This is a genomic window from Streptomyces sp. NPDC030995, from assembly GCF_055571215.1.
In genome coordinates, this window is the sequence record NZ_JBVIFS010000039.1 from 13,611 (window position 1) to 57,083 (window position 43,473).

Here is a 43,473-nt window from a genome sequence, read left to right on the forward strand (position 1 = left end):
GTGTCCGCTTCGCTTCAGCCCCGCCACCTCCTTCTCTTCTCTTCTTCTCTCTCCCTCCCCCCCCCCCCCCCCCCCCCCCCCCCCCCCCAACCCCCCCCCCCCCCCCCCCCTTTCCCCCCCCCCCCCCCCCCCCAAACCCCCGGCGGGGCTGGATTTGGCTAGGCGAGCTGGGAGGTGTCGGCGAAGCCGGACGTGCCCGCCGGGCTGAAGCGCTGGGAACGGGCTGAGGCCCGGACCCCCGGGGTGGGGGGCCGGGCCTCAAGGTGACGGGCGGGTCAGAGAACGTCGGCGGCGATGTTGGCCGCGACCCGCTCCAGCAGAGGACCCGCGTTCGGGATGGACTTGGCCGGGTCGGGCTCCAGGTCGGTCAGCGGGTACGCCCGCTGGATCCCGGCCGACCGCAGGGCGTCCTCGCCCAGCAGCAGACGCCCGCAGACCGCCACCACCGGCTTGCCCGCCGCGCGGGCGGCCGCGGCCACACCGGCCGGGGCCTTGCCGTGCAGGGTCTGCTCGTCCAGCGAACCCTCACCCGTGATGACCAGCGTGGCCCGCTCCAGCGCCGGCGCGAAGCCCAGCACCTCCAGCATCAGCTCGATGCCGGGGCGGAACGTCGCGCCCAGCAGCAGCGCCCCGTAGCCGATGCCGCCCGCGCCACCCGCACCCGGGAGCACCGCGCACTCGGCGGCCTTCGCGCCGATCGACTTCTCCAGGACCACCGCGAAGTGCGCCAGCGCCGCGTCGAGCGTCGCCACGTCCTCCGGGGAGGCGCCCTTCTGCGGGCCGTACACCGCCGCGCAGCCCTTCGGGCCCGTCAGCGGGTTGTCCACGTCGCTCGCGAGGACGAAGTCCACGTCCGCGAAGCGCGCGTCGATGCCGGACAGGTCCGCCGAGGCCAGGCCGGCGAGCGCGCCGCCGCCCGGACCGACCGGTTCGCCGTTCGCATCCAGGAACACCGCGCCCAGCGCGGCCAGCATGCCGGCGCCGCCGTCGGTGGTGGCACTGCCGCCCACACCGAAGACGATCGAGCGCGCACCCGCGTCCAGCGCGGCCTTCAGCAGCTCGCCCGAGCCGTACGTGGTGGCCGTCAGCGCGGCGAAGGTGCCCGCGGGCAGCAGCTGGAGCCCGGAGGCCTCCGCCATCTCGACCACCGCCGTGCCCTCGCGCAGCGCGAAGGCGGCCGTGACCTGGTCACCGAGGGGCCCGGTGACCCGTACCTCCCGGCGTTCGAAGCCTGCCGCCACCGCGGCCGCGACCGTACCGTCGCCGCCGTCCGCCACGGGGAGGGTCTCGATCTCCACGCCCGGTACGGCCTTGCGAAGGCCGGCCGTCACCCGCTCCGCGACCTGAACGGCCGTGAGCGAGCCCTTGAATTTGTCCGCGGCGATGAGCACGCGCGCGGTCTCAGTTACTGCTCCGTCCGTCACCTTGCTATTCCCTTGCTATCGAACAGTGCAGTCGCGCCGCCATGAGCTTATCCGGAGGATCCTCCTATGCCCATGAGTGGCCTGGGCCACACCCGGCGCGTCATGCCCCTAAATAGGGATATACGCCCGCATAGTGTGGCCGCATGAGCCCGGATTCGCTGGAACAGTCACGTCCGGATGCCCCAGGCGGGGGCTCCGACGGCGCCGTGGACGGTGCACCCGACCACGTGGTCGTCATCGTGGGCGTGGTCGCCGTGCTCGCCGTCGTCGCCTGGGCGGCCTTGGCCAAGGGCTCTTTCGACACGGCGTCGAGCACCGCGCTCGCCTGGGTGCTGGAGAACTTCGCGTGGCTCTTCGTGATCGCCGCCGACATCTTCCTGGTGATGTGCGTCGTGCTCGCCGTCAGCCGTTTCGGCCGGATCCGGCTCGGCCGGGACGACTCCGAGCCCGAGTTCGGCAACCTCGCGTGGATCGCGATGATGTTCAGCGCCGGCATGGGCATCGGCCTGATGTTCTTCGGGGTGGGGGAGCCGCTCACCCACTACCTGAACCCGCCCCCGGCTTCCGGCGCGGCCCCGGGCACGGGCGCCGCCGCCCGCGCGGCCATGGAGTACTCCTTCTTCCACTGGACCCTCACCCCCTGGGCCATCTACGGCATCGCCGGCCTCGCCCTCGCCTACGCGACCTTCCGCAAGGGCCGCGGCAACCGCCTCAGCTCCGCCTTCGTCCCGCTGATGGGTGAGGAGCGGGCGAACGGCCGGGCGGGCAAGGCCATTGACCTGCTCGCCGTCTTCGCCACCGTCTTCGGCACCGCGACCAGCCTCGGGCTCGGCGCGCTCCAGGTCTCCAAGGGCCTCGACATCACCACCGGGATCGAGGACTCCACCACCGTCGAGCTGATCATCATCGGCTCCCTGTCGGCGGCCTTCGTCCTCTCCGCCTTCTCCGGCCTGCACAAGGGCGTGAAGTGGCTGAGCACCATCAACATCGTGCTCGCCGCCACCCTCATGCTCTTCGTCTTCGTGCTCGGCCCCACCGTCTACATCCTCGACGTGATCCCCTCCAGCGTCGGCGGCTACCTGCACGAGCTGCTGCCCATGGCCAGCCGCACCGGTGCCTTCACCGACGCCAAGTGGCTCGGCGCGTGGACGATCTTCTACTGGGCCTGGTGGCTCTCCTGGGCCCCCTTCGTCGGGACCTTCATCGCCCGCATCTCGCGCGGCCGCACCATCCGCGAGTTCCTCGTCGGCGTGCTGCTCGTGCCCAGCGGGGCCACCGTCATCTGGTTCTGCGTGATGGGCGGCACCGCCATCCGCCTCGACTCCACCGACGCCGTCGACTTCGCCGCCGAGCTCAAGGAGGGCACGGAGGCATCGCTCTTCGCGATGCTGGACGCGCTGCCGCTGTCCACGGTCACCTCGTGGGTCGCGATGCTACTGGTGATGACGTACTTCGTCACCAGCGCCGACTCCGCCTCCCTGGTCATGGGCTCCCTCACCAGCCGCGGCTCCCTCCACCCGCCCACCTGGCTCGTCGTCACCTGGGGCGTGCTGATGGCCGCCGTGGCCGCCGTCCTGCTCGTCGCGGGCGGCCTGAAGTCCCTGCAGACCGCCACCATCCTGGTCGCGCTGCCCTTCGTCATCGTCATGCTGCTGCTGTGCTGGGCCCTGGTGAAGGAGCTGCGCGAGGACCCCGGAGCCGGACCCGCCCGCCACCACGCCCTGCACGGCATGCGGGACGCCGTCCGGGCCATGGTCGGCGACGCCCTCACCGAACAGGGCACGGCCCGGCACCCGCGCCTGCGGCGCCTCGCGGAGTCCAAGGGCCAAGGCCGCGAGGACGACCCCGGCCGTCCTGGGTAGGGTGGCGCGGTGACCACCACGGATGACTACGCCACGTACATCGCGAGCCTGCCCCGGGTGCTGGCAGGCGCGGCCGCCCTCTACCGGGACGCCGGGGGCAGGGTCCTGCTCGTCGAGCCCAACTACCGCGAGGGCTGGGCCCTGCCGGGCGGCACCATCGAGTCGGACCAGGGCGAGTCGCCGCGTACGGCCGCCCGGCGCGAGAGCGCCGAGGAGATCGGCATCGACCTTCCGCTCGGCCGGCTGCTCGCCGTCGACTGGACCCTCGGCGCCGGCCGCCCGCCGCTGGTCGCGTACGTCTACGACGGCGGCGTGCTCGGCGAGGCCCAGCTCGCCTCGATCAAGCTCCAGGAGGAGGAGCTGATCTCGTGGCGGCTGGTCGAGCCCGGCGAACTCACCACGTACCTGCTCGGATCGCTCGGGCTGCGCACCCAAGAGGCCTGCCGCGTCCTGGAGTCGGGCGAGGGCACCGTGGAGCTGGAGAACGGCCGGCGCCCGGCTTCCTCGTGACGCGTCACTCGTGACCCGCCAGTCGTAACACCGGGCCTACTTCGACCAGGACAGAATCAGCAGATGATCACGATGTACGCCTGGCCCAGCACCGCCGACGGGCCCGACGCCCTGCCCATGGTCCACTTCACCACCGACCAGCAGGCCGGCGGTGAGGTCACCCCCGAGGGCACTCCGGTCTGGCTGTTCGACACCGCCATACGCGAGGGCGGCTGGGCCCGCTTCACCGATTTCGAGGGCTGGTCGGCGCCCGCCGCCGACTGGCAGGCCTTCTACCGCCGCGAGGACGACCTGCTCGCCGTCACCGGCCCCGGCTCCTGCGAAGGCTGGTACCAGGGCAACCTCGGTGCCGACGCCGACTGGGTGACCGCGGCGGCCACCCAGCAGAGCGTGGTCCTGCTCGCCGCTCCCGTCCAGCACCCCTCGCTCTACAGCTACGCCGTGGAGGCGGGCGCCGCCTTCGCCCTGCTCGTCCCGCTCCTCGTCGTCTGACCCGGCTCCTGATCCGGGCTCTGCCCCGGATCCCGGCTCCACTCCGGCGCCGGGGCCGGGCTCGCGAAGGTGCGGATCACCGCCGCGGATGCTGCAATGAACGGCCATGGAGCGATACCGCGTGCTGGCGGTCCACCTGTTCCGCTCGGCGGTCTCGGTGGTCCTGCTCGTCGCGCTGTACTACCTGGCCCCGCTGGACCGCGGGCCGGACGTCACCGCCGTCACGCTCCTGGTCCTCGGCCTGACGGGCTTCGGCTGTCTGCTCGCCTGGCAGATCTCCGCCGTCAGCCATGCGGAGCATCCCCGGCTGCGGGCCCTGGAGGCGCTGGCCACCGCGGTGCCGATGTTCCTGGTGGTGTTCGCGGTGACGTACTTCCTGCTCGCGACGGAGCAGCCGGGGGCGTTCTCGGAGCCGCTGAGCCGGATCGATGCCCTGTACTTCACGGTCGCGGTGTTCGCGACCGTGGGCTTCGGGGACATCGCCCCCGCCACCGGGACGGCCCGTGTGCTGACCACCGTGCAGATGGTCGCCGACCTGATCGTGGTGGGAGTGGTCGTCAAGATCCTCTTCGGCGCGGTCAAGGTCGGACTGCGCAGACGGGGCGCGGGCCCGGACGACCCGCCGGACACCCCCTAGGGCGCCTGTCCTAGAGCTGGTCCCCGGACTCGAAGGCCAGCAGCCGGACCTTGCGCTCGACGCCGCCGCCGTAGCCGGTCATGCCGCCCGAGGCCCCGATCACCCGGTGGCAGGGCACGATGATGCCGACCGGGTTCTTCCCGTTGGCCAGCCCCACCGCGCGCGAGGCGTTCGGCTTGCCCAGCTTCGCCGCGAGCTCACCGTACGACCAGGTCTCGCCGTACGGGATCCGTACGAGCTGGCCCCAGACACTGCGCTGGAAGTCGGTGCCCTCCAGGCGGAGCGGGAGGTCGAAGTCGGTGCGCTCCCCGGCGAAGTACGCGGTCAGCTGGCGCGCCACTTCGGGGAAGGGCTCCTCGGTGGCGGCGACCCGCTCCCCGAAGGACTCCTCGGCGGGCCGGTGGCGCTGGCCGGTCATGTAGAGGCCGCAGAGGACGCCGTCCGCCGCGACCAGGGTGAGCGGGCCGTAGGGGCTGTCGACGACGGTGTGCTGCTTGCTGCTCATTGCGTGCTCCTCAGGCGGGCAGGTGGTTGATGGGGTGGGAGTCGGTGGCCCACAGGTACTGCACGGCGTACGCGCGCCAGGGTCGCCACCCGGCCGCGCGGGTGGTCAGCGCCGAGGGGGTGGACGGCAGCCCGAGCCCCCGCGCCGCCCGCCGGACCCCCAGATCGGACGGCAGGAACGCGTCCGGGTCGCCGAGCGCCCGCATCGCGATCACCTCGGTGGTCCACGGGCCGAAACCGGGCAGCGCGTTCAGCTGGGCGCGCGCCGCCTCCCAGTCGCTGTCGATGCCGAGCGGCAGCGAACCGTCGGCGAGCGCCGAGACCAGCGTCGTGAGCGTGGTGCGCCGGCTGCGCGGCAGGGCCAGGGACTCCGGGTCCAGCCCGGCCAGCGCCTGCGGGGAGGGGAAGAGGTGCGTCAGCCCGCCCAGCGGGTCCTGGACGCTCTCGCCGTACGCGGTGACCAGCCGGGCCGCGTGCGTGCGCGCCGCCGCGGTGGAGACCTGCTGGCCGAGTACCGCCCGTACGGCGAACTCCGCCGCGTCGACCGTACGGGGAACCCGGCGCCCGGGGGCCTTGTCCACGAGCGGGGCCAGCAGCGGGTCGGAGCGGAGCTGCTCGTCGACCGCCTCCGGGTCGGCGTCCAGGTCGAGCATCCAGCGGCAGCGGCTGATGGCGATGGTGAGGTCGCGCAGGTCGGTCAGGGCGAGGCGGCAGCCGATGTGGTCGGGCTGCGGGGTCAGGGCGACGACCCCGGTGCCGTAGGGGAGCCGGAGCGTGCGGCGGTAGGCGCCGTCCCGCCACTCCTCGACGCCGGGGACGGCGGTCGCGGCGAGGTGCCCGAAGAGGTTGTCGGGGTTGAGGGGGGCCCGGAACGGCAGCCGCAGGCTGATCGTCCCGGGGATCTTGGGCGGGGCGTTCTTGTGGCGGCTGGCCTTCACGGCCCGCTCGCGCAGCTCGCTGGGCGCCAGGGCGAAGACCTCCCGCACCGTCTCGTTGAAGGTGCGGATGGAGGAGAACCCGGCGGCGAAGGCCACGTCGCCCATCGGGAGCTCGGAGGTCTCGATGAGCAGCCGGGCGGTCTGGGCGCGCTGGGCCCGCGCCAGGGCGAGCGGGCCGGCCCCGAGCTCGGCGTTGAGCTGGCGCTCCACCTGGCGGGTGGAGTAGCCCAGGCGGGTGGCGAGGCCCGGGACCCCTTCCCGGTCCACCACCCCGTCCTGGATCAGCCGCATCGCCCGCGCGACGGCGTCGGCGCGTGCGTTCCACTCGGGCGAACCGGGACTCGTATCGGGCCGGCACCGCTTGCACGCCCGGAACCCGGCCTGCTGGCAGGCGGCGGCGCTGGGCAGGAAGGTCATGTTCTGGACCTTCGGCGGCACGGCGGGGCAGCTGGGCCGGCAGTAGATCCGGGTGGTCAGGACGGCGGTGAAGAACCAGCCGTCGAAGCGGGCGTCCTTCGACTGCACGGCCCTTACGCAGCGCTCGGTGTCGGTGTGCATGGCTCCAGGATCCGGGGCGAAGCCGCCTGCGGCTGGCAGTTTTCCGACATCAAGCGTAGCGACCGCCGTCGGCGGCGATGTCAGCCCCGCCGGCGTTTGAGGCGCGGGGGGTCGGGGGCGGAGCCCCCGCAGCGGCGCCGCAGGGGGAACGCAAGAGGGCCCCGGATGCCAATGGCATCCGGGGCCCTCTCGGGTACGGCTAGCGCAGCGTCGCCGCGCGGGCTTCCCGCCGGTTGTGGCGGAACGTGTTCGCGCGACGGGTCGTCGCGAACAGCGGGATGGTCGCCGCCATCGCGATCTGCAGGGCGCAGCCCGTCTGGAGCAGCAGCTGACCGCCCGGGGCGTCGAACGCCCAGGCCGCCAGCAGCCCCATCGCACTGATGATCCAGCACAGCATCGCCACCGCGAGAACGCCCCGCGGCTTGGGGTACTCGACCCGGCTCACCATCAGCCAGGCCACCCCGATGATCGCCAGCAGCGTCGGGACGAACGGCAGCTCCAGCAGCACGATCGAGACGACCGTCAGCGCGCCGAAGGGGCTCGGCATGCCCTGGAACATGCCGTCCTTCATCGTCACGCAGCTGAATCTCGCGAGTCGCAGCACCACGGCGAGCAGCACCACGATCGCGGCCAGCGCCGACATCTTCTGGTGCGCGTCCACGGCGACCATGCCGTAGACGAGCACGAAGTAGGCCGGCGCCAGGCCGAAGCTGATCAGGTCGGACAGGTTGTCCAGCTCGGCACCCATCGGCGAGCTGCGCAGCTTGCGGGCCACGATGCCGTCGAAGAGGTCGAAGACCGCGGCGAGCAGCATCAGTATCACTGCCGTCGCGGCGCTGTTACGGGCCATGCCCGACTCGCCACTGCCGGTGAGGTGCGGGATGAGGATCCCGGTGGTGGTGAAGTACACCGCCATGAATCCGCACGTCGCGTTGCCGAGAGTGAGGGTGTCCGCTATCGACAGCCGCAGCGAGAGCGGCATGTCGTCCTCGGCGGACTCCTCCTCGGCAGGCTCGGGCACCCAGCCGGCGGCCGGAGTCTCAGGGTCAGTCACGGTCAATTCGTGTCACCCCCGCGGTGGTGGCCTGACCGACCTCGACCGCGACCTCGACGCCCTCGGGGAGGTAGATGTCGACGCGGGAGCCGAAGCGGATCAGACCGATGCGTTCGCCCTGCTCCACCTTGGTGCCGGCCGGCAGGTAGGGGACGATACGACGGGCGACGGCGCCGGCGATCTGCACCATCTCGATGTCACCGAGCTCGGTGTCGAAGTGCCAGACAACGCGCTCGTTGTTCTCGCTCTCCTTGTTGAACGCCGGGACGAATCCGCCGGGGATGTGCTCCACGGACGTCACCGTGCCCGCGAGGGGCGCGCGGTTGACGTGGACGTTCAGCGGGCTCATGAAGATCGCGACCCGGGTCCGTCCGTCCTTCCACGGCATGATGCTCTGCACCACACCGTCGGCGGGCGAGATGACACGGCCCTGAGCGATCTCACGCTCGGGGTCGCGGAAGAACCACAGCATGCCCGCGGCGAGCGCGGTTGCGGGCACGGCCGCCGCGGCCCAGCGTCCGGACTTGCGGGCCCGGGTGAGGCTGAGCGCCGCGGTGGCGACGGTCGGCAGAAGCCACGGCGATGCTCCGCGCGCGAGGCGTACGCCAAGGAGGCTGTCGCGAGGTGCAGAGGTTTGGCTGTGGGGCATGGATGACCTTCGTAGCGGGTGATTGCCGCGCCGCAAACAGGGGGACGGGACGGCGGCTTTACTGGAATGCTATCGGTTGCGCGCAACAACTGGGCAAGCCAGAAGCCGAGTCGATGACCGTCAGCCAGTGACTGGCAGTGACCCTCTTGCGACGAATCCATGGATGATTCGCCGCAAAAGGGACTTTCAGCCCTGGAGTCGGTACTCCTCGAGCAGGCGTCGCCCAATGATCATTTTCTGGATCTCGGCGGTACCTTCACCGATCAGCAACATCGGAGCCTCTCGGTAGAGACGCTCGATCTCGTACTCCTTCGAGAACCCGTATCCACCGTGGATACGGAAGGCGTCCTCGACGACTTCCTTGCAGTACTCGGAGGCGAGGTACTTCGCCATCCCTGCTTCGAGGTCGTTTCGTTCCCCGGAGTCCTTTTTGCGTGCTGCGTTAACCATCATGGCATGGGCGGCTTCGACCTTGGTAGCCATCTCGGCCAGCTTGAACTGGATCGCCTGGTGCTCGGCGATCGGCTTGCCGAAAGTGTGACGTTGCTGGGCATACGAGACACCCAGCTCGAAAGCACGCTGAGCGACGCCACAGCCACGCGCCGCCACGTTGACCCGGCCGACCTCGACCCCGTCCATCATTTGGTAAAACCCTCGGCCGGTCTGGCCTCCGAGGACCCGATTGGCCGGAATGCGCAGTCCGTCCATGATGAGTTCGGTCGTGTCGACGCCCTTGTAACCCATCTTGTCGATCTTGCCGGGGATGGTCAGGCCCGGACGGACCTCACCGAAGCCCGGCTCCTTCTCGACGAGGAAGGTCGTCATCGACTTGTGGGGCGCGGTGCCCTCGGGGTGTCCTTCGTCACTTCGCACGAGAACGGCCACCAGGGTGGAGCTGCCGCCGTTCGTCAGCCACATCTTCTGGCCGTTCAGGACGTACTCGTCGCCGTCCTTCACCGCCTTGGAGCTGATGGCCGACACGTCGGAGCCCAGGGCCGGCTCGGACATCGAGAACGCGCCGCGCACCTCGCCCAGCGCCATGCGCGGGAGGAAGTAGTCCTTCTGCTCCTGCGTGCCGTGCTGCTTGAGCATGTACGCGACGATGAAGTGCGTGTTGATGATGCCCGAGACGGACATCCAGCCACGCGCGATCTCCTCGACGCACAGGGCGTAGGTGAGGAGCGACTCACCCAGGCCGCCGTACTCCTCCGGGATCATCAGCCCGAAGAGGCCGAGCTCCTTGAGGCCGTCGACGATCGCTTGCGGGTACTCGTCGCGGTGCTCCAGCTCGGTCGCGACCGGGATGATCTCCTTGTCGACGAACTCCCGGACGGTCTTGAGGATCTCCCGCTGGACGTCCGTGAGCCCGGCGGTCTGGGCGAGTCGGGCCATGGCTACTTCCCCTGTTCCTTCAGCTGCGGGCGGCCGGGCTGCTCGCCGCCGCGCTCCTTGATGTACGTCTCGGTCGGGACCATCACCTTGCGCCGGAAGACGCAGACGAGGGTGCCGTCCTGCTTGTAGCCCTTGGTCTCGACGTAGACGATGCCGCGGTCGTTCTTCGACTTCGACGGGGTCTTGTCGAGGACCGTGGTCTCGCCGTAGATCGTGTCGCCGTGGAAGGTCGGCGCCACGTGCCGCAGCGACTCGATCTCCAGGTTGGCGATGGCCTTCCCGGAGACGTCCGGCACGGACATGCCGAGCAGCAGCGAGTAGATGTAGTTGCCCACGACGACGTTCTTGCCGAAGTCGGTCGTGTTCTCGGCGTAGTTGCTGTCCATGTGGAGCGGGTGGTGATTCATGGTCAGCAGGCAGAAGAGATGGTCGTCGTACTCCGTGACCGTCTTTCCGGGCCAGTGCTTGTAGACCGCGCCGATCTCGAACTCTTCGTAAGTGCGTCCGAACTGCATGGCTCAGGCCTCCGGGATCTCGAACTTGCTGGTGCGCTGCATGCCGGCGGCGCGCCCCTTGCCCGCGATGACCAGGGCCATCTTGCGGCTGGCCTCGTCGATCATCTCGTCGCCGAGCATCGCCGAGCCCTTCTTGCCGCCGGCCTCCGAGGTGCACCAGTCGTACGCGTCGAGGATCAGCTCGGAGTGGTCGTAGTCCTCCTGCGAGGGGGAGAAGACCTCGTTGGCCGCGTCGACCTGGCCCGGGTGCAGCACCCACTTGCCGTCGAAGCCCAGCGCCGCCGCCCGGCCGGCCACCTCGCGGTAGGCGTCCACGTCGCGGATCTGGAGGAAGGGGCCGTCGATCGCCTGGAGGTTGTGCATGCGGGCCGCCATCAGGATCCGCATGAGGATGTAGTGGTAGGCGTCCGCGCCGTAGCCGGGCGGCTGCATGCCCACGACCAGGGACTTCATGTTGATCGAGGCCATGAAGTCGGCCGGCCCGAAGATGATGGTCTCCAGGCGGGGCGAGGCGGCGGCGATCTCGTCGACGTTCACCAGACCCTTGGCGTTCTCGATCTGCGCCTCGATGCCGATCTTGCCGACCTCGAAGCCCATGGTCTTCTCGATCTGCGTCAGCAGCAGGTCCAGGGCCACGACCTGCTGGGCGTCCTGGACCTTCGGCAGCATGATGCAGTCGAGGTTCTGGCCGGCGCCCTCGACGACCGTGATGACGTCGCGGTACGTCCAGTGCGTGGTCCAGTCGTTGACCCGCACGACCCGGGTCTTGCCCGTCCAGTCACCGTTGTTCAGCGCGTCCACGATGGTGTGGCGGGCGCCTTCCTTGGCGAGCGGCGCGCAGGCGTCCTCCAGGTCCAGGAAGACCTGGTCGGCCGGCAGGCCCTGGGCCTTCTCCAGGAACCGCGGGTTCGAGCCGGGCACCGCGAGGCAGGAGCGACGCGGGCGGAGACGGTTCACCGGGTGGACAGGCGTGGTCATGCGGGGACCTCCGTGCTTGCAAGGTTGTAGAGGGGGCTGAGCTTGTTGGCTTTGCGGATCTCGTCGACGATACGGCCGATGATCTCGGTGATTCCGAAGTCCTTCGGCGTGAAGACGGCGGCGACTCCGGCCGCCTTGAGTGTCACGGCATCCGCGTTCGGAATGATGCCTCCGACGATGACGGGAATGTCACCCGCCCCCGCCGCGCGCAAGCGTTCGAGGACATCCGGGACGAGTGCGCTGTGGGATCCGGACAGGATGGACAGTCCCACGCAGTGCACGTCCTCGGCCAGCGCCGCGGAGGAGATCTCCTCCGGTGTCAGCCTGATGCCCTGGTAGACCACCTCGAAGCCCGCGTCGCGGGCCCGGACGGCGATCTGCTCGGCGCCGTTGGAGTGGCCGTCCAGGCCGGGCTTGCCGACCAGGAGGCGCAGCCGGCCCGAGCCGAGCTCGTCGGCCGTACGGGCCACTTTCTCGCGGACCTCGTGCATCGGCGTGCCGGGCTCGGCGGTGACCGCCACCGGGGCCGAGGAGACCCCGGTCGGGGCGCGGAACTCGCCGAAGACCTCGCGCAGCGCGCTCGACCACTCGCCGGTGGTGACACCCGCACGGGCGCACTCCAGGGTGGCCTCCATCAGGTTCTCGGTGCCGGCGGCGGCCTCCTTGAGGCGCTCCAGAGCCTGCCGGGTGGTGGGGAAGACGAAGGGATCGCCGTTCCCCTGCCGGTCCGAGGACTCCTGCCGCTCGGCCCGCCAGCGGCCGATGCGCTCGACGGTGAGCGCCTCCACCGCCGGGTCGACCGTCATGATGGCGCCGTCCAGGTCCGAGGTGAGCGGGTTCTCCTCGGTCTGCTGGAAGCAGTTGACGCCGACGATCTTGTCCTCGCCGGTCTCGATCCGGGCCCGCCGCTCGGCGTGCGAGGAGACCAGCTGGGACTTCAGGTACCCGGACTCGACGGCCGCCATCGCGCCGCCCATCTCCTGGATCCGGTCGATCTCGGCCAGGCAGTCGGCGACCAGGGAGTCGACTTTGGCTTCGATGACGTGGGATCCGGCGAAGATGTCCTCGTACTCCAGCAGGTCGCTCTCATGGGCGAGGACCTGCTGGATGCGCAGCGACCACTGCTGGTCCCAGGGCCGGGGCAGGCCCAGCGCCTCGTTCCAGGCGGGCAGCTGCACGGCGCGCGCGCGGGCGTCCTTGGAGAGGGTGACCGCGAGCATCTCCAGCACGATGCGCTGGACGTTGTTCTCCGGCTGCGCCTCGGTCAGACCCAGAGAGTTGACCTGGACGCCGTACCGGAAGCGGCGCTGCTTGTCGTTCTCGATGCCGTAGCGCTCGCGGGTGACCTTGTCCCAGATGCGGCCGAAGGCGCGCATCTTGCACATCTCCTCGATGAAGCGGACGCCCGCGTTCACGAAGAAGGAGATCCGGGCGACGACCTCGCCGAAGCGCTCCTCGGGCACCTGGCCCGAGTCGCGCACCGAGTCGAGGACGGCGATCGCGGTGGACATCGCGTACGAGATCTCCTGGACCGGGGTGGCCCCGGCCTCCTGGAGGTGGTACGAGCAGATGTTGATCGGGTTCCACTTGGGGATGTGGTTGACCGTGTACGCGATCATGTCCGTCGTCAGCCGCAGGGACGGCCCCGGCGGGAAGACGTGCGTCCCGCGCGAGAGGTACTCCTTGACGATGTCGTTCTGGGTGGTGCCCTGGAGCTGGGAGATGTCAGCCCCCTGCTCCTCGGCGGCCACCTGGTAGAGCGCCAGCAGCCACATGGCGGTGGCGTTGATCGTCATCGAGGTGTTCATCTGTTCCAGGGGGATGTCCTGGAACAGCCGCCGCATGTCGCCCAGATGGGAGACCGGGACCCCGACCCGGCCGACCTCGCCGCGGGCGAGGACGTGGTCGGGGTCGTAGCCGGTCTGCGTCGGCAGGTCGAACGCGACCGACAGGCCGGTCTGGCCCTTGGCGAGGTTGCGGCGGTACAGCTCGTTGGACGCCTCGGCCGTGGAGTGGCCGGCGTACGTCCGCATGAGCCACGGACGGTCCTTCTGGCGCTCTGTCATCTCAGGCTGTCCCTTTGGCCTTTGAGGCGTCTCAGACGTTGCGGAAGCGGTTGATGGCGTCGAGGTGCGTCGCGCGCAGCTCGTGGTCGCGCACGCCCAGGCCCTCCTCGGGGGCCAGCGCGAGGACGCCGACCTTGCCCTGGTGGAGGTTGCGGTGGACGTCGTAGGCGGCCTGGCCGGTCTCCTCCAGGGAGTAGACCTTCGACAGGGTGGGGTGGATCTTGCCCTTGGCGACCAGGCGGTTGGCCTCCCACGCCTCGCGGTAGTTCGCGAAGTGCGAGCCGACGATCCTCTTGAGGGACATCCACAGGTAGCGGTTGTCGTACTCGTGGTTGTAGCCCGAGGTCGAGGCACAGGTGACGATCGTGCCGCCCTTGCGGGTGACGTAGACGCTCGCGCCGAAGGTCTCGCGGCCCGGGTGCTCGAAGACGATGTCCACGTCCTCGCCGCCGGTCAGCTCGCGGATGCGCTTGCCGAAGCGCTTCCACTCCTTCGGGTCCTGGGTGTGCTCGTCCTTCCAGAACTTGTAGCCCTCGGCGTTGCGGTCGATGACCGCCTCCGCGCCCATGGCGCGGCAGATGTCGGCCTTCTCCGGGCTGGAGACCACGCAGATCGGGTTGGCGCCGCCGGCGAGGGCGAACTGGGTGGCGTACGAGCCGAGGCCGCCGCTCGCGCCCCAGATCAGGACGTTGTCGCCCTGCTTCATGCCGGCGCCGTTGCGGGAGACCAGCTGGCGGTAGGCGGTGGAGTTGACCAGGCCCGGGGAGGCGGCCTCCTCCCAGCTGAGGTGGTCGGGCTTCGGCATCAGCTGGTTCGACTTGACGAGCGCGATCTCCGCGAGCCCGCCGAAGTTGGTCTCGAAGCCCCAGATCCGCTGCTCGGGGTCGAGCATCGTGTCGTTGTGGCCGTCGGAGGACTCCAGCTCGACCGAGAGGCAGTGCGCCACGACCTCGTCGCCCGGCTTCCAGGCGTTCACGCCGGGGCCGGTGCGCAGCACGACGCCCGCGAGGTCGGAGCCGATGATGTGGTACGGCAGGTCGTGGCGCTTGGTGAGCTCCGACAAGCGCCCGTAGCGCTCGAGGAAGCTGAAGGTGGAGACCGGCTCGAAGATCGAGGTCCACACGGAGTTGTAGTTGACCGAGGAGGCCATGACGGCCACCAGGGCCTCGCCCGGGCCGAGCTCCGGCACCGGGACCTGGTCCAGGTGAAGGGACTTGCGCGGGTCCTTCTCGCGTGTCGTCAGCCCCGCGAACATTTCCGTCTCGTCCTTGTGCACGGTGATCGCGCGGTACGAGTCGGGCAGCGGCAGGGCCGCGAAGTCTGCGGCGGTGGCGGACTGCGACTGAATCGCGTCCAGGATGTCCTTCACGGTAGAGCCTCCGGCTAGCGCTGATGAGGGTGCGCTGAGGTAAACGGGGTGCGTGGAGCAGCTGGGATGTGTGCCGTCGGTCCGGCTGGTGCGGTGGTGCGGGGCGACGCCTGTGGTGGAGCGTGCTGTGCCTGGTGACGCAGGCAATCCGGGGCGCGTTCCGTGCCGTGTGGGCGTGGGTCGCGGGGACATCCGGACGAGATTCAACGTATGGCACCCCGTGTCACCCGGCAAGGCACCGCGTGCCAAAACTTTCTCTCATTTGCCGATTGACCTGCGCGGATGAGCGATGATCGATCAGAGTTACCCGTGAGTAGGGGCAAGCCGGACAAAGCAAAAGGCCGCCCCCGTTACCGGGGGCGGCCAATGTGACGAGGGTCGCGCGTGCTGCTTTTCGACTACCTGGTGCGCAGTGCCTCTTCGATGGTCCGCATGACCTCGTCCAGCGGGGCGTCCGTGCGGGCCACCGCCACGAGCACCTCGCCCTGCGTACGGACCGCGGCCGGCGCGGCGGGCGCCGTGCTCAGGGTGCGGCCCGCGCCGATCCCCGTGCCGAAGGTCTTGCGCACGATCGAGAAGGCGTGGTCGAGCTGCGCCTCCACGTCGCCCTGGCCGCCCGCCCGCAGCCAGCGCCGCAGCACGTGGTTGTGGGCGGTGACCACCGCCGAGGCGGCCACCTCGGCCAGCAGCGGGTCGTCGTTGCCGTCGTGGTGGTCGGTCTCGTCGAAGTGGGCCAGCAGATAGCGGGTGAACAGCCGCTCGTAGCGGGCCACCGAGGCGATCTCCCGCTCCCGCAGCGCCGGCACCTCGCGGGTCAGCCGGTAGCGCTCCACCGACACCGCGGGCGAGGCCGCGTACATCTTCATGACTTCCTTGATCCCGCGGCACACCGTGTCGAGCGGGTGCTCGTGCGCCGGGGCCACGTCGAGGACGGCCTCGGCGCGGGTCAGGGTGTCGTCGTGGTCCGGGAAGATCGCCTCTTCCTTGGACCGGAAGTGCCTGAAGAAGGTCCGGCGCGCCACCCCGGCGGTCGCGGCGATCTCGTCGACCGTCGTGGCCTCGTACCCCTTGGTCGCGAAGAGCTCCATGGCCGCGGCGGCGAGCTCGCGGCGCATCTTGAGCCGCTGTGCGGCCGCCTTGGTGCCGGCCGGGCTGTCCGGGGTGTCGGAGGCCGTGGCGGCGCGGGGCGAGGTCTTGGCGGGCTGGGACATAGAGCGAAAGTACTTCATTCGTGCAGGGGAGCGCGCCTGCGGGGGGTGGGACGGGGATGGATGCGGGGGAGAGCCCGCACTGGGCTCGGGAGGGTTAGTCCGCCGTGAGGGTCCGGCGGACCCGAGCAGCCCTCCCCACGCATCCGGCTCGTGGCCCGACCGACTAGCGGCGGGCGGCGTACTCACGGAATCCGCGGCCGGTCTTCCGGCCCAGGCAGCCCGCCGCCACCAGGTGCTCCAGCAGCGGGGACGGGGCCAGGCCCGGGTCGCGGAACTCCTTGTGGAGGACCTTCTCGATGGCCAGCGAGACATCGAGGCCGACCACGTCGAGGAGCTCGAACGGCCCCATCGGGTAGCCGCCGCCCAGCTTCATCGCCGCGTCGATCTGGTCGATGTCGGCGTAGTGCTGCTCGACCATCTTGATCGCGTTGTTGAGGTACGGGAACAGCAGCGCGTTCACGATGAAGCCGGCCCGGTCCCCGCAGTCCACCGGGTGCTTGCGCACCTTGACGCAGATCTCGCGGACCGTGGCGTGCACGTCGTCGGCGGTCAGGACGGTCCGGACCACCTCGACCAGCTTCATCGCCGGGGCCGGGTTGAAGAAGTGCATGCCGATCACGTCCTGCGGGCGCGAGGTCACGCGGGCCACCGCGATCACCGGCAGCGAGGAGGTGGTGGTGGCCAGCACCGCACCCGGCTTGCAGACCTTGTCCAGGGCCGCGAACAGCTCCTGCTTGACCGCGAGGTCCTCGGCGACGGCCTCCACGGCCATGTCCACGTCGGCGAAGGCGTCCAGCGAACCGGCCGGGGTGATCCGGGCCAGGGTCTGCGCGGCGCCGTCCTCCGTCAGCCGGCCCTTGGACACCGCACGGCCCAAGGACTTGCCGATGGCGGCCTTCGCGGCCTCCGCCTTCTCCTGGCTGCGGGCGGCCAGCACCACGTCGAACCCGGCCTGCGCGAAGACCTGGGCGATCCCGCTCGCCATGGTGCCCGAGCCGGCCACGCCGACCGAGCTGACGGGGCGGCCCTCGCCGAGGCGGGCGCCGTCCGCGGGGGTCTGCGCGTCCCGGACGACGGTGGAGCTGCCCGGAGCCTCGTACGTGTAGAAGCCGCGGCCGGACTTCTGCCCGGTCAGGCCCGCCTCGGCGAGCTGCCCCAGGATCGGGGCCGGGGCGTGCAGCCGGTCGCCGGAGGAGGTGTACATGGCCTCCAGGACGGTCCGGGCGGTGTCCACGCCGATCAGGTCGAGCAGGGCGAGCGGGCCCATGGGCAGGCCGCAGCCGAGCCGCATCGCCGCGTCGATGTCCTCGCGGGAGGCGTACCGCGCCTCGTACATGGCGGCGGCCTGGTTGAGGTAGCCGAAGAGCAGGCCGTCGGCGACGAAACCGGGACGGTCGCCGACCGAGACGGGCTCCTTGCCGAGCTCGCGGGCCAGCTCGGTGACCGTCTCCACGGCCGGCGGGGCGGTCAGGACGCTGGAGACGACCTCGACCAGCTTCATCGCCGGGGCCGGGTTGAAGAAGTGCAGGCCCAGCACGCGCTCGGGGCGCTGGGACTCGGCGGCGAGGCGCGTCACCGAGAGGGCGTTGGTGCCGGTGGCCAGGATGGTGTCGGGCCGCACGACCGCGTCGAGCTCGCGGAACACCTGCTGCTTGAGCTCGTACGACTCCGGCACGACCTCGATGACGAGATCGGCCTCGGCGGCCGCGCCCAGGTCGGTGTAGGTACGGAAGCGGGCGAGCACGTCCACCCGCTCCTGCTCGGTGAGCCGCTCCTTGGTGACGGAGCGCGCGGTGGCCGCGGCGAGGGAGTCCACGGCCCGGCGGGCGGCGGTCTCGCTGATGTCGATGCCGATGACCTCGCGGCCGGCCCGGGCGAGGACCTCGGCGATGCCGGTGCCCATCGTGCCGAGTCCGACGACGGCGATGGTCTGGAGGGTGGGCTGACTGGACTGACGGTCCATCGAGGGACTCCAGTGGAAGAGGGTGACGACTGAGGGGCGCGCGGCGCACAGCGCGCGCGGATGCCGTACGGAGAGCCGTGCGGTGACGAGCCCGGAGAGGGGGCCCGGAGGGAGAGCACCCAGGGGGAGTGAGCCCAGAGGGTGGAAGCGGCGGAACCCTGTCCCGGGGCCACACCGTGCATACGAACCGACCGGCACGAGGCGGCTGCGTCACCAGGCCGCCCTCGTACGTTGTTGTAAGGACAGTAACCCGCTGGTAACTGGCGCGCCAGAGCGCGGAGATGTGACCTGTACCGCCCAAATGTACCGATCATCGATCATCGATCAACCGGCTGCCACGCATCTCCCGGAACCCGGCGTGGCGACCCCCGCGTCCCCCTAGGGTGGCCGGGTGAACGACGTGCTGGAACGCCTGCGGGCGGAGGCCGGGCAGTCGCCCGAGTACGAGGTGCTGCGCGCGGCCGGCCCCGACGACCTGGCGGCCTCCCTGACCTCGGCCGGGCTGCCCCTGTGGGCCCGCGAGCTGGCCGCGTACCGGCTGGGCCTGGCCGGAGACCGCCGCGCCTTCGAGTCCCTGGTGCTGCTCCTCAACCACCGGGACCCGCCCCGCTGCGCGGCCGCCGCCGAGGCACTGGCCGTACTGGACGACCCGCGCACCGCCCGCGCGGCGGCGGCCCTCGCCACCAACGCCCTGCGCACGGCTTACGCGCTCCAGCCCGTCCGGCTGCTCACCGCCCTGCGCGCGCCCGAGTCCGTACCGGCCCTGCTGGCCACCTTGTCGCGGCTGCTGTCCCCGAACGATCCCTACTGGCGGGTGGCCCTGGCCTGCGTGGAGGGCCTCGGCGCCCTCGCCGACCCCCGCGCCCGCGAGCTCCTCCTGCACGCCCAGTCCCACCCCCGCCTCGCGGTGGCGGCGACGGCCGCGCTGCGCCGCCTCCCGCCCGGCTAGGGGCTAGGGGCTAGGGGGTGTCTTGACCCCCTAGGCGGGGACGACGGCGAAGGCCTCCACCTCCAGCAGGAGTTCGGGGCGGAACAGGGCCGAGACCTGGACCGCCGAGGAGGCCGGCAGCCGGTCCGCGGGGATGACGGCGTCGCGGGCCGCCCGTACCGCCGGGAGGTGGGCCACATCGGTGACGAAGTAGGTCAGCTTCACGACGTCGTCGAAGGTGGCCCCGGCCGCCGCCAGGCACCGGCGCAGGTTCTCGAACACCTGCCGGGCCTGGGCGGCGGCGTCGCCCTCGCCGACCACCTCGCCCTTCTCGTCGAACGCGCACTGGCCGGAGACGGCGACGAACCGTCCGGTGCCCCAGACGACGTGGCTGTATCCGGTGCCGGGACTGACGCCCTCCGGCGCGTGGACGCGGGTGAGGTGGCTGTGCTCAGGCGTGGTGGTCATGGGCACGATGGTGCCCGGTGAAGATCAGCCGCGGAAGCCCAGCAGGCCGTGCAGGGCCGCGCCGCCCGCCGAGGACGGGACGGCGCGGGTCGCCGTGGCCGGCTTCGGGGCAGCCTGGGCGGGGCAGGTGGCGTCCGCGGCCCGCCCCGTCCTCAGGTACGCCGACACCTTCTCGTCCAGGCACTTGTTCCCGCTCAGCGCGATGCCGTGGTTGCCGCCGCCCTCCTCGACCACCAGGGCCGAGCCCTTCAGCTTGTCCCGCATGCTGAGCGCCCCCTGGAAGGGGGTCGCCGCGTCCTCCGTCGCCTGGAGGAGGAGGGTGGGCGGCAGGTCCGCGTTGGTCACGTCCGGGGCCTGGAGCGGCTCCGTCGGCCAGAACGCGCACGGGGCGTTGTACCAGGCGTTGTTCCAGGTCATGAACGGTGCGGCGGCGTGCGTCCGCCACATGTCCGCGCGCCACTGGTTCCAGTCCTTCGGCCAGGCCGAGTCCCGGCACTGCACCGCCGTGTAGACGCTGTAGCCGTTGCCCGCGGAGGGTTCCACCGCGCCGAACCGCTCGTACGCCGCCACCAGCGGCTTCGGGTCCTTGCCCACCGCGTACGCCGCGAAGGCCTCGGCGAGGTTCGGCCAGTAGCCGTTGTAGTAGCCGCCGGGCATGAAGGTGTCCTCCAGCTCGGCCGCGCCCACCTTGCCACCCGCCGGCGTCGTGCGCAGCGCGTCGCGCATCGCGTACCAGCGCTCCTCCACCGCCTCGGGGTCGGTGCCGAGCTTGTAGGTGGCGTCGTGCTTCGCCACCCAGGCGAGGAAGGCCTTGTGGCGGGCGTCGAAGGCCCGGTCCTGGGAGAGGTTGTCCTCGTACCAGACCCCGTTCGGGTCGACCACGGAGTCCAGGACGAGCCGGTGCACCCGGCCCGGGTGGAGCTTGGCGTACACCGCGCCCAGGTAGGTGCCGTACGAGTAGCCGAAGTAGCTGATCCGCTCCGCGCCGAGGGCGCCGCGCAGCACCTCGATGTCCCGGGCGGCCGAGACGGTGCCGATGTACGGGAGCACGTCCGCGTGCTTGCTCTGGCAGGACTCGGCGAAGGCGCGGACCCGGTCCAGGTTGGCCTGCTCGGTCGCGTCGTCGACGGGTACGGAGTCAGGCCGGACGGGGGCGAAGTGGCCGGCCCCGCAGTCGAGGGCGGGTTCGCTCTTGCCGACGCCCCGGGGGTCGAAGCCGATCACGTCGTACTGGGCGGCCACGTCCTTGGGGAGGGCGGAGGCGATGAACCCGGCCAGACTGCGGCCGCTGCCGCCCGGGCCGCCGGGGTTGACCAGCAGCGGGCCCTGAGAGGTGGCGGCGGTGTGGGGGACCCGGGTCAGGGCGAGGGTGATCTGCCGGCCGCCGGGCCGGTCGTGGTCGAGGGGCACCTTGAGGGACGCGCACTGCAGCGTGGGGTAGCGGGGGGTCGCGCAGCCGGTCCAACGCGGCGGGGCCTGCTTCGGGGCCGGGGCGGGAGCGGGGGCCGGAGCCGCCGGTGCGGCGGTGACCGGACTCGCGAGGGCGGCGGCGACGGTGGAGATCGCCAGCAGGACGGCGGCGCGCTTCTTCAAGGGGTGCAGCATGGGGCCTCCCAGCCGTGGGTTCTGGGCGGAATCGTCCCGGAAACCGCGCCTGGAAGACGGGATTGGGCTGTGCATTGGCCCGATGTGATGACCGTTCAGGGGCCGTCCGAGGTCACAGCAGGGTGAGCTGGGTGGGACCGGCGGCCACCGGCTCCGCCGTGCGCTCGGGCATGACGACGGCGCGGGCGGCGCCGCGCCGGGCGGGCCCGATGCCGAATTCCGCCGCGAGTTCGTGGACTTGGCGGGTGATCTGCCGCTGGTACCAGGTGGGCGCGTACGACCCGCCCGCGTACATCCGTTCGTACCGCGCGACGAGGTGCGGGTGGTGCTCGCCCAGCCAGGCCGTGAACCACTCGCGCGCCCCGGGCCGCAGATGGAGTACGAGGGGTGTCACGGAGGTGGCGCCGGACGCGGCGACGGCCCGGACCGTGTCCCGCAGCTGCTCGGGGGCGTCGCCGAGGAAGGGGACGACCGGAGCCATCAGCACCCCGCACTCGATGCCGGCGTCGGTCAGCGCCCGTACGGCGCTCAGCCGGGCGGCGGGGGAGGGCGTGCCGGGCTCCACGGTGCGCCAGAGCGCGGTGTCGGTGAAGCCGACGGAGACGGAGATCCCGACCTCGGTGACCTCGGCGGCCTGCTGGAGGAGGGGCAGGTCGCGCAGGATCAGCGTGCCCTTGGTGAGGATCGAGAAGGGGTTGGCGTGGTCGCGCAGCGCCTCGATGATCCCGGGCATCAGCCGGTAGCGGCCCTCGGCGCGCTGGTAGCAGTCCACGTTGGTGCCCATGGCGATGTGCGCGCCGGTCCAGCGGCGCGAGCCGAGCTCGTGGCGCAGCAGGTCGGGGGCGTTGGTCTTGACGACGATCTGGGAGTCGAAGCCGAGGCCGGTGTCGAGGTCGAGATAGCTGTGGGTCTTGCGGGCGAAGCAGTACACGCAGGCGTGGGAGCAGCCGCGGTACGGGTTGACGGTCCATTCGAACGGCATGCGGGAGGCGCCGGGCACCCGGTTGACGATCGAGCGGGCCCGCACCTCGTGGAAGGTGATCCCGCGGAACTCCGGGGTGTCGAAGGTCCGCGTCACGACGGCGTCGGCCCCGAAGAGCGCGGCGGGACCCGTCGGGCCCCCGGTCAGGTTGTCCCAGCGCATGAGCGCCTCCCTCGGTAGCTGTGGCCGAGAATAGAACATACGTTCCCATGATCGTGCGGGCCGGTATATCCGCTGGTCAGCGAGGTCGGTGGGTCGGGCGAGCCGTTGGTCGGGGCCGGTTGGGCGCTTGCCCACGGCAACGTCCTGACCCTCGACGGCCGGTGGTGCGAGGAGGGCTACGATCCCGTCCACGGTGCCTGCGACGACCAGGACGCCTGTCCGCACACCCCGCCGTACGCGCAACGGCCAGGGGCGGGACGGGCCTACCTCGCCGGACTTCCTGCCGACACGCTCCTCGTGTACGTCCGGTGCCACGTCCGACCCGGATTTGGGCCCCCGCCCCGGAGGTGGTTGGCTTCGCGGTGACGAGCGGACACAACTGCTGGAGGAACAGCTATGGCGCAGGTCGAGGCCACCACGGAGCGGATCATCGCAGCCGACGCGGAGACCGTGTTCGACGCGCTGGCGGATTACACCGGGACCCGGGGGAAGGTGCTGCCCGAGCACTTCAGCGAGTACGAGGTGCGCGAGGGCGGCGACGGCGAGGGCACCCTGGTGCACTGGAAGCTCCAGGCCACCAGCAAGCGCGTACGGGACTGCCTGCTCGAGGTCACCGAGCCCACCGACGGTCAGCTGGTGGAGAAGGACCGCAACTCCTCCATGGTCACCACCTGGCTGGTCACCCCGGCCGGTGAGGGCAAGTCCAAGGCCGTCGTCTCCACCGTGTGGAACGGCGCCGGCGGCATCGGCGGGTTCTTCGAGCGCACCTTCGCGCCCAAGGGCCTCGGCCGGATCTACGACACCCTGCTGGCCAACCTGGCCGCCGAAGTCGAGGCCTGAGCCAGGGCGTTGGCCGGCCCCGGGCGGCTCACCGGATCGGGTGGATTTCCCGGCCCGGGCGAGCCGCCGGTGAGTCGCCGGTGAGCCTGCGGAACCCGGGCGTGGCCCCGGGCCGCGCGCGGGCCCGGACGGCTAGGCTGGGCGTCGTGCGTGCCGCCCGCGTCGCGCGCGACCGCGCAACCGACCGCCCGGGGGCCCGATGAAGATCCTCATCTCCGCCGACATGGAAGGCGCCACCGGCGTCACCTGGCCCGCCGACGTGCTGCCCGGCACTCCGCAGTGGGAGCGCTGCCGGGGGCTGTTCACCTCCGACGTCAACGCCGCCGTGCTCGGCTTCTACGACGGCGGCGCCGACCAGGTCCTCATCAACGAGGCCCACTGGACGATGCGCAACCTGCTGCTGGAGCGGCTCGACGCCCGCGCCGAGATGCTCACCGGCCGCCACAAGTCCCTCTCCATGGTCGAGGGCGTCCAGCACGGCGACGTCGACGGGATCGCCTTCGTCGGCTACCACACCGGGGCCGGCTCCGAGGGGGTCCTCGCCCACACCTACCTCGCCAACTCCATCACCGGCGTCTGGGTCAACGGGGTGCGCGCCAGCGAGGGACTCCTCAACGCCCATGTCGTCGCCGAGTGCGGGGTCCCGGTCATCCTGGTCACCGGCGACGACCTGACCTGCGTGGACGCCGCCGGCTACGCCCCGGACGCGGTGACCGTCGCGGTCAAGGACCACGTCTCGCGGTACGCCGCCGTGTGCCGGACCCCCGCCCGCACCGCCGCCGACATCAGGGCCGCCGCCAAGGAGGCCACCGCGCTGGCCGTGCGGCACGAGCCGGTCAGCGGCGGACCCTTCACCGTGGAGCTGGAGTTCGACGCGGAACACCTGGCCATGGCCGCCACGGTGGTCCCCGGCGCGGAGCGGTGCGGGGAGCGTAGGGTCGCGTACACCAGCGAGACGATGTACGAAGGGATCCGCACCTTCAAGGCGGTCACGACAGTCGTCTCAGCCGCTGTGGAGGAGCAATATGGCTGACATGCCCGCAACCACCGCCGAGGCCTCCGCCCCGGCCCCGGCCCCGGTCCACTTCCCGGTCCCCGCCGCCGGTGCCGCGGAGCCGGCGCCGGTCCACGCCGTGGACGAGATCGCGCTCGCCGAAGCCGTCGAGTTCACCTCGGGCCTCATCAGGATCGACACCACCAACCGCGGCGGCGGCGACTGCCGCGAGCGCCCCGCCGCCGAGTACGTCGCCGAGCGGCTCGCCGCCGCAGGCCTGGAGCCGGTCCTGCTGGAGCGCACGCCGGGCCGCACCAACGTGGTCGCCCGGATCGAGGGCACCGACCCCTCCGCCGAGGCCCTCCTCGTCCACGGCCACCTCGACGTGGTCCCGGCCGAGGCCTCCGACTGGAGCACGGACCCCTTCTCCGGCGAGGTCCGCGACGGTGTGGTCTGGGGCCGCGGCGCCGTCGACATGAAGAACATGGACGCGATGGTCCTGGCCGTCGTACGGGCCTGGGCGCGCGCCGGAGTGAAGCCGCGCCGCGACATCGTGATCGCCTACACCGCCGACGAGGAGGACAGTGCCGTCGACGGCGCCGGCTTCCTCGCCGACCGGCACCCGCACCTCTTCGAGGGCTGCACGGAGGGCATCAGCGAGTCCGGGGCCTTCACCGTGCACACCGGACCGGGCCGGGCGCTCTACCCGATCGCGGCCGGGGAACGCGGCACCGCCTGGCTGAAGTTGACCGCACACGGCACCGCCGGTCACGGCTCCAAGCCCAACCGGGCCAACGCGGTCAGCCGGCTCGCCGCCGCCGTGGCGCGGATCGGCGCCTACGAGTGGCCGGTCCAGCTCACCGACACCGTCACCGCCTGCATCGTCGAACTCGCCGCCGTGCAGGGCCTGTCGGTCGACCCGCGCCGGCCCGGCTTCGACCTCGACGCGGTCCTCGCCGAGCTCGGCCCGGCCGCAGTCCTGGTCGAGGCGACGGCACGCAACAGCGCCAACCCGACCATGCTCAGCGCGGGTTACAAGCTCAACGTGATCCCCGGCGAGGCCACCGGCTACGTGGACGGCCGCATGGTGCCGGGCGGCGAGGCCGACTTCATCGCCACCCTCGACGAGCTCACCGGACCCGACGTGCGGTGGGAGTTCCAGCACCGGGAGGTCGCCCTCCAGGCCCCCGTGGACGGGCGGACCTACGGGATCCTGCGCGAGTCCGTCGAGCGGTTCGACCCGGACGGGCACGTGGTGCCCTTCTGCATGGCGGGCGGGACCGACGCCAAGCAGTTCTCCCGCCTCGGGATCACCGGCTACGGCTTCTCCCCCCTGAAGCTGCCGCCCGGCTTCGACTACTGGGCCCTCTTCCACGGCGTGGACGAGCGGGTCCCCGTCGAGGCCCTGCACTTCGGTGTCCGCGTCCTCGACCGCGCACTACGGGCCCTGTGAGGGGGATCCGGTGATGGCGGCGCCGACCCTGCCCTACGGAAGCTGGCCCTCACCCATCGACGCCGCACTCGCCGCCTCGCTCGACGGGCGGCCCGAGTACGTGGGCACGGTCGGTCCCGAGGTGTGGTGGACCGAGCCCCGGCCGGGGGAGGGAGGCCGCCGGGCCCTGGTCCGCCGCCCCGTCGACGGCGGACCCGAGGTCACGGTGCTGCCCGCGCCGTGGAACGTGCGCAGCCGTCTCACCGAGTACGGCGGCCGGCCCTGGGCCGGAGCCGAACGGCCCGACGGCGGGCCCCTGCTGGTCTTCGTCCACTTCGCCGACCAGCGGCTGTACGCGTACGAGCCCGACGCCCCCGCGGGCGCCGCACCGCGGCCCCTCACCCCCGTCTCCGGGACCGGCGGCGGGCTGCGCTGGGCCGACCCGGTGCTGCGGGGCGGTGAAGTCTGGTGCGTGCTGGAGGAGTTCACCGGGCCCGCGCCGAGCGATGTGCGCCGGGTCCTGGCCGCCGTACCGCTGGACGGCTCGGCGGCCGGGGACCGGGCCGCCGTACGGGAGCTGACCGATGACCGGCACCGGTTCACCACCGGGCCGCGGCTCTCACCGGACGGCCGGCGCGCAGCCTGGCTGGTGTGGGACCACCCCCGGATGCCCTGGGACGGCACCGAGCTGAAGCTGGCCGAAGTCACCGCCGACGGGAGGCTGGCCGAGGCCCGGACCGTGCTCGGCGGCCCCGCGGAGTCCGTCGCCCAGGTGGAGTGGACGGCCGGCGGAGCCCTCCTCGCGGTCAGCGACCGCAGCGGCTGGTGGAACCCGTACCGCGTGGACCCGGCGACGGGCGACGCCGTCAACCTGTGCCCGCGGGAAGAGGAGTTCGGCGGCGCGCTGTGGAAGACCGGGCTGCGCTGGCTCGCCCCGCTCCCCGAGGGGCTCGTCGCCGTCCTGCACGGCCAGGGCTCCTCGGTGCTCGGCATCCTGGACCCGGAGAGCGGCGACCTGGTGGACGCGGCCGGGCCGTGGACGGCGTGGCAGCCGACGCTCGCCGTGTACGGCACCCGGGTCTACGGGGTCGCCGCCAGCCCGCGCAGCGCGTACGAGGTGGTCGAGCTGGACACCGCCACCGGGCACGCCCGGGTGGTCGGCGCGCACGGGGTGGACCCGGTGGACCCGGCCTACTACCCCGAGCCGCAGAGCCGCACCTTCCTGGGCCCCGACGACCGGGAGATCCACGCGCACGTCTACCCGCCGCACCACCCCGCCTGCCGGGCCGCCGCCGACGAGCTGCCCCCGTACGTGGTGTGGGCGCACGGCGGGCCCACCGACCACGTGCCGCCCGTACTCGACCTGCACATCGCGTACTTCACCTCGCGCGGCATCGGCGTGGTCGAGGTCAACTACGGCGGCTCCACCGGCTACGGCCGCGCCTACCGGGAGCGGCTGCGCGGGCAGTGGGGCGTGGTGGACGTGGAGGACTGCGCGGCGGTGGCCCGGGCGCTGGCCGCCGAGGGCACCGCCGATCCCGCCCGGCTCGCCGTACGCGGCGCCAGCGCGGGCGGCTGGACGGCGGCGGCCTCGCTGGCCGCCACCGACCTGTACGCGTGCGCCGCGATCATCTACCCGGTGCTGGACCTGATCGGCTTCGCCGAGGAGACCCACGACCTGGAATCCCGCTACATCGACAGCCTGGCGGGGCCGCCGCAGACCCTCGCCGTGATCTGCCGCGAGCGCTCCCCGGTGGCCCAAGCCGACCGGATCACGGCGCCGTTCGTCCTGCTCCAGGGGCTGGACGACGCGGTCTGCCCGCCGGCCCAGGCGGAGCGCTTCCTGGCCGCCCTGCGGGGCCGTCCGGTGCCGCACGCGCCGGTGCCGCACGCATACGTGGCCTTCGCGGGCGAGGGCCACGGCTTCCGGCGGGCGGACACCATGATCCGGGCGCTGGAGGCCGAACTGTCGCTGTACGCACAGGTCTTCGACATCAGGCGGACCGACATTCCGCGGCTGGAGCTGGAGGCCTGAGCGGAGGTTCCCCGGGGAGCCGCGGGAAGTCACGGGGAGTCGCGGATCAGGCGTGGCCGGCGACGCGCTCCGGACCGGTGCGCACGCTCCACCAGACGGAGCCGAGCAGCAGGGCGCCCGGAGCGATGCCCGCGACCGCCGCGATGACGGCGGTCGAGGAGCCGCAGGCGGCCAGGACCAGGCCGGCGGCGCCACAGGCGGACATCGCGCCCGCCAGCAGCCGGAGTGACGGCATGCGCCAGACGGCCGCGAGGCCGAAGAAGTGCAGGCCGACGACGAGGGTGATCCAGGCGGCCGTGGCCTGCGGGGCGTGCAGCAGGTGATTGACGACGAGGATGCCGGCCAGCGCGGCGACCACCTCGGCCGCCACCACCAGGCGGTAGCCGCGGCCGAAGGTGCGCGGCGCGGTGCCGGCGCCGGCTCCCGAGGGCACACGGTCCCTGCGCAGCGCCCTGAACAGGGCGATGAACGAGGCGATCGCGAGGACGCGTAGGGGGACGGCGGCGGCCGTGGGCAGGGCGCCGGCGTTCACCAGGACGAAGACGAGTCCGAATACGGCCCCGATGAGCCGACCTGTCTGGTTCGATGTCACGCGCCCAGTCTCACCGAAGTCGATCATGCTGCAAAAACGCGTGCCCTAGTTGCGCAGCCAGACCCGCAGCGGGCCGATCGGGGTGAAGCCGTGCCGGACCGCCGTGGCGAGGTCGTCCCCGGACTCGTAGCCGACCACGTCCAGGTCCGGCCAGCGGGCGCCGACTTCGGCGAGGACGCCGGCCCAGGCGGCGTCCGCGTCCGCTTCGGCACGGGCGAACAGGTTGGAGACGCCGACGACCCCTGAGGCCAGGTTCGCGACCGCCCCGGCGACGATGCGGCCGTCGCGGCGGCCCGCCAGGAAGACGATGTCCTCGGTGAGGAGGGCCGGGCGGAACAGCCCGGTGCTCTCCTCGCCGTCCCAGGCGGCCTCCCAGGCCTCCAGTTCCCCGGCGGTGGCGACCCGCGCCCACTCCAGCCCGGACGCCGCGGCCTCCGGGACGGGGACCCCGGCCGGACGGTGGATCCACTGGGCGTCGAAGAGCACCTCGAAGCCGTCCCCGGTCAGGTCCAGGTCGGCGAAACTGTCCTTCACCGAGCAGCCGGGGCTGTCCGTGTCGATCCACTGGAGCACGCTCTGCGCCGACACGGACGCGTCCAGGGTCACGGCATCGGGATACAGCGGCGGGGTCCGCCGCGTGCTGAGCCAGAGGTGCTCGTCGTCGTACCGCGGCGACAGGCCGTGCGCGGCGCATACCGCGTCGCACCACTCGGCGTTGTTCCGCGCTGCCGTGCGCGGGCTCGGGCTCGTCGCGTGCTTGATCACGCCGGTGATGGTGCCACACGCATAGCCTGGGGCGATGACATTTCCGAGCTACCTGCGGGAGGGCGAGCGGGTGGGTCTGCGGCCCTACCGGCTCGCCGACGGCCCCGAGTTCACCGCCCGCGTGCGCGAGAGCCGGCAACTGCACCACCCCTGGCTCTCCCCGCCCGCCACCATCGAGGAGTACGAGCCCTACGCGACCCGGCTGACCGAGGGCGAGGGCCGGGCCGGGTTCCTCGTCTGCGAGCGGGCGTTCGGAGACATCGCGGGCTTCGTCAACGTCAACAACATCGTGTACGGCGCCCTCCGGTGCGGAGCCCTCGGCTACGGCGCCTTCGCGCACGCCGCCGGGCGCGGACTGCTGCGTGAGGCCCTCGGGCTGGTCCTCGCCCACGCCTTCGCGCCGGCCGCGGCGGGCGGCCTCGGACTGCACCGGCTGGAGGCCAACATCCAGCCCGCCAACACCGCTTCGATCGCGCTGGTCCGCGGCTCGGGCTTCCGGCTGGAGGGGCTCTCCCCGGACTTCCTCCACGTCGACGGCGCCTGGCGCGACCACGAACGGTGGGCGATCACGGCCGAAATGCCGCGCGCCTAGCAGGCGGGTGGAACAGGATGGGAACATGCGAAGCCTCGTACTGCTCGACGCCCCGTCCAACCTCGGCCTGCGTCCGCCCGCGCCCGGCACCGTACCCGGCGTCTACAAGCTCGCCGGGGCCCTGCGCGAGCAGGGCCTGCTGGCCCGCCTCGGCGCGCGCGAGGGCGGGGTGGTGGTCCCGCCGCGCTATGACCGCGGCGACTGGAAGGAGGGCGACGGCGTGTTCCACGCCGACGCCCTCGCCGCGTACACCGTCACCCTCGCCGACCGGATCGAACGGCACCTGCGGGCAGGGGAGTTCCCCGTCGTGCTCGGCGGGGACTGCTCGATCCAGCTCGGCGCCGCCCTCGCCATGCGCCGGCTCGGGCGGTACGGACTGGCCGCGATCGACGGCTCCGCCGACTTCCGCCACCCCGGCAACGTGGCCGTCAACGGGCCCGTCGGAGCCGCCGGCGGCGAGGAGCTCGCCCTCTCCACCGGGCGCGGCCAGGCCGAACTCGCCGACCTGGAGGGGCTCTCGCCGTACCTGCGGGACGAGGACGTACGGCTCTTCGGGGTGCGGGACGGCGATGGGGACCTCCCGGAGCTGCGCGCGGCCGGGATCTTCGTGGCCACCGTCGGGGGGATCCGCGACCGGGGTGCCGGGCCGGTGGCGCGGCTGGCGCTGGACGGGCTGCACCCGCCGGCCACCGCCGGATTCTGGGTGCACCTGGACGCCGACGTGCTGGACCCGAGCGTCATGCCGGCCGTGGACAGCCCCGACCCGGGCGGCCTGGTCCCCGACGAACTCGCCGAACTGCTGGGGGTGTTGGTGAGCTCCCCGCGCTGCGTCGGGATCAACGTCACGATCTACGACCCGGACCTGGACCCGGACGGGCGTGCGGGCGCGCTGCTCTCCGACCTGATCGCGGGGGCCTTTGCGTAATCCTGACCGGTGGTGATCCGCGGAACCCCTGTGCAGCGGCCGCCGCGGCGTGTTCCATTTCCTCCATGGCCACCACCGTCCGACGCGCCGTACTGACCCTTCCCGCAGCCCCGTTGGGCTCCGAGAACCCGCTGCCCGCGCTGCGCGCGCCCGACGGCGTACACGCGGTCGACCAGGGGGGCCCGGACGGGCTCCCCCAGCTACCGCTGGGAGGTGCCCCCAGGCGCGACGGGATGCCGCGCGACATGGCACGGCAGATCGGCTACGAGCCGCTGCGCTCGCTGCTGCCCGTCCGGGTCAGGGACGGGTACCGGCGGGAGCGGTCGGAGCGGGAGTTCGAGTCGATCGTCATCGAGAACGAGCACCTGCGCGTCACCGTGCTCCCGGGGCTGGGCGGGCGCGTCCACTCGCTCGTGCACCTGCCGACCGGACGTGAACTCCTCTACCGCAACCCGGTGTTCCAGCCCGCCAACTTCGCGCTCAACGGGGCCTGGTTCTCCGGCGGCATCGAATGGAACACCGGCGCGACCGGCCACACCACCCTGTCCTGCGCCCCGCTGCACGCCGCGCTCGTCCCCGCCCCGGACGGGGGCGTGATGGTCCGGCTGTGGGAGTGGGAGCGGCTGCGCGACCTGCCCTTCCAGGTGGACCTGTGGCTGCCGGCGGACTCGGAGTTCCTCTACGCGGGCGTCCGCGTGCGCAACCCGCACGAGCGGCCCGCGCCCGTGTACTGGTGGTCCAACACCGCCGTCCCGGAGGACGCCGGCACGCGCGTGCTTGCCCCCGCCGACGAGGCCTGGCACTTCGGGTACGAGCGCTCGCTGCGCCGCGTCCCCGTACCGGCGTGGGAGGGCGCGGACCGTACGTACCCGCTGCGCAGCGAGTATCCGGCCGACTTCTTCTACGAGGTCCAGGGCGCGGCCCGGCCCTGGATCGCCTCGCTGGACGCGGCGGGGCAGGGGCTCGTGCAGACCTCCACCGGGCGGCTGCGCGGGCGCAAGCTGTTCGTGTGGGGCGCGGGCGGCGGCGGCCGGCGCTGGCAGGAGTGGCTGACCGAGCCGGGCACGGGCGGCTACGCGGAGATCCAGGCGGGCCTGGCCCGCACCCAGCTGGAGCACGTACGGCTGGAGGGCGGGGCGGAGTTCAGCTGGCTGGAGGCGTACGGGCCGCTGGCCGCGGAGCCCGGCGCGGTACACGGAGAGGACTGGACCGCGGCCCGGGCCGCGGCCGAGGACGCCCTGGCGCGGGCCCTCCCGGCCGACCGGGTGGAGGCGGCGTACGCGGCGTGGCGCTCCGGCGCCGCCGACGCCGAGCCGGGGGAGCGGCTGGCGGCGGGCTCGGGCTGGGGTGCGCTGGAGGTGCTGTGCGGGGGATTCAAGCTGCCGGGCACCCCCTTCGAGGAGTCCACGCTCGGCGAGGAGCAGGCGCCGTGGCGGGAGCTGTGGCGCACGGGCGTCTTCCCCGCACCGCGCCGGGTGGCTCCGCCGGGGCCGAGCCTGGTCGCCGCGCACTGGCGGGACATGCTGGAGACGGCCCCGGCGGACCCGCTGACCGAGTACCACCTGGGGGTGGCCCAGTGGCATGCCGGGGACGTGGCCCAGGCGGTACGGAGCTGGGAGCGCGGGCTGGCGCTGGCCCCCTCGCGGTGGCCGCTGCTGCGGTGCCTGGCGGTGGCGGACGCCCTGGCCGGTGATCCGGCGCGGGCGGCCGACGGGTACGCGGCGGCCTTCGAGGACCTGGCCGGCGAGAGCCGGGGCGGCGAGCCGTGGACGGCCGCGGAGTCCGCGCTCGGCCAGGAGTCGATGGCGGCCCTGCTCGCCGCCGGCCGGCTGCCGGCGGCTCGCGCCGTCTGGGACCGGCTGCGGCCCGCCCTGCGCGAAGGGGGCCGCTTCCGGCTGCTCGCCGCGCGGCTGCTGGCCGCGGAGGGCCATGTGGCGGCGGCCCGCCGGGTCTTCGAGGACGGTTTCGAACTCCCGGACCTGAGGGAGGGTGAGGAGACCCTGTCCGAGGTCTGGGCCGCCCTCACCGACCGCCCGCTGCCCGCGCGCTACGACTTCCGCATGCGCCCGCCTACTTCTTGATCTTGTCGATGCAGAGCACGAACTGGTTGCCGGACCGGCGCCGGGACCCGCCGCTCTGCTCCTGGTAGCCGATGTCCGCCGTGCCCTGGCACTTGGAGGTGTCCAGCGTGTCCTTGTGCACCTGGACCACCTTGTACTCGGCGTCGGTGCCGCCGCACTTGACCACCTGGAGGTCGGGCGTGATCACGGTGCCGTTGTTCTTGAGGCAGTCCCCGACCTTGGCCTGGTCGGCGTCGTCCCGGCTCAGGAAGTAGCCGACCGCGACGACGATGAGGGCGATCACGACGCCGATGATCTTCAGGATCTTCATGACGCCCATGCCGCCGCTGCGGGTCGGCGGCGCCGGCGGAGCGGTCCACTGCTGCTGGGGCGGGTACATCTGCGGCTGCGGCGCGGCGCCGTACGGCGGCTGAGCCTGCTGCTGGGGCTGTCCGTACCCCTGCTGGGGCGGGTATCCCTGCGGCGGCTGCTGTCCGTACGGGCCGGGCTGGCCGTAGGGGCCGGGGCCCTGCTGCGGTGGATGGGTCATAGGGCGTTCCCCCAGTAAGCGTGCTGTAAGTCTTGACGCGTGCACGCTATATCAAGCGGTGATCGGCCCTGCACCGAGGCTGCCCGGAGTCAGGCCCGGCACAGGATCTCGCCGTTCAGGACCGAGAACCAGGCGTCGGGGTCCGCGCCCCAGGCGTGCCAGGCGTCGGCTACGGCCGCCAGGTCGGCAGCCGTCGCGTGGCCGCCGCCGGTGGCCACGGTCGCGTACGCGGAGGCTCCCGTACGGTCCGCCCACAGGCCGGACCACCAGGCGATCTCCTCCGGGGTGGCGAAGCACCAGGACGTGGCCGAGGAGGTCACCTCCGTAAAGCCGGCCTCCCGGGCCCAGGCCCGCAGCCGGCGGCCCGCGTCCGGTTCGCCGCCGTTGGCGCGGGCGACCCGCCGGTACAGGCTCAGCCAGTCGTCCAGGCCGGGCGAGCGCGGGTACCAGGCCATCGCCGCGTAGTCGGCGTCGCGCGCGGCCACGATCCCGCCCGGCCGGCACACCCGGCGCATCTCGCGCAGCGCCTGTACGGGGTCGCCGACGTGCTGCAGCACCTGGTGGGCGTGGACCACGTCGAAGGAGTCGTCGGGGAAGTCCAGTGCGTGCACGTCCGCCGTGCCGAAGGTGATCGCCCCGCTCAGGCCGCGTTCCGCCGCGTGGGCGCGGGCCTGCTCCACCACGTCCTCGGCCGCGTCGACCGCCGTGACGTGCCCGCCCGGCGCGACCAGCTCCGCCAGGTCGGCGGTGATCGTGCCCGGGCCGCAGCCGACGTCCAGCACCGACATCCCGGGGCGCAGCTCGCCGATCAGGTACGCGGCCGAGTTCTCGGCGGTGCGCCAGCGGTGCGAGCGCAGCACCGACTCGTGGTGGCCGTGGGTGTAGACGGCGGTCTCCTTGGCGGTGTTCATGGTCTGACCCCTCCTCGTCGAAGCGTTGATCCCACCGTAAGCGATCAGTTCGTCATACGAGATATGCGTTTTGATATATGGACACCATCCTTGTGTACCAAGGGAATTCGCGGGGTCGGTGGCAGGGCAATGCAGGTGCGAGGAGAGTGGCTCCAGGGGGACATCCCCATGGCAGAGGACGGTGAGAGCCATGCCGGACACGCTGCTCGAACGGCATGCCGAGGCGCTGCGGCTCTTCGGTGAGCACGTGCGCGCCGTCAAGGGCGATCAGTGGGACGCGCCGACCCCGTGCACGGAGTGGAACGTGCGGGAGCTGGTCAACCACGTCACAGGGGAGCAGCTCTGGATCCCGCCGCTGGTCGCCGAGGGCCGCACCGTCGAGGAGCTCGGCGACGCGTTCTCCGGCGACGTGCTGGGCGACGATCCGGTCGCAGCCTGGGACAGGGCGGCGGCCGCCGCGCACGCCGCCTTCGCCGAGGCCGGCGCGCTGGACCGGACCGTGCGGCTCTCCTACGGGCCCGCGCTCGGGTCCGCGTACTGCTCGGAGTTGACGGCCGACTGCGTCGTGCACACCTGGGATCTCGCGCGGGGCATCGGGGCCGACGAGCGGCTGCCCGACGGCCTCGTCGAGTTCTCCATCAAGGAGGTCATGCCGTACGCCGACTCGCTCGCGGCCAGTGGTGCGTACGCCGAGCCGCTGGAGGTTCCGGCGGGTGCCAACGCGCAGACCAGGCTCCTCGCGCTGCTGGGGAGGCGGGGCTGACACTCGCTGGATAACGGGCATATCGCGCCGAATAATCGTATAAAGGGCATCGTCGGGTGAGTCGCGGGAAGGCGGGAAGCGGTGGCGGGGATGCAGCGCACGGCGGCGGAAGGCCGCGGCCCGGTCCGGTACGGTCCACCCGCACCCCAGCCGGGCCTGCCCGTCCTGCCCGAACTGGTCTCCGTACTCGCCGCCGCCGCGGGGCGCTCCGCCCCCGAGCCCGCGGGTGGCGGGGAGCCCGTACGCGAGGCCGCCTGCCGCCACTGGGGGCGGCGCGGGCTCGCCACCTCCCCCGACAGCGTGGCCGCCGGACCCGGAGCCCCCGCGCTGCTCCTCGCCCTGCTCGGCGCGTACGGGGGCGACGTGATGCTGCCCCGGCCCTGTCCCGCCTGGTGGACCCCGCAGGTCCGGCTCCTGGGACGGCGGGCCTACCACGTGCCGACCCCGGCCGAGTGCGGCGGCGTACCGGACCCCTACGCCCTGCTGGAGACCGTACGGCGGGTGCGCGCCGAGGGCGGCGACCCGCGGGTGCTGCTCCTGTCGGTCGCCGACGACCCGACCGCGACCGTGCCGCCGCCCGAGATGCTGCACGAGGCCTGCGAGGCCGCCGAGTCCGCCGGACTGTTCGTGGTCAGCGACGAGAGCTGGCGCGACACCGTCCACCGGCCGCACGACACCCTGGTCCTGAGCCCGGCCGAGATGCTCCCCGAACAGGCCGCGGTCCTCGTCGACCTGTCCGGTGCGCTGCTGCCCGCCGGCTGGCCGGTCGCCGTGGTCCGCTTCCCCGACACCGTGCGCGGGACCTGGCTGCGCGCCCGCACCCTCGACGTGCTCACCGCCACCGGGGCGATGGTCGCCGGACCCGTCGCCGGGGCCGCCGCACACGCCCTCGACGAACCCGACGCCGTCGCCGGACGTGCGTACGCGGCCGCCGCCCTGCACGGCGTGGTGGCCGCCGCCGCACACCGCGAACTCCTCGCGGCCGGAGCGATGGCCCGGCCCCCGCAGGCCGGCCGGCACCTCTACGCCGACCTCACCCCGCTGCGCGCCGGACTCGCCCGGCACGGGGTCGGTGACGCCATGGAGCTGGAGGACTGGCTCGGGGCCCGGCTGGGCGCGCCCACGCCCGGCGGGCAGCGCTTCGCGGACGAACTGGGCGCGCTGCGCGTGCGGTTGTCCACCGGGCCGCTGCTGGGCGCCACCCCGCAGGAGCGGCTGGCCGCGCTCACCGCCGGTGATCCGCTCGCGCTCCCGCACGTACGCGGCGCCTTGGAGCGCCTCGGATCGGTCCTGGCCGGGCTGGCCTGACCACCGGCCCGCCCCCCGCCCCGACCGCACCCCGCTGAAGGGAGACCTCTCGATGAGGGATCGGACGGACGCCTCCGCCTCCGCCTCCGCGGAGCCCGTACGGCCCGCCGTCGACCGGCGTCCCGCGCCCCGGCCCTCTCCTCCGACGCCCACTGCGCCGACGCCCTCTCCTCCGACGCCCACTGCGCCGACGCCGACGCAACCGACGGCGCCCGAGGGCCCGTCCGCCGTGCGCCCGCTCGGCGCGCACCGCCGCTGGCCCGCCTCCTTCGCCGACCGGCTGACCACCCCGCTCCCCGGCGTCCGTGCCTTCGGCCGGCTCGCCCGCGAGGGTGCCTTCCGGCCCGGCCCGGACGGCCTGCGCGGCATCCCCGACCTGCCGTACGAGCCGGGCCCGCTGCCCGCCGCGGCCCCCGGCAGGGTCTGCGTCACCTGGGCCGGGCACGCCAGTTGGGTACTGCGGACCGGCGGACTGACCGTACTGACCGACCCCGTCTGGTCCCGGCGGATCCTCGGCACCCCGAGCCGGATGACCCCCGTCGGGGTGCGCTGGGAGGACCTGTCGCCGGTGGACGCGGTGGTGATCAGCCACAACCACTACGACCACCTCGACGCCCCCACCCTCAAGCGGCTGCCCCGGCACACGGCCCTCTTCGTCCCGGCCGGACTCGTCGGCTGGTTCCGCCGCCGCGGCTTCACCAGGGTCACCGATCTCGACTGGTGGGAAGCGGCCGAACTGGACGGCGTACGCTTCGAGTTCGTCCCGGCCCACCACTGGTCGAAGAGGTCCCTGATCGACACGTGCCGGTCCCTGTGGGGCGGCTGGATCCTCACCGACACCCTGAGCCCGACGCCGCGGAAGGTCTACTTCGCGGGTGACACCGGCTACGGCCATTGGTTCGGCGAGATCGGTGCCCGCCACCCCGGCATCGACCTCGCCCTCCTGCCGATCGGCGCCTACGCCCCGCGCTGGTGGCTCAGCGACGTCCACGCCGATCCGGAGGAAGCCGTCCGGGCCTGTGTCGACCTCGGGGCCCGCCGGATGGCCCCCATGCACTGGGCCACTTTCGTCCTCTCCGCCGAACCGGTCATGGAACCCCTGCTCCGCGTCCGGGCCGCCTGGTCACGTGCGGGGCTGCCCCGCGAACACCTCTGGGACCTCCCGATCGGGGCCTCCCGCACGCTGGCCTGAGCGGTGGCTCAGAACTCCACGGTGGTTCAGAACTCCACGGTGACGAATCCGTTCTTCTCCTCGGACTCCGGCTTCACCACGCTGTATCCGAACTGCTCCTTCAGGCCTTCGTCCTCCCAGTCCTCGGCGCGCTCGCGGTAGTTGAAGACGAGCTCCTTCGTCTCCCCGCCGTTCTTGAGGATCCGGGCGATGGCGACGTCGTCGGGGTGGCCGTGGACCTGGCCGTTGGTGGAGATCAGGTAGCGGCCGCAGTCGAGCAGGCCGAGGAGATCGTTCGAGAGGTTCTTGGCGCTGCCGTGGTGGGCGACCTTGAGGGCGTCGATCCGCAGCCGCCCGCCCTCGGCCTCGGCGCGCGGCCGGATCGAGGTCACCAGGCGCCGGTCGTCGGCGTCGCCGGTGAGGACGATACGCGTCCCCTCGAACTCGAACAGCAGGCCGATGCTGGTCGGGTTCGTCGCCGAACCGTCCCGCTTGAACGGCACCGCGGCCAGGGCGTCGACGTCGACCGTGCCGAAGTGCTCGATCCTGGCCACCGGCTCCCGCTCCAAGGGGTCCACGCCCGGGATCAGACCGGCCTCCTCGGCCTTCGTCTTCCACGTGTCGATCAGCGACTCCAACAGGCGGCGGTCCGGCGCCAGTACCTCCATCGTGGATCCGTCGTCGAACCAGGTCAGCGGATGGTCCACCTCGATGCTGCGGCCCTCGAAGGCCTTGTTCCAGGGGAGGTTCTGGGTGATGAGCGCGGTGGTGAGCCGTTCCCCCTCCTCCGGGCCGAACACCTCGCGGTCGTGGAGGTGGTCGAAGCCGTTGAACCACACGTCCCCGAACTCGACCGTACGCTGGCGGTCTTCGAGCAGTGCCAGCGCACCGAGGATGTGGTCCTGGTCGACGTGGGTCACCACGAACACGTCGATCCGGCCGTCCAGCTCGGCGAGCAGCGGCTTGATCCGCTTGTAGGTCCCCTTGCGTCCGCCGTCGACGAGGATCCGCCGGAGGAAGTCCTCGTTGCCGTATTCGAGGAGCAGACAGTCTCCGTCATCGGCGGGCAGCATCCTGAGCCGGATCATCACGTACTCCCTTGCCTCAGGTCGAGAATCAGGAACGGCTCGCGCATGTCGGCCAGCCAGGACAGCCGGCGCACCTCGTCGAGGCGGCGCAGGCACTCGGGGTCGTCGGGGAAGGCCGAGAGCCCGTCGACGAGCCAGGCGAGCCCGAGCGTGTAGAGGGGGATGCCGCGCTCGAAGGCCTCGATCAGCCGGTCGCGGGCCTGCCGCCGGTCCGCCGGGGCCTGGGCCCGGCGCAGCATCCGCACCGCCCGCAGGATCGCCCCGTCGCCGAGCCGGGGGAAGTCCTCGGCCAGGGCCTCCAGCCACGGGTCCCAGTACGTCTCGCCCGGCGAGCGGTCGGTGCCGAGCAGGACGTAGGACGCGGCCGCCGCCGCGAGCGGGTTGGGGGGCTTGGCGGAGAGCATCTCCTCGATGTCGGCCCTGATGTCGGAGAAGAGGAGGGCCGCGGTGTCCAGGGCGCCCTGGGACATGTACGCGAGCCCCGCGCCGGCCACCGGGTCGCGAACGGTCACGGCCACGGCGCTGCCGGTCGGGCTCTGCCGCAGATTGACCAGGACCTCGACCTCGGAGGCGCCCCAGGGCAGCGGCAGGGTGACCAGGCGCACGGATCCGGCGGCCTCCACGACCAGGAACTGCCGCTCGCCGACGGGCCCGCCGGGGGCGTGGAGGGGTCCGTGCGGGCCGAACCGGTAGAGCGGCGCGACCGCCTCTCCGCGCACGTCGGGCGCCGGCAGGACGTGCGGCTCGCCCCGGGCGATCGCCCGGGCGACCCCGAGTCCCGGCGCCTGCTTCCGCAGCGCCAGCATCGAAGCGAAGGACAAGCTCGCGGGCTCGCAATCCCCGATCCAGGTGGCGAGCGCGGTCAGGTCGACGGCCGCCTCGGGGACGACACCGTCCGGCCCGGCGGCGCCGGCCACCATGGACCGCGAGGCGACCGACTCGGCGAGCGGAATGTCGGCGGGGCCGTGGTAGACGCGGCCGGGCTCGATGTTGCCCATGAGGTACTGCCAGGAGTGCGTCTCGTACGGCGAGTCCGTCATGACGAAGTCCACCGGGGTCTGCCGGCCCTCCACCGCCGTGGCGTTCTCCGTCAGCACCAGCCCGGACGGCAGGGTGGCCGACACGAGATAGCGCCCGGGCGTCACCGCGTACGAGGTGGGTTCGGGCGAACTCCCGCACGGGATCAGGATGTTGCGTTGCTCCGTGCCGTCGAGGCCGGCCGGGCGGATGTCCCCGACGATCACCGCGTTGTTGGCTTCCCCTGCGGACGAGAGGAAGAGCCTGACGGCGAGTGTGGCTTCGGTGCTCATGGCCGGGCCAATCCGACGCGGAACATCGGCGGGCGGGCGTCCAGTTCGTCCCTGCGTACGTCTTCGGGGCCGAGGACGGCCTCGATCTGGTAGTGCCCGAACGGCAGGAAGAGGGCCCACTCGCCGAGGTCGGGCTCGTCGCCGGCGGCGGGTGGCGGGCGACGCCGTTCCTCCTGCTGGGGGTGGCGGCAGACGAATTCGGCGCGGGCGTTGTCCTCCGGATCCGTGCAGCCGATGTACACGGGGACGACCGGGTCGCCCCTCAGCTCGTGGAAGGGGAAGTCGACCGACTCGGAGGTCACCGGTGTCTGTGCCTTCGCGAGGCTGCCCGCGAACGGGGGCTCCGCCAGGAAGTTGACGACCGCGTGGATCAGGGTGCCGGTGGTCACCCGCCACACGCGGCCCTGGGTGTTCTCGCTCGCGGAGCCGTCGAAGCTCCGCAGCAGCGCGTCCGTGAACAGACTGAGCCGGCCGGCGCGGGCGAAGGACTCCTCGCCGTCCAAGGTCGCGTAGAGCACGGCGTGTTGGCGTGGCACGAACCCGTCCGGCCGGGTGTTCCCGGATATCGGGACCCGTCCGACGGTGTCGATCCCGAACTGGCTGAGGAGCGTGTCGGAGCCGGACCGGCAGGCGTCGACGAAGAAGACCTGCTGGCGGGCCCGGCAGCGGTTGAGCCCTCTCCTCAGTGCCTCGAAGTTCAGTGCGCCGTTCAGCGGGCTGTCCTCGTCGGCGAAGACGTCCGCCGCCAGAAGGGACGTGTCGAGGCCCAGCGAGACACCATGGCCGCAGAAGTAGAAGACCAGCCGGGCCTCGTCCTGGTCGCCCCGCCCCTTCCACTCCTTGACGGCGGCCACGATGTTGTCGATGGTCGCCGCTTCCGCGAAGTGCTCCGCATGCGTGTGCGGGTGGACGAAGGGCGCCGGGGTCTCCTCGCTCATCAGCAGGGCCAGGCTTCCCAGCGGTCTCGCCGGGTCGTGGTACTGCTCGATCATCCAGGTGGCGAACGCACGCGCCGAGCGGGGCGGCGACGACAGCTGCCGCAAGCCCTTGGCGCCCGGATGGGTGGTGGGTGCGGTTCCGCCGGACAGATGCGTGTACGTCCCGACCCCGATGACGAGCGCGTGCGTGGACGCGGGCCCCGCGCTCTCGTCCAGGTGCACGGTGAAGGCGGCCATGGAACCTCCGCGTGACGCACCGGCAGGCCGGTGGGAGCGTTTGCTCCTATTATAGGAATGCATATAGCATATGTCCCTCGGAGGCCGTGATGGGCAAGAACATCGTGGTGTGCCTGGACGGGACGGGCAATCAGCTCAAGGCTCGCGGCAACACCAATGTCGTCAAGCTCTACGAGATGCTCGACCTCCACGACCCCGCCGTGCAGATCGCCTACTACGACCCCGGGGTCGGAACCTTCTCTGCCGCCGGCGCCTGGACGCTCCCGGCCCGCAAGCTCTCCAAACTCCTCGGCCTCGCCTTCGGATCCGGGCTCAAGGCGAACCTCGCCGAGGCCTACACCTACCTGATGCACCATTACGAACGCGGCGACCGGATCTACCTCTTCGGCTTCAGCCGCGGCGCGTACACCGCCCGGGCCCTCGCAGGACTGCTCAAGGCGGTCGGCCTGCTCCGCCCCGGCTCGGAGAACCTCGTCCCGTACGCCATCGCCGCCTACGCCAAGAACCGGACCTGGACCGGCGACGACTGGAAGCAGCTGCACCAATTCGCCGACGTGTTCAGCAGGAAGGCCGACGAACGGACCGGCATCCCCGTCCACTTCATGGGACTGTGGGACTCGGTGAAGGCGGCCGGACTGCTGCGCTGGAACCTGCACTGGCTCTTCACCCGCAGGATCCCCAACGTCCTGCGCGTGCGTCACGCCGTCTCCATCGACGAGAAGCGCCGGCCCTACGAGGAATACCTCGTCGCACCCCCGAAGAAGCCCGAGGACCCCGGACCGCTCATCGAGGAAGTCTGGTTCTCCGGAGTCCACTCCGACGTCGGCGGCACCTTCGAGGACGACCCGAGACTGCCCGCCGTCACGCTCAAGTGGATCATGGACGGCGCACTCGACTCCGGCCTGCTGCTCAAGAGCGGGGCCTACGCCGAGCACCTCACCCTCGGTGGCGCCCACGCCCTCGGCACGGTCCACCGCATGGGCGCCGTCTGGGCCCTGCTCACCTACCGCCGTCGCCGCATCCCCGACGGCGCCCACGTGCACGAGAGCGTCCGGCTGCGCGTCGAATCCGACGCCCGGTACGGCGAACGGATCCCGGCCGAGGTGAACTGGGCGGACCGGCAGTGGCTGACCCCTCACCCCCGAGCCGGGACGACCGGGCCGGTCAGGGCCGGGCCCGCAGTCGGCGCCACAGGGCCGGGCCCGCGCTGATCAGGAGGGTCAGGCCGACCGCCAGGGCCACGCCCTTCCACGGCTCCGAGAAGAGGGAGCCGCCCAGGATGCCGATCAGGCCGTACGTCGCCGCCCAGGCCAGGCACGCCGGAGCGTCGCCGCGGGCGAAGCGGCGCAGCGGCAGCTCCGCCAGGAGGCAGGCCAGCATCACCGGGATCCGGCCCGCCGGCAGCAGCCGCGAGACCACCAGGACCAGCACGCCGTGCTCGTCCAGCCTCGCCTGAGCCTGCTCCAGCCGCTCCGGCGTGGCCCGGCCGCGCAGCGCCTCCAGCCAGCGCGAGCCACCCCGCGAGCGCACCCCGCGCCGCCCCAGCCAGTACAGCGCCATGTCCCCGGCGAACGCCGCCAGCGCCGCCACCCCGAACACCAGCAACACCCCGAAGGGCAGCGACTGGTGATGGAACGCCACCACCGCCGCGGAACTGACCAGCGCCCCCGTCGGGATCACCGGCACCAGCGCGCCCAGCGCCACCAGCACGAACAACGCCGGGTACCCCACCGCCTGCTGGGTGGTCTCCGGAGGTACCTGGCCGGCCGCCGCCGCGACGTCGCGCCACGTCACGGCAGCCGCACCCGCACTCCGTGCCCGGGCACCCGTACGGTCACCTTCGGCGCCAGCAGCCGCGCGTGCCGCTCGAACTCCTCGCCCGGGGCGTGGAATTCATGCGGCCGCACCGCGTCCATCCCGACGGGCCAGTACGTCCCGTAGTGCACCGGCACGGCCGCCGCGGGCGCGAGCCGGGCCAGCGCCTGCGCCGCCCGCGCCGCGTCCAGGTGCCCCGGCCCCAGGTACGGGCCCCAGCCGCCGACCGGCAGCAGGGCCACGTCCACCGGCCCGACCTCCTCGGCCATCGACTCGAACAGGCCGGTGTCCCCGGCGAAGTAGGTCCGCGCCGCGCCCTGGACCACGTACCCGAGCGCCGGCGCCCGCTGCGGCCCGAACGGCAGCCGCCGCCCGTCGTGCCGCGCGCTGACCGCGCGGACCCGTACGCCGTCCCGTACGTCGACCTCCTCGCCCGGGGCCACCTCCGTCACCGTCAGCCCCCGCAGCCCGGCGACCCGCGCCAGCCCCGGCACCGCCCGGCGCGCCCCGCGCGGCACCAGCAGCCGGGTCCCGGGCGCGAGCCGCTCCAGCGACGGCAGGTGCAGATGATCGGCGTGCAGGTGCGACACCAGCACCACGTCCGCCACCGCGGCCTCGGGCGGGGGCACCGCCCCGCGCCGCCGCCGCAGATGCGCGAGCCGCCGCGCGAACAGCGGGTCCGTCAGCACCCGGACCCCGGAGTCCTCGACGGTGCACGTGGCATGACCCCACCAGGTGATCTCCACCGGCACCCGGCCTCCCTCCCTAGTGCTGCGTTCCCGAGCCTAGTGCTGTGACCGGAAAGGTTCACCGGGTCGCGGCCCCCGGCACGGCACCTCGCCGCGTTGTCGGACCGCGCTGGTACGTCCAGTACGAGCCG

The 43,473-nt window shown here is 72.3% G+C and carries 40 protein-coding genes; 16 read left to right on the forward strand and 24 right to left on the reverse strand.

The annotated features are described in order from the left end of the window. Nucleotides 1–275 precede the first annotated feature (275 nt). A complete protein-coding gene (locus tag ACZ45T_RS34365) occupies nucleotides 276–1,424 on the reverse strand; it encodes a glycerate kinase (RefSeq protein WP_468448056.1) in 1,149 nt (382 codons plus the stop codon). Nucleotides 1,425–1,567: 143 nt separating this feature from the next. Between ACZ45T_RS34365 and ACZ45T_RS34370 the strand changes: the two genes are divergently transcribed. The 4 genes from ACZ45T_RS34370 to ACZ45T_RS34385 all read left to right on the forward strand — a co-directional run bounded on the left by ACZ45T_RS34370 (nucleotide 1,568) and on the right by ACZ45T_RS34385 (nucleotide 4,925). Next, complete coding sequence (locus ACZ45T_RS34370) at nucleotides 1,568–3,286, forward strand: BCCT family transporter (protein WP_468448057.1); 1,719 nt, start codon at nucleotides 1,568–1,570, stop codon at nucleotides 3,284–3,286. Nucleotides 3,287–3,295: 9 nt separating this feature from the next. Beyond that, nucleotides 3,296–3,796 carry an NUDIX domain-containing protein gene (locus ACZ45T_RS34375; protein WP_468448058.1) on the forward strand — a complete coding sequence of 167 codons (501 nt, stop codon included), beginning with the start codon at nucleotides 3,296–3,298 and terminating at the stop codon, nucleotides 3,794–3,796. 63 nt (nucleotides 3,797–3,859) lie between these two features. Further along, nucleotides 3,860–4,288, forward strand: coding sequence for a hypothetical protein (locus ACZ45T_RS34380; RefSeq protein WP_468448059.1), 429 nt, complete (start codon nucleotides 3,860–3,862; stop codon nucleotides 4,286–4,288). Between the two features lie 106 nt (nucleotides 4,289–4,394). Next, entirely contained in the window at nucleotides 4,395–4,925 is a 531-nt protein-coding gene (locus tag ACZ45T_RS34385; RefSeq protein WP_468448060.1) for a potassium channel family protein, read from the forward strand. Nucleotides 4,926–4,935: 10 nt separating this feature from the next. Here ACZ45T_RS34385 and ACZ45T_RS34390 read toward each other — a convergent pair whose 3' ends face one another. The 11 genes from ACZ45T_RS34390 to ACZ45T_RS34440 form a co-directional block, all read right to left on the reverse strand. Next, nucleotides 4,936–5,430 (reverse strand): methylated-DNA--[protein]-cysteine S-methyltransferase, encoded by a 495-nt coding sequence (locus ACZ45T_RS34390; RefSeq protein ID WP_468448061.1) that lies wholly within the window; start codon nucleotides 5,428–5,430, stop codon nucleotides 4,936–4,938. A 10-nt stretch (nucleotides 5,431–5,440) separates the two neighbouring features. After that, on the reverse strand, nucleotides 5,441–6,925 hold the full coding sequence (locus ACZ45T_RS34395) for an AlkA N-terminal domain-containing protein (RefSeq protein ID WP_468448062.1): 1,485 nt from the start codon (nucleotides 6,923–6,925) through the stop codon (nucleotides 5,441–5,443). Nucleotides 6,926–7,124: 199 nt separating this feature from the next. After that, nucleotides 7,125–7,985, reverse strand: a complete 861-nt coding sequence (gene pssA, locus ACZ45T_RS34400) for a CDP-diacylglycerol--serine O-phosphatidyltransferase (RefSeq protein WP_199808112.1) — start codon at nucleotides 7,983–7,985, stop codon at nucleotides 7,125–7,127. Continuing rightward, entirely contained in the window at nucleotides 7,972–8,628 is a 657-nt protein-coding gene (locus tag ACZ45T_RS34405) for a phosphatidylserine decarboxylase (RefSeq protein ID WP_030010161.1), read from the reverse strand. Before ACZ45T_RS34405 ends, pssA begins: the two co-directional genes overlap by 14 nt. A gap of 186 nt (nucleotides 8,629–8,814) precedes the next feature. After that, nucleotides 8,815–10,020, reverse strand: coding sequence for an acyl-CoA dehydrogenase family protein (locus ACZ45T_RS34410; RefSeq protein WP_468448063.1), 1,206 nt, complete (start codon nucleotides 10,018–10,020; stop codon nucleotides 8,815–8,817). A 2-nt stretch (nucleotides 10,021–10,022) separates the two neighbouring features. Next, a complete protein-coding gene (locus tag ACZ45T_RS34415; RefSeq protein ID WP_468448064.1) occupies nucleotides 10,023–10,535 on the reverse strand; it encodes a MaoC family dehydratase in 513 nt (170 codons plus the stop codon). A 3-nt stretch (nucleotides 10,536–10,538) separates the two neighbouring features. After that, complete coding sequence (locus ACZ45T_RS34420) at nucleotides 10,539–11,513, reverse strand: HpcH/HpaI aldolase/citrate lyase family protein (protein WP_215146713.1); 975 nt, start codon at nucleotides 11,511–11,513, stop codon at nucleotides 10,539–10,541. Then, on the reverse strand, nucleotides 11,510–13,579 hold the full coding sequence (locus ACZ45T_RS34425; protein WP_468448065.1) for a protein meaA: 2,070 nt from the start codon (nucleotides 13,577–13,579) through the stop codon (nucleotides 11,510–11,512). The genes ACZ45T_RS34420 and ACZ45T_RS34425 overlap by 4 nt, the downstream gene beginning before the upstream one ends. 31 nt (nucleotides 13,580–13,610) lie before the next feature. Next, nucleotides 13,611–14,948: a crotonyl-CoA carboxylase/reductase gene (ccrA, locus tag ACZ45T_RS34430; RefSeq protein ID WP_468448066.1), complete on the reverse strand. Its 1,338-nt coding sequence runs from the start codon at nucleotides 14,946–14,948 to the stop codon at nucleotides 13,611–13,613. A 398-nt stretch (nucleotides 14,949–15,346) separates the two neighbouring features. Continuing rightward, entirely contained in the window at nucleotides 15,347–16,159 is an 813-nt protein-coding gene (locus ACZ45T_RS34435) for a TetR family transcriptional regulator (protein WP_468448067.1), read from the reverse strand. Nucleotides 16,160–16,322: 163 nt separating this feature from the next. After that, entirely contained in the window at nucleotides 16,323–18,122 is a 1,800-nt protein-coding gene (locus ACZ45T_RS34440) for a 3-hydroxyacyl-CoA dehydrogenase family protein (RefSeq protein ID WP_468448068.1), read from the reverse strand. A gap of 391 nt (nucleotides 18,123–18,513) precedes the next feature. On the opposite strand from ACZ45T_RS34440, the gene ACZ45T_RS34445 reads away from it, so the two are divergent. Beyond that, on the forward strand, nucleotides 18,514–19,071 hold the full coding sequence (locus ACZ45T_RS34445) for a HEAT repeat domain-containing protein (RefSeq protein ID WP_468448069.1): 558 nt from the start codon (nucleotides 18,514–18,516) through the stop codon (nucleotides 19,069–19,071). A 30-nt stretch (nucleotides 19,072–19,101) separates the two neighbouring features. Here the strand turns inward: ACZ45T_RS34445 and ACZ45T_RS34450 are convergent, their stop codons facing one another. The 3 genes from ACZ45T_RS34450 to ACZ45T_RS34460 all read right to left on the reverse strand — a co-directional run bounded on the left by ACZ45T_RS34450 (nucleotide 19,102) and on the right by ACZ45T_RS34460 (nucleotide 22,267). Continuing rightward, the gene (locus ACZ45T_RS34450; protein ID WP_468448070.1) at nucleotides 19,102–19,518 is read right to left on the reverse strand and encodes a RidA family protein; all 417 of its coding nucleotides are present in this window, start codon (nucleotides 19,516–19,518) and stop codon (nucleotides 19,102–19,104) included. A 24-nt stretch (nucleotides 19,519–19,542) separates the two neighbouring features. Next, the gene (locus ACZ45T_RS34455) at nucleotides 19,543–21,123 is read right to left on the reverse strand and encodes an alpha/beta hydrolase (RefSeq protein ID WP_468448071.1); all 1,581 of its coding nucleotides are present in this window, start codon (nucleotides 21,121–21,123) and stop codon (nucleotides 19,543–19,545) included. Between the two features lie 112 nt (nucleotides 21,124–21,235). Further along, nucleotides 21,236–22,267 carry an Rv2578c family radical SAM protein gene (locus ACZ45T_RS34460; protein ID WP_468448072.1) on the reverse strand — a complete coding sequence of 344 codons (1,032 nt, stop codon included), beginning with the start codon at nucleotides 22,265–22,267 and terminating at the stop codon, nucleotides 21,236–21,238. A 396-nt stretch (nucleotides 22,268–22,663) separates the two neighbouring features. Between ACZ45T_RS34460 and ACZ45T_RS34465 the strand changes: the two genes are divergently transcribed. The 4 genes from ACZ45T_RS34465 to ACZ45T_RS34480 all read left to right on the forward strand — a co-directional run bounded on the left by ACZ45T_RS34465 (nucleotide 22,664) and on the right by ACZ45T_RS34480 (nucleotide 27,568). Continuing rightward, complete coding sequence (locus ACZ45T_RS34465; protein ID WP_468448073.1) at nucleotides 22,664–23,107, forward strand: SRPBCC family protein; 444 nt, start codon at nucleotides 22,664–22,666, stop codon at nucleotides 23,105–23,107. 199 nt (nucleotides 23,108–23,306) lie between these two features. After that, nucleotides 23,307–24,140 carry a M55 family metallopeptidase gene (locus ACZ45T_RS34470; RefSeq protein WP_468448074.1) on the forward strand — a complete coding sequence of 278 codons (834 nt, stop codon included), beginning with the start codon at nucleotides 23,307–23,309 and terminating at the stop codon, nucleotides 24,138–24,140. Continuing rightward, the gene (locus ACZ45T_RS34475) at nucleotides 24,133–25,554 is read left to right on the forward strand and encodes a M20/M25/M40 family metallo-hydrolase (RefSeq protein ID WP_468448075.1); all 1,422 of its coding nucleotides are present in this window, start codon (nucleotides 24,133–24,135) and stop codon (nucleotides 25,552–25,554) included. The genes ACZ45T_RS34470 and ACZ45T_RS34475 overlap by 8 nt, the downstream gene beginning before the upstream one ends. Before the next feature lie 13 nt (nucleotides 25,555–25,567). After that, nucleotides 25,568–27,568 (forward strand): prolyl oligopeptidase family serine peptidase, encoded by a 2,001-nt coding sequence (locus ACZ45T_RS34480; RefSeq protein WP_468448076.1) that lies wholly within the window; start codon nucleotides 25,568–25,570, stop codon nucleotides 27,566–27,568. A gap of 46 nt (nucleotides 27,569–27,614) precedes the next feature. Here the strand turns inward: ACZ45T_RS34480 and ACZ45T_RS34485 are convergent, their stop codons facing one another. Continuing rightward, nucleotides 27,615–28,160 (reverse strand): hypothetical protein, encoded by a 546-nt coding sequence (locus tag ACZ45T_RS34485; protein WP_468448077.1) that lies wholly within the window; start codon nucleotides 28,158–28,160, stop codon nucleotides 27,615–27,617. A gap of 45 nt (nucleotides 28,161–28,205) precedes the next feature. After that, a complete protein-coding gene (locus ACZ45T_RS34490) occupies nucleotides 28,206–28,925 on the reverse strand; it encodes a hypothetical protein (RefSeq protein ID WP_468448078.1) in 720 nt (239 codons plus the stop codon). Between the two features lie 34 nt (nucleotides 28,926–28,959). On the opposite strand from ACZ45T_RS34490, the gene ACZ45T_RS34495 reads away from it, so the two are divergent. From ACZ45T_RS34495 to ACZ45T_RS34505, 3 genes are all read left to right on the forward strand, one after another. Then, nucleotides 28,960–29,517, forward strand: a complete 558-nt coding sequence (locus ACZ45T_RS34495) for a GNAT family N-acetyltransferase (RefSeq protein ID WP_468448079.1) — start codon at nucleotides 28,960–28,962, stop codon at nucleotides 29,515–29,517. A 25-nt stretch (nucleotides 29,518–29,542) separates the two neighbouring features. Continuing rightward, nucleotides 29,543–30,442 carry an arginase family protein gene (locus ACZ45T_RS34500; protein ID WP_468448080.1) on the forward strand — a complete coding sequence of 300 codons (900 nt, stop codon included), beginning with the start codon at nucleotides 29,543–29,545 and terminating at the stop codon, nucleotides 30,440–30,442. 65 nt (nucleotides 30,443–30,507) lie between these two features. Continuing rightward, nucleotides 30,508–32,523, forward strand: a complete 2,016-nt coding sequence (locus ACZ45T_RS34505) for a DUF5107 domain-containing protein (RefSeq protein WP_468448081.1) — start codon at nucleotides 30,508–30,510, stop codon at nucleotides 32,521–32,523. Here the strand turns inward: ACZ45T_RS34505 and ACZ45T_RS34510 are convergent. Together ACZ45T_RS34510 and ACZ45T_RS34515 are read right to left on the reverse strand one after the other, a co-directional pair. Next, nucleotides 32,513–33,052, reverse strand: a complete 540-nt coding sequence (locus ACZ45T_RS34510; protein ID WP_468448082.1) for an LppU/SCO3897 family protein — start codon at nucleotides 33,050–33,052, stop codon at nucleotides 32,513–32,515. The genes ACZ45T_RS34505 and ACZ45T_RS34510 overlap by 11 nt on opposite strands. Nucleotides 33,053–33,141: 89 nt before the next feature. Then, nucleotides 33,142–33,963 carry a methyltransferase domain-containing protein gene (locus tag ACZ45T_RS34515; RefSeq protein ID WP_468448083.1) on the reverse strand — a complete coding sequence of 274 codons (822 nt, stop codon included), beginning with the start codon at nucleotides 33,961–33,963 and terminating at the stop codon, nucleotides 33,142–33,144. Nucleotides 33,964–34,153: 190 nt separating this feature from the next. Here ACZ45T_RS34515 and ACZ45T_RS34520 point away from each other — a divergent pair, with 190 nt between their 5' ends. The 3 genes from ACZ45T_RS34520 to ACZ45T_RS34530 all read left to right on the forward strand — a co-directional run bounded on the left by ACZ45T_RS34520 (nucleotide 34,154) and on the right by ACZ45T_RS34530 (nucleotide 37,226). After that, entirely contained in the window at nucleotides 34,154–34,726 is a 573-nt protein-coding gene (locus tag ACZ45T_RS34520; RefSeq protein ID WP_468448084.1) for a TIGR03086 family metal-binding protein, read from the forward strand. Nucleotides 34,727–34,816: 90 nt separating this feature from the next. Beyond that, complete coding sequence (locus ACZ45T_RS34525) at nucleotides 34,817–36,034, forward strand: aminotransferase class I/II-fold pyridoxal phosphate-dependent enzyme (RefSeq protein ID WP_468448092.1); 1,218 nt, start codon at nucleotides 34,817–34,819, stop codon at nucleotides 36,032–36,034. 52 nt (nucleotides 36,035–36,086) lie between these two features. Then, a complete protein-coding gene (locus ACZ45T_RS34530; protein ID WP_468448085.1) occupies nucleotides 36,087–37,226 on the forward strand; it encodes an MBL fold metallo-hydrolase in 1,140 nt (379 codons plus the stop codon). Nucleotides 37,227–37,252: 26 nt separating this feature from the next. Here ACZ45T_RS34530 and ACZ45T_RS34535 read toward each other — a convergent pair whose 3' ends face one another. Genes ACZ45T_RS34535 through ACZ45T_RS34545 form a run of 3 tightly spaced genes read right to left on the reverse strand, consistent with a single transcriptional unit; the run spans nucleotide 37,253 to nucleotide 40,778 of the window. Next, nucleotides 37,253–38,293, reverse strand: coding sequence for a ComEC/Rec2 family competence protein (locus tag ACZ45T_RS34535; protein WP_468448086.1), 1,041 nt, complete (start codon nucleotides 38,291–38,293; stop codon nucleotides 37,253–37,255). Continuing rightward, a complete protein-coding gene (locus tag ACZ45T_RS34540; protein WP_468448087.1) occupies nucleotides 38,293–39,603 on the reverse strand; it encodes a hypothetical protein in 1,311 nt (436 codons plus the stop codon). The genes ACZ45T_RS34535 and ACZ45T_RS34540 overlap by 1 nt, the downstream gene beginning before the upstream one ends. After that, nucleotides 39,600–40,778, reverse strand: a complete 1,179-nt coding sequence (locus ACZ45T_RS34545) for a caspase family protein (RefSeq protein WP_468448088.1) — start codon at nucleotides 40,776–40,778, stop codon at nucleotides 39,600–39,602. The genes ACZ45T_RS34540 and ACZ45T_RS34545 overlap by 4 nt, the downstream gene beginning before the upstream one ends. An 89-nt stretch (nucleotides 40,779–40,867) precedes the next feature. Here ACZ45T_RS34545 and ACZ45T_RS34550 point away from each other — a divergent pair, with 89 nt between their 5' ends. Next, nucleotides 40,868–41,989, forward strand: coding sequence for a DUF2235 domain-containing protein (locus tag ACZ45T_RS34550; protein WP_468448089.1), 1,122 nt, complete (start codon nucleotides 40,868–40,870; stop codon nucleotides 41,987–41,989). Here the strand turns inward: ACZ45T_RS34550 and ACZ45T_RS34555 are convergent. Next, nucleotides 41,943–42,572, reverse strand: a complete 630-nt coding sequence (locus ACZ45T_RS34555; protein ID WP_468448090.1) for a DedA family protein — start codon at nucleotides 42,570–42,572, stop codon at nucleotides 41,943–41,945. The genes ACZ45T_RS34550 and ACZ45T_RS34555 overlap by 47 nt on opposite strands. Continuing rightward, nucleotides 42,569–43,345 carry an MBL fold metallo-hydrolase gene (locus ACZ45T_RS34560; RefSeq protein ID WP_468448091.1) on the reverse strand — a complete coding sequence of 259 codons (777 nt, stop codon included), beginning with the start codon at nucleotides 43,343–43,345 and terminating at the stop codon, nucleotides 42,569–42,571. The genes ACZ45T_RS34555 and ACZ45T_RS34560 overlap by 4 nt, the downstream gene beginning before the upstream one ends. Between the last annotated feature and the right edge of the window lie 128 nt (nucleotides 43,346–43,473).

Coding starts and splice junctions, on each gene's coding strand:
- ACZ45T_RS34470 (WP_468448074.1), top strand. CDS start 23,307: ATGAAGATCCTCATCTCCGCCGACATGGAAGGCGCCACCGGCGTCACC.
- ACZ45T_RS34460 (WP_468448072.1), bottom strand. CDS start 22,267: ATGCGCTGGGACAACCTGACCGGGGGCCCGACGGGTCCCGCCGCGCTC.
- ACZ45T_RS34545 (WP_468448088.1), bottom strand. CDS start 40,778: ATGGCCGCCTTCACCGTGCACCTGGACGAGAGCGCGGGGCCCGCGTCC.
- ACZ45T_RS34405 (WP_030010161.1), bottom strand. CDS start 8,628: ATGCCCCACAGCCAAACCTCTGCACCTCGCGACAGCCTCCTTGGCGTA.
- ACZ45T_RS34525 (WP_468448092.1), top strand. CDS start 34,817: ATGCAGCGCACGGCGGCGGAAGGCCGCGGCCCGGTCCGGTACGGTCCA.
- ACZ45T_RS34390 (WP_468448061.1), bottom strand. CDS start 5,430: ATGAGCAGCAAGCAGCACACCGTCGTCGACAGCCCCTACGGCCCGCTC.
- ACZ45T_RS34435 (WP_468448067.1), bottom strand. CDS start 16,159: ATGTCCCAGCCCGCCAAGACCTCGCCCCGCGCCGCCACGGCCTCCGAC.
- ACZ45T_RS34425 (WP_468448065.1), bottom strand. CDS start 13,579: ATGACAGAGCGCCAGAAGGACCGTCCGTGGCTCATGCGGACGTACGCC.
- ACZ45T_RS34370 (WP_468448057.1), top strand. CDS start 1,568: ATGAGCCCGGATTCGCTGGAACAGTCACGTCCGGATGCCCCAGGCGGG.
- ACZ45T_RS34440 (WP_468448068.1), bottom strand. CDS start 18,122: ATGGACCGTCAGTCCAGTCAGCCCACCCTCCAGACCATCGCCGTCGTC.
- ACZ45T_RS34480 (WP_468448076.1), top strand. CDS start 25,568: ATGGCGGCGCCGACCCTGCCCTACGGAAGCTGGCCCTCACCCATCGAC.
- ACZ45T_RS34385 (WP_468448060.1), top strand. CDS start 4,395: ATGGAGCGATACCGCGTGCTGGCGGTCCACCTGTTCCGCTCGGCGGTC.
- ACZ45T_RS34505 (WP_468448081.1), top strand. CDS start 30,508: ATGGCCACCACCGTCCGACGCGCCGTACTGACCCTTCCCGCAGCCCCG.
- ACZ45T_RS34465 (WP_468448073.1), top strand. CDS start 22,664: ATGGCGCAGGTCGAGGCCACCACGGAGCGGATCATCGCAGCCGACGCG.
- ACZ45T_RS34395 (WP_468448062.1), bottom strand. CDS start 6,925: ATGCACACCGACACCGAGCGCTGCGTAAGGGCCGTGCAGTCGAAGGAC.
- ACZ45T_RS34420 (WP_215146713.1), bottom strand. CDS start 11,513: ATGACCACGCCTGTCCACCCGGTGAACCGTCTCCGCCCGCGTCGCTCC.
- ACZ45T_RS34495 (WP_468448079.1), top strand. CDS start 28,960: ATGACATTTCCGAGCTACCTGCGGGAGGGCGAGCGGGTGGGTCTGCGG.
- ACZ45T_RS34475 (WP_468448075.1), top strand. CDS start 24,133: ATGGCTGACATGCCCGCAACCACCGCCGAGGCCTCCGCCCCGGCCCCG.
- ACZ45T_RS34535 (WP_468448086.1), bottom strand. CDS start 38,293: ATGATCCGGCTCAGGATGCTGCCCGCCGATGACGGAGACTGTCTGCTC.
- ACZ45T_RS34380 (WP_468448059.1), top strand. CDS start 3,860: ATGATCACGATGTACGCCTGGCCCAGCACCGCCGACGGGCCCGACGCC.
- ACZ45T_RS34410 (WP_468448063.1), bottom strand. CDS start 10,020: ATGGCCCGACTCGCCCAGACCGCCGGGCTCACGGACGTCCAGCGGGAG.
- ACZ45T_RS34415 (WP_468448064.1), bottom strand. CDS start 10,535: ATGCAGTTCGGACGCACTTACGAAGAGTTCGAGATCGGCGCGGTCTAC.
- ACZ45T_RS34515 (WP_468448083.1), bottom strand. CDS start 33,963: ATGAACACCGCCAAGGAGACCGCCGTCTACACCCACGGCCACCACGAG.
- ACZ45T_RS34550 (WP_468448089.1), top strand. CDS start 40,868: ATGGGCAAGAACATCGTGGTGTGCCTGGACGGGACGGGCAATCAGCTC.
- ACZ45T_RS34450 (WP_468448070.1), bottom strand. CDS start 19,518: ATGACCACCACGCCTGAGCACAGCCACCTCACCCGCGTCCACGCGCCG.
- ACZ45T_RS34540 (WP_468448087.1), bottom strand. CDS start 39,603: ATGAGCACCGAAGCCACACTCGCCGTCAGGCTCTTCCTCTCGTCCGCA.
- ACZ45T_RS34500 (WP_468448080.1), top strand. CDS start 29,543: ATGCGAAGCCTCGTACTGCTCGACGCCCCGTCCAACCTCGGCCTGCGT.
- ACZ45T_RS34530 (WP_468448085.1), top strand. CDS start 36,087: ATGAGGGATCGGACGGACGCCTCCGCCTCCGCCTCCGCGGAGCCCGTA.
- ACZ45T_RS34510 (WP_468448082.1), bottom strand. CDS start 33,052: ATGACCCATCCACCGCAGCAGGGCCCCGGCCCCTACGGCCAGCCCGGC.
- ACZ45T_RS34520 (WP_468448084.1), top strand. CDS start 34,154: ATGCCGGACACGCTGCTCGAACGGCATGCCGAGGCGCTGCGGCTCTTC.
- ACZ45T_RS34455 (WP_468448071.1), bottom strand. CDS start 21,123: ATGCTGCACCCCTTGAAGAAGCGCGCCGCCGTCCTGCTGGCGATCTCC.